General features: G+C 72.8%; 51 protein-coding genes and 1 riboswitch (1 of these 52 only partly in view). Of the genes, 22 read left to right on the top strand and 29 right to left on the bottom strand.

All coding sequences use genetic code 11. The annotated features are described in order from the left end of the window. Window positions 1–234: 234 nt before the first annotated feature. Window positions 235–1,488, top strand: a complete 1,254-nt coding sequence (gene serB / locus ABD236_RS16155) for a phosphoserine phosphatase SerB (protein WP_344074385.1) — start codon at window positions 235–237, stop codon at window positions 1,486–1,488. A gap of 87 nt (window positions 1,489–1,575) precedes the next feature. Here serB and ABD236_RS16150 read toward each other — a convergent pair whose 3' ends face one another. The 4 genes from ABD236_RS16150 to ABD236_RS16135 all read right to left on the bottom strand — a co-directional run bounded on the left by ABD236_RS16150 (window position 1,576) and on the right by ABD236_RS16135 (window position 3,987). Continuing rightward, on the bottom strand, window positions 1,576–2,094 hold the full coding sequence (locus tag ABD236_RS16150) for a SixA phosphatase family protein (protein WP_344074384.1): 519 nt from the start codon (window positions 2,092–2,094) through the stop codon (window positions 1,576–1,578). 77 nt (window positions 2,095–2,171) lie between these two features. Next, window positions 2,172–2,378 carry a hypothetical protein gene (locus ABD236_RS16145; protein WP_344074383.1) on the bottom strand — a complete coding sequence of 69 codons (207 nt, stop codon included), beginning with the start codon at window positions 2,376–2,378 and terminating at the stop codon, window positions 2,172–2,174. A gap of 168 nt (window positions 2,379–2,546) precedes the next feature. After that, window positions 2,547–2,663 (bottom strand): SGM_5486 family transporter-associated protein, encoded by a 117-nt coding sequence (locus tag ABD236_RS16140; protein WP_344074382.1) that lies wholly within the window; start codon window positions 2,661–2,663, stop codon window positions 2,547–2,549. A gap of 4 nt (window positions 2,664–2,667) precedes the next feature. Next, window positions 2,668–3,987 carry a CynX/NimT family MFS transporter gene (locus tag ABD236_RS16135; RefSeq protein ID WP_344074381.1) on the bottom strand — a complete coding sequence of 440 codons (1,320 nt, stop codon included), beginning with the start codon at window positions 3,985–3,987 and terminating at the stop codon, window positions 2,668–2,670. 129 nt (window positions 3,988–4,116) lie between these two features. On the opposite strand from ABD236_RS16135, the gene ABD236_RS16130 reads away from it, so the two are divergent. Then, the gene (locus ABD236_RS16130; protein ID WP_344074380.1) at window positions 4,117–4,791 is read left to right on the top strand and encodes a FadR/GntR family transcriptional regulator; all 675 of its coding nucleotides are present in this window, start codon (window positions 4,117–4,119) and stop codon (window positions 4,789–4,791) included. A 111-nt stretch (window positions 4,792–4,902) separates the two neighbouring features. Here the strand turns inward: ABD236_RS16130 and ABD236_RS35020 are convergent, their stop codons facing one another. From ABD236_RS35020 to fabG, 3 genes are all read right to left on the bottom strand, one after another. Beyond that, window positions 4,903–5,421 (bottom strand): hypothetical protein, encoded by a 519-nt coding sequence (locus ABD236_RS35020; RefSeq protein WP_425543879.1) that lies wholly within the window; start codon window positions 5,419–5,421, stop codon window positions 4,903–4,905. A gap of 132 nt (window positions 5,422–5,553) precedes the next feature. Beyond that, window positions 5,554–6,321 carry an enoyl-ACP reductase FabI gene (gene fabI / locus ABD236_RS16120; protein ID WP_344074379.1) on the bottom strand — a complete coding sequence of 256 codons (768 nt, stop codon included), beginning with the start codon at window positions 6,319–6,321 and terminating at the stop codon, window positions 5,554–5,556. 4 nt (window positions 6,322–6,325) lie between these two features. Continuing rightward, on the bottom strand, window positions 6,326–7,042 hold the full coding sequence (gene fabG / locus ABD236_RS16115) for a 3-oxoacyl-[acyl-carrier-protein] reductase (protein WP_344074378.1): 717 nt from the start codon (window positions 7,040–7,042) through the stop codon (window positions 6,326–6,328). Window positions 7,043–7,263: 221 nt separating this feature from the next. On the opposite strand from fabG, the gene ABD236_RS16110 reads away from it, so the two are divergent. The 3 genes from ABD236_RS16110 to tyrS are packed head-to-tail and all read left to right on the top strand — an operon-like array spanning window position 7,264 to window position 11,477. Next, window positions 7,264–8,760, top strand: coding sequence for a TldD/PmbA family protein (locus ABD236_RS16110; protein WP_344074393.1), 1,497 nt, complete (start codon window positions 7,264–7,266; stop codon window positions 8,758–8,760). Next, entirely contained in the window at window positions 8,757–10,154 is a 1,398-nt protein-coding gene (locus ABD236_RS16105) for a metallopeptidase TldD-related protein (RefSeq protein WP_344074377.1), read from the top strand. Before ABD236_RS16110 ends, ABD236_RS16105 begins: the two co-directional genes overlap by 4 nt. A gap of 54 nt (window positions 10,155–10,208) precedes the next feature. Continuing rightward, entirely contained in the window at window positions 10,209–11,477 is a 1,269-nt protein-coding gene (gene tyrS / locus ABD236_RS16100) for a tyrosine--tRNA ligase (RefSeq protein ID WP_344074376.1), read from the top strand. 145 nt (window positions 11,478–11,622) lie between these two features. Here the strand turns inward: tyrS and ABD236_RS16095 are convergent, their stop codons facing one another. After that, window positions 11,623–11,898 (bottom strand): GlsB/YeaQ/YmgE family stress response membrane protein, encoded by a 276-nt coding sequence (locus tag ABD236_RS16095; RefSeq protein ID WP_344074375.1) that lies wholly within the window; start codon window positions 11,896–11,898, stop codon window positions 11,623–11,625. Between the two features lie 243 nt (window positions 11,899–12,141). On the opposite strand from ABD236_RS16095, the gene ABD236_RS16090 reads away from it, so the two are divergent. Continuing rightward, entirely contained in the window at window positions 12,142–12,516 is a 375-nt protein-coding gene (locus tag ABD236_RS16090) for a DUF3099 domain-containing protein (protein ID WP_344074374.1), read from the top strand. Between the two features lie 177 nt (window positions 12,517–12,693). Continuing rightward, complete coding sequence (locus tag ABD236_RS16085; RefSeq protein ID WP_344074373.1) at window positions 12,694–12,942, top strand: hypothetical protein; 249 nt, start codon at window positions 12,694–12,696, stop codon at window positions 12,940–12,942. Here the strand turns inward: ABD236_RS16085 and moaA are convergent. The 3 genes from moaA to ABD236_RS16070 form a co-directional block, all read right to left on the bottom strand. Continuing rightward, window positions 12,925–13,914 carry a GTP 3',8-cyclase MoaA gene (gene moaA, locus ABD236_RS16080; RefSeq protein WP_344074372.1) on the bottom strand — a complete coding sequence of 330 codons (990 nt, stop codon included), beginning with the start codon at window positions 13,912–13,914 and terminating at the stop codon, window positions 12,925–12,927. The genes ABD236_RS16085 and moaA overlap by 18 nt on opposite strands. Window positions 13,915–14,065: 151 nt before the next feature. Next, window positions 14,066–15,700: a solute symporter family protein gene (locus tag ABD236_RS16075; protein WP_344074371.1), complete on the bottom strand. Its 1,635-nt coding sequence runs from the start codon at window positions 15,698–15,700 to the stop codon at window positions 14,066–14,068. Then, a complete protein-coding gene (locus tag ABD236_RS16070; RefSeq protein WP_344074370.1) occupies window positions 15,697–16,062 on the bottom strand; it encodes a DUF485 domain-containing protein in 366 nt (121 codons plus the stop codon). The genes ABD236_RS16075 and ABD236_RS16070 overlap by 4 nt, the downstream gene beginning before the upstream one ends. Before the next feature lie 286 nt (window positions 16,063–16,348). Between ABD236_RS16070 and ABD236_RS16065 the strand changes: the two genes are divergently transcribed. Both ABD236_RS16065 and ABD236_RS16060 read left to right on the top strand, forming a co-directional pair. Further along, on the top strand, window positions 16,349–17,869 hold the full coding sequence (locus ABD236_RS16065) for a S8 family peptidase (protein WP_344074369.1): 1,521 nt from the start codon (window positions 16,349–16,351) through the stop codon (window positions 17,867–17,869). Between the two features lie 93 nt (window positions 17,870–17,962). Next, window positions 17,963–19,501, top strand: a complete 1,539-nt coding sequence (locus ABD236_RS16060) for a S8 family serine peptidase (RefSeq protein ID WP_344074368.1) — start codon at window positions 17,963–17,965, stop codon at window positions 19,499–19,501. 145 nt (window positions 19,502–19,646) lie between these two features. On the opposite strand, the gene ABD236_RS16055 is transcribed toward ABD236_RS16060, so the two are convergent. Continuing rightward, a complete protein-coding gene (locus ABD236_RS16055) occupies window positions 19,647–20,690 on the bottom strand; it encodes a zinc-dependent alcohol dehydrogenase family protein (protein WP_344074367.1) in 1,044 nt (347 codons plus the stop codon). 191 nt (window positions 20,691–20,881) lie between these two features. On the opposite strand from ABD236_RS16055, the gene ABD236_RS16050 reads away from it, so the two are divergent. Further along, on the top strand, window positions 20,882–23,980 hold the full coding sequence (locus ABD236_RS16050; RefSeq protein ID WP_344074391.1) for an NACHT domain-containing protein: 3,099 nt from the start codon (window positions 20,882–20,884) through the stop codon (window positions 23,978–23,980). 3 nt (window positions 23,981–23,983) lie between these two features. Here ABD236_RS16050 and ABD236_RS16045 read toward each other — a convergent pair whose 3' ends face one another. From ABD236_RS16045 to ABD236_RS16025, 5 genes are read right to left on the bottom strand one after another with little or no spacing between them, the layout of a single operon-like run. Further along, window positions 23,984–24,706: a VIT1/CCC1 transporter family protein gene (locus ABD236_RS16045; protein ID WP_344074366.1), complete on the bottom strand. Its 723-nt coding sequence runs from the start codon at window positions 24,704–24,706 to the stop codon at window positions 23,984–23,986. Window positions 24,707–24,731: 25 nt separating this feature from the next. Continuing rightward, window positions 24,732–25,961 carry an amidohydrolase family protein gene (locus ABD236_RS16040; RefSeq protein ID WP_344074365.1) on the bottom strand — a complete coding sequence of 410 codons (1,230 nt, stop codon included), beginning with the start codon at window positions 25,959–25,961 and terminating at the stop codon, window positions 24,732–24,734. After that, window positions 25,958–27,265 (bottom strand): amidohydrolase family protein, encoded by a 1,308-nt coding sequence (locus ABD236_RS16035; protein WP_344074364.1) that lies wholly within the window; start codon window positions 27,263–27,265, stop codon window positions 25,958–25,960. Before ABD236_RS16035 ends, ABD236_RS16040 begins: the two co-directional genes overlap by 4 nt. Window positions 27,266–27,274: 9 nt before the next feature. Next, window positions 27,275–28,159: an SDR family NAD(P)-dependent oxidoreductase gene (locus ABD236_RS16030; protein ID WP_344074363.1), complete on the bottom strand. Its 885-nt coding sequence runs from the start codon at window positions 28,157–28,159 to the stop codon at window positions 27,275–27,277. Continuing rightward, window positions 28,159–28,956, bottom strand: coding sequence for an acetoacetate decarboxylase family protein (locus ABD236_RS16025; RefSeq protein ID WP_344074362.1), 798 nt, complete (start codon window positions 28,954–28,956; stop codon window positions 28,159–28,161). The genes ABD236_RS16030 and ABD236_RS16025 overlap by 1 nt, the downstream gene beginning before the upstream one ends. Window positions 28,957–29,078: 122 nt before the next feature. Here ABD236_RS16025 and ABD236_RS16020 point away from each other — a divergent pair, with 122 nt between their 5' ends. The 6 genes from ABD236_RS16020 to ABD236_RS15995 all read left to right on the top strand — a co-directional run bounded on the left by ABD236_RS16020 (window position 29,079) and on the right by ABD236_RS15995 (window position 34,491). Then, complete coding sequence (locus ABD236_RS16020) at window positions 29,079–29,702, top strand: TetR/AcrR family transcriptional regulator (RefSeq protein ID WP_344074361.1); 624 nt, start codon at window positions 29,079–29,081, stop codon at window positions 29,700–29,702. Window positions 29,703–29,748: 46 nt separating this feature from the next. Beyond that, complete coding sequence (locus tag ABD236_RS16015) at window positions 29,749–30,732, top strand: DEDDh family exonuclease (protein WP_344074360.1); 984 nt, start codon at window positions 29,749–29,751, stop codon at window positions 30,730–30,732. Window positions 30,733–30,785: 53 nt separating this feature from the next. Then, the gene (locus tag ABD236_RS16010; RefSeq protein ID WP_266991763.1) at window positions 30,786–31,019 is read left to right on the top strand and encodes a hypothetical protein; all 234 of its coding nucleotides are present in this window, start codon (window positions 30,786–30,788) and stop codon (window positions 31,017–31,019) included. A 57-nt stretch (window positions 31,020–31,076) separates the two neighbouring features. Next, window positions 31,077–31,868, top strand: a complete 792-nt coding sequence (locus ABD236_RS16005; RefSeq protein WP_344074359.1) for an SURF1 family cytochrome oxidase biogenesis protein — start codon at window positions 31,077–31,079, stop codon at window positions 31,866–31,868. A gap of 81 nt (window positions 31,869–31,949) precedes the next feature. Continuing rightward, window positions 31,950–33,731 (top strand): glycoside hydrolase family 15 protein, encoded by a 1,782-nt coding sequence (locus ABD236_RS16000; RefSeq protein WP_344074358.1) that lies wholly within the window; start codon window positions 31,950–31,952, stop codon window positions 33,729–33,731. 4 nt (window positions 33,732–33,735) lie between these two features. Further along, a complete protein-coding gene (locus ABD236_RS15995; protein WP_344074357.1) occupies window positions 33,736–34,491 on the top strand; it encodes an SDR family oxidoreductase in 756 nt (251 codons plus the stop codon). Between the two features lie 68 nt (window positions 34,492–34,559). Here ABD236_RS15995 and amaP read toward each other — a convergent pair whose 3' ends face one another. From amaP to ABD236_RS15970, 5 genes are read right to left on the bottom strand one after another with little or no spacing between them, the layout of a single operon-like run. Further along, window positions 34,560–35,138, bottom strand: a complete 579-nt coding sequence (gene amaP, locus ABD236_RS15990; protein WP_344074356.1) for an alkaline shock response membrane anchor protein AmaP — start codon at window positions 35,136–35,138, stop codon at window positions 34,560–34,562. A 3-nt stretch (window positions 35,139–35,141) separates the two neighbouring features. After that, window positions 35,142–35,858, bottom strand: coding sequence for a DUF6286 domain-containing protein (locus ABD236_RS15985; protein WP_425543878.1), 717 nt, complete (start codon window positions 35,856–35,858; stop codon window positions 35,142–35,144). Then, window positions 35,855–36,274, bottom strand: a complete 420-nt coding sequence (locus ABD236_RS15980) for a hypothetical protein (protein ID WP_344074355.1) — start codon at window positions 36,272–36,274, stop codon at window positions 35,855–35,857. Before ABD236_RS15980 ends, ABD236_RS15985 begins: the two co-directional genes overlap by 4 nt. A 9-nt stretch (window positions 36,275–36,283) precedes the next feature. Further along, window positions 36,284–36,475 carry a hypothetical protein gene (locus tag ABD236_RS15975; RefSeq protein ID WP_190093630.1) on the bottom strand — a complete coding sequence of 64 codons (192 nt, stop codon included), beginning with the start codon at window positions 36,473–36,475 and terminating at the stop codon, window positions 36,284–36,286. Window positions 36,476–36,527: 52 nt separating this feature from the next. Then, complete coding sequence (locus ABD236_RS15970; protein ID WP_344074354.1) at window positions 36,528–37,028, bottom strand: Asp23/Gls24 family envelope stress response protein; 501 nt, start codon at window positions 37,026–37,028, stop codon at window positions 36,528–36,530. Between the two features lie 93 nt (window positions 37,029–37,121). Between ABD236_RS15970 and ABD236_RS15965 the strand changes: the two genes are divergently transcribed. Further along, entirely contained in the window at window positions 37,122–37,736 is a 615-nt protein-coding gene (locus ABD236_RS15965; RefSeq protein ID WP_344074353.1) for a nucleopolyhedrovirus P10 family protein, read from the top strand. Between the two features lie 208 nt (window positions 37,737–37,944). On the opposite strand, the gene ABD236_RS15960 is transcribed toward ABD236_RS15965, so the two are convergent. From ABD236_RS15960 to ABD236_RS15945, 4 genes are all read right to left on the bottom strand, one after another. Beyond that, window positions 37,945–38,736 carry an enoyl-CoA hydratase/isomerase family protein gene (locus tag ABD236_RS15960; protein ID WP_344074352.1) on the bottom strand — a complete coding sequence of 264 codons (792 nt, stop codon included), beginning with the start codon at window positions 38,734–38,736 and terminating at the stop codon, window positions 37,945–37,947. Between the two features lie 186 nt (window positions 38,737–38,922). Then, on the bottom strand, window positions 38,923–39,144 hold the full coding sequence (locus ABD236_RS15955; RefSeq protein ID WP_067157635.1) for a helix-turn-helix domain-containing protein: 222 nt from the start codon (window positions 39,142–39,144) through the stop codon (window positions 38,923–38,925). A gap of 347 nt (window positions 39,145–39,491) precedes the next feature. Then, the gene (locus ABD236_RS15950) at window positions 39,492–41,090 is read right to left on the bottom strand and encodes an ABC-F family ATP-binding cassette domain-containing protein (protein ID WP_344074351.1); all 1,599 of its coding nucleotides are present in this window, start codon (window positions 41,088–41,090) and stop codon (window positions 39,492–39,494) included. 199 nt (window positions 41,091–41,289) lie between these two features. Next, on the bottom strand, window positions 41,290–41,973 hold the full coding sequence (locus ABD236_RS15945; RefSeq protein WP_344074350.1) for a PQQ-binding-like beta-propeller repeat protein: 684 nt from the start codon (window positions 41,971–41,973) through the stop codon (window positions 41,290–41,292). Window positions 41,974–42,071: 98 nt separating this feature from the next. On the opposite strand from ABD236_RS15945, the gene ypfJ reads away from it, so the two are divergent. Beyond that, window positions 42,072–42,965, top strand: a complete 894-nt coding sequence (ypfJ, locus tag ABD236_RS15940) for a KPN_02809 family neutral zinc metallopeptidase (RefSeq protein WP_344074349.1) — start codon at window positions 42,072–42,074, stop codon at window positions 42,963–42,965. An 11-nt stretch (window positions 42,966–42,976) separates the two neighbouring features. On the opposite strand, the gene ABD236_RS15935 is transcribed toward ypfJ, so the two are convergent. The 3 genes from ABD236_RS15935 to ABD236_RS15925 all read right to left on the bottom strand — a co-directional run bounded on the left by ABD236_RS15935 (window position 42,977) and on the right by ABD236_RS15925 (window position 46,514). Beyond that, a complete protein-coding gene (locus tag ABD236_RS15935) occupies window positions 42,977–44,308 on the bottom strand; it encodes a hypothetical protein (protein WP_344074348.1) in 1,332 nt (443 codons plus the stop codon). A 321-nt stretch (window positions 44,309–44,629) separates the two neighbouring features. Continuing rightward, window positions 44,630–45,754, bottom strand: coding sequence for an alpha/beta hydrolase (locus ABD236_RS15930; RefSeq protein ID WP_344074347.1), 1,125 nt, complete (start codon window positions 45,752–45,754; stop codon window positions 44,630–44,632). Window positions 45,755–45,854: 100 nt separating this feature from the next. Further along, window positions 45,855–46,514, bottom strand: a complete 660-nt coding sequence (locus ABD236_RS15925; RefSeq protein WP_344074346.1) for a class II aldolase/adducin family protein — start codon at window positions 46,512–46,514, stop codon at window positions 45,855–45,857. Between the two features lie 209 nt (window positions 46,515–46,723). Here ABD236_RS15925 and ABD236_RS15920 point away from each other — a divergent pair, with 209 nt between their 5' ends. The 4 genes from ABD236_RS15920 to ABD236_RS15905 form a co-directional block, all read left to right on the top strand. Continuing rightward, window positions 46,724–47,989, top strand: a complete 1,266-nt coding sequence (locus ABD236_RS15920; RefSeq protein WP_344074345.1) for an inorganic phosphate transporter — start codon at window positions 46,724–46,726, stop codon at window positions 47,987–47,989. A gap of 28 nt (window positions 47,990–48,017) precedes the next feature. After that, window positions 48,018–48,242, top strand: coding sequence for a hypothetical protein (locus tag ABD236_RS15915; RefSeq protein ID WP_344074344.1), 225 nt, complete (start codon window positions 48,018–48,020; stop codon window positions 48,240–48,242). 110 nt (window positions 48,243–48,352) lie between these two features. Further along, a riboswitch (cobalamin riboswitch) is annotated at window positions 48,353–48,491 on the top strand. A 110-nt stretch (window positions 48,492–48,601) separates the two neighbouring features. Then, window positions 48,602–49,531: a cobalamin biosynthesis protein gene (locus ABD236_RS15910; RefSeq protein WP_344074343.1), complete on the top strand. Its 930-nt coding sequence runs from the start codon at window positions 48,602–48,604 to the stop codon at window positions 49,529–49,531. Beyond that, window positions 49,528–49,887, top strand: the 5' end (the start) of a protein-coding gene (locus ABD236_RS15905) for a cobyric acid synthase (RefSeq protein ID WP_344074342.1). 1,149 nt of this gene lie beyond the right edge of the window; 360 of the gene's 1,509 nt are visible here — the first part of the coding sequence; the start codon lies at window positions 49,528–49,530; its stop codon lies beyond the right edge, outside the window. The genes ABD236_RS15910 and ABD236_RS15905 overlap by 4 nt, the downstream gene beginning before the upstream one ends.

Below are 49,887 nucleotides of genomic sequence, written 5' to 3'. Positions count from 1 at the left end.
CCTAGCCACCTAGGGGCGCGGGGAACTGCGCGACCAGCCACCCACGGTCCGCAGCCGAAAGACAGGCCGTCCGCCAGAGGACTTTCGGGAAGGGGCGGGGAGGGGCCAAGACAACACAGCGTGACCTGCACGTTTCGTAGCGCTGTCAGTTTCCCCTCCCCCAGGCGAACAACCTGTCCGGTGGGCGGGACACCGCGTCGGAGCCGGGCCGCGGGCCTATACGGTGGAAGCACCATGAGCGCTTCCACGCCCCCCCGCCCCGCCGGTCACACCCCCGACGCCGTCCCGGGCGCGGACACCCCGACCCTGCTGGTCAAGATCTTCGGGAAGGACCGGCCGGGGATCACCGCCGGGCTCTTCGACACCCTGGCCGCCTACGACGTCGACGTCGTCGACATCGAGCAGGTCGTCACCCGTGGCCGTATCGTCCTGTGCGCGCTCGTCACCGAGCCGACCGTGAGCACGGAGGGCGAGCTGCGGGCCACCGTGCACAGCTGGGCCGAGTCGCTGCGGCTCCAGGCCGAGATCATCTCCGGCACCGGCGACAACCGGCCGCGCGGCAGCGGGCGTTCCCATGTCACCGTGCTCGGGCACCCGCTCACCGCCGAGTCCACGGCGGCCATAGCGGCCCGGATCACCGCGACCGGCGGCAACATCGACCGCATCTTCCGGCTCGCCAAGTACCCCGTGACCGCCGTCGAGTTCGCCGTCTCCGGCGCCGAGACCGAGCCCCTGCGCACCGCCCTGGCCACCGAGGCCGCCGCGCTGGGCGTGGACGTCGCCGTCGTCTCGGCGGGGCTGCACCGCCGCGCCCAGCGGCTGGTCGTCATGGACGTGGACTCCACGCTCATCCAGGACGAGGTCATCGAGCTGTTCGCCGCGCACGCCGGGTGCGAGGACAAGGTCGCCGAGGTCACCGAGCAGGCGATGCGGGGCGAGCTGGACTTCGAGCAGTCGCTGCACGCGCGCGTGGCGCTGCTCGCCGGGCTCGACGCGTCCGTCGTGGACAAGGTCCGCGCCGAGGTGCGGCTCACCCCCGGCGCCCGCACCCTGATCCGTACGCTCAAGCGGCTCGGCTACCAAGTCGGCGTCGTCTCGGGCGGGTTCACCCAGGTCACCGACGACCTGCGCGAGCGGCTCGGGCTCGACTTCGCCTCGGCCAACACCCTGGAGATCGTCGACGGCAAGCTCACCGGACGCGTCACCGGCGCCGTGGTGGACCGGGCCGGCAAGGCGCGGCTGCTGCGCGAGTTCGCGGCCGAGGCGGGCGTCCCGCTCGACCAGACCGTGGCGATCGGCGACGGCGCCAACGACCTCGACATGCTCAACGCGGCCGGTCTCGGCGTCGCGTTCAACGCCAAGCCCGTGGTCCGCCGGGCCGCCGACACCGCCGTGAACGTGCCGTTCCTGGACACCGTGCTCTACCTCCTCGGCATCACCCGCGAAGAGGTCGAGGCCGCCGACGGCTCCGTGGACCTGCCCCACTAGTCCCCCGGCCCCAGGCCGGCGTCCCCCGGACAGCGGCAAGGCCCCGGCAGCGGTTCTCCGCTCCGGGGCCCTTTCCGTACGTACGCCTTACGCGTGCGGCGCCCAGAAGTCCGTCAGTCTGCCCACGCCGTGCTCGACCGTCTTCCACGAGCCCGTGAACGTCACCACCGCGAACGCCGCCGTCGGGAAGCCGCTGCGGTTCATCCTCGGCAGCACGTCTCCCTCGGCCTCGCCCGCCAGCGCGTCGGCGAGGGCGTGCATGCCGGGGTTGTGGCCGACCAGGAGGAGGTTGTCGACGTCGTCCGGCGTCTCGTTCAGCAGGGCGAGCAGCTCGCCGAGCGAGGCCTCGTACAGCCGCTCCTCGTACACGGTCCTGGGGCGGTGCGGCAGTTCCTGCACGGCCAGTTTCCAGGTCTCGCGGGTACGGACCGCGGTCGAGCAGAGAGTCAGGTCGAGGGCGATTCCGGTGTCGGCGAGCCTGCGCCCGGCCACCGGGGCGTCCGTGCGGCCGCGGTCGGCGAGCGGCCGGTCGTGGTCGGACACCTGGGGCCAGTCGGCTTTCGCGTGCCGGAGGAGGACGATCCTGCGGGGTGTGTCGACGCTCATGCCCAACAGCTTCGCACGAATCACGCCAGCGGGCGCAGGGTCCCGGTGAGCTCTCGCGCCAGGGTTGACAAGGGTGTTCACCGAGACAGCGTGTGCTGAATGCGGTCCATGAGGTGGCTGATAGCGGGGTCCCCGGAGGCGGCCTGGGCGTCGTGCGAGCCGGTGATGAGCACCAGCAGCACGACGAAGGCGACGGTGGGGAGCGCGATGCCCCACCAGGGGAGCCGGAAGTCGGCACTGCCGGTGGCCGGCTGGGTGGACCGGGTGTGGGTACGGGCCGACATGGCCGCCTCCGTGAATCCGTAAAGGTGACGTACGTGGTCTCGCTGACGTACTTCGAACCTACGGAAGGAGGCGCCCGGGGCCCATCGGGTGACCCACCCACTTACCCCGGGGCTTTTCCCCCTAGGGGTTAGGGGGGCCAGCACCACCATGGGGGTCGTCGGCGCAGGTCAGGGCGAGGCGATCGTCGCGATCACGGCGATGACGACGGTGATCGCCAGCATCGCGCCGAGCACGACGAGGAGCTTCTTCTGGCCGTTCTGGGGGTTCGGGTCGAGGACAGGCATGCGCTCAGTCTCGCATCCCCGCCTCGTCCTCCACCGTCCGGTCCCGGCCCGCCAGCGAACCGACCACGATCTGCGGCACCATCAGGCCCGCCATCAGGGCGATCGGCAGGCCCCAGCCGCCACTGCTGTCGTAGAGGGCGCCGACCAGGGTGGGGCCGGGGATGGAGATGAGGTAGCCGGTGGACTGGGCGAAGGCGGAGAGCCGCACCACGCCGGTGCCGGTCCGGGTGCGCATGCCGATCATGGTGAGGGCGAGCGGGAAGGCGCAGTTGGAGATGCCGAGGAGCAGCGCCCAGGCCCAGGCGCCGGCGGCCGGGGCGAAGTAGAGGCCCGCGTAGCCCGCGAGTCCGCAGGCGCCGAGGACGGCGACGATGGGGCCCTGGTTGCGCATCCGGGTGGCGACGCGCGGGATGACGAACGCGAGCGGCACGCCCATCACCATGGTCACCGCGAGCAGCACGCCCGCGGTCCCGGCGGACACCCCGGCGTCCCGGAAGATCTGCGGCATCCAGCCCATGGTGATGTAGGCGGCGGTGGCCTGGAGGCCGAAGAAGCAGGCGAGCGCCCAGGCGGTACGGCTGCGGGTGATCCTGAAGGCGGGAGCCTCGGCGTCCTCGTGGGCGGCCGAGGGCCGGCCCTCCGCCCGGCCGGAGCGGTCGCGGGCGAGCAGCAGCCACGGCAGTACGGCGACGGCGGCGAGCAGCGCCCAGACGCTCAGGCCGGTGCGCCAGCTGCCGCCGAGGGCGTCGGTGACGGGGACGGTGGCGGCGGCCGCCAGGGCGGTACCGGCCGCCAGCGCCATTGAGTAGAGGCCGGTCATGGAGCCGACGCGGTCCGGGAAGTACCGCTTGACGATCACCGGCATCAGGACGTTGCTGACGGCGATGCCCATCAGGGCGAGCGCGCTGGCCGCGAGGAAGCCCGGGGTGCCGCCCGCGAAGGGGCGCAGCAGCAGACCGGCGGCTATCGCGATCATGCCCGCGCAGACGACCACGGCGGGGCCGAAGCGGCGGGCCAGGCGGGGCGCCGTGATGCCGAAGACGGCGAAGCAGAGCGGCGGTACGGAGGTGAGGACACCGGCGACGCTGCCGTTCATGTGCAGGCCGTCGCGGACCTCCTCGAAGAGCGCGCCGAGGCTGGTGATGGCGGGGCGCAGGTTGAGCGCGGCGAGGACGAGGCCGACGAGCACCAGGCGGGTGGTCCAGGCGGCCCGGCCGCCGCCGCTTGCGCTTCTGCCCGCGCCCAGGGCTGCGGGGGTCTCCAGGGAGGCGGGGGGTGTGGTGCCCGGCGCGGGGCTCAGGGTGCGGGTCTCGTCGTCGGCCATAGCACCATCATAGAATCATGGGATGATTGGTTGTCCAATCGCCGCCCGTACCGGCGGCCGTACCGGCCCGGCACGCGATGATGGACCCGTACAGACCCGTACCCCACGGCCACGAACACAAGGAGCGGCATGGCGCTGAGCTCTCCCCGGCGGTCCGCCCTCGCCGACCAGGTGATCGCGCAGCTGCGCAACCAGATCACCTCGGGCGAGTGGCCGGTCGGGTCGCGCATCCCCACCGAGCCCGAGCTGGTCGAACAGCTGGGGGTGGCGCGCAACACGGTCCGCGAGGCGGTCCGGGCGCTCGCGCACAACGGGCTGCTCGACATCCGCCAGGGCTCCGGCACGTACGTCGTCGCGACGAGCGAGCTGGCGGGCGTGATGCACCGGCGGTTCGCGGACGCCGACCCCCGCCATGTGGCGGAACTGCGCTCCACGCTGGAGTCGTCGGCGGCCCGGCTGGCGGCCGAACGGCGTACGCCACGTGATCTGGCCCAGCTGGACGCGCTGCTCGCCCGGCGCGAGGAGGCCTGGGAGTCGGGGGACGCGGAGGCGTTCGTGGCCGCGGACGCCACGCTGCACCTGGCGATCGTCGCGGCCTCCCACAACGACGTCCTGACCGGGCTCTACGCGGATCTCGGCGATCTGCTGCGGGATTGGCTGCGCGATGACGTGGGGCGGGAGCTGCGGCCGGAGAACCATATGGATCATGGGCGGCTGGTGGAGGCGATTCGGGTGGGCGATGCGGAGGCCGCTGCCGCGGAGGCGGCGGGGTATGCGTTTGTTTGCCTGAGCGAGCGGCTCTGAGTGCGGCGGCCCTGAGCCGCGCTCTCTGGGGGGATGCGGCTGTGGGTGCCCCTGCGGGAGGTCGTTTGTCTGCGGGCCGGCTGTGGCTGGTCGCGCAGTTCCCCGCGCCCCTTAGGGGGTGCTTGGCGTCGCACCACGCGGAAGCTCGGGGGTGCTTGGCGTCGCACCACGCGGAAGCTCGGGGGTGGTCGGCGTCGTGCCGCGCGGAGGGGCGGGGGTGCTTGGTGTCGTGCCGCGCGGAGGGGCGGGGGTCGGCTGGGGGACTGGTCTCTCGTGGGTTACCCACACCGCCCTGACCTCCTTCCAGCAGCGGTCCGTGAGGCGGATCGTCTGGGCCGGGGGGACCTCCACCGGGGCCGCGTCCGCGTCGATGTCCCACCAGCGGGCGCACTCGGTGTGCAGCCGCACCCGGTCGGTGTCGGGGTAGGGGTTGTGGCAGTACGCGATCACATGTGAACCCCGTACCAGGGTGTGGCAGTCCGCCCCGAAGGGCTCGATGGGGGCGGGCGGGGCCGGCTCCTCCGAGGTGGCGGCCCGTACGACCGAGGGGGCCGCGAACGCGGCGGTGGCCGTGAGCAGCAGCGCCGCCAGGGCGACCGCCCGGCGCTGGGCCGTACGCAAGGGTCGCACCGCCCCACCTCCTCCCCGGCCCACTGCCCGACTTGTCCGCTTCGATCAGTCTGCGGGGAGTTGGCCCGACACGCACGACGGCCGCCCTCCGTCCGCGCGAGGCGGACGGAGGGCGGCCGTGGGCGAAGGGGGTCAGGCACCCATCATGTGCACGCCGCCGTCGACGTGGACGATCTCGCCCGTCGTCTTGGGGAACCAGTCCGAGAGCAGGGCCACGATGGCGCGGCCGGTGGGCTCGGGGTCGGCCATGTTCCACTCCAGCGGGGAGCGGGTGTTCCACACGTCCGCCAGGTCCGTGAAGCCCGGGATGGACTTCGCGGCCATGGAGCCGATCGGGCCCGCCGAGACCAGGTTGCAGCGGATGCCCTCCTTGCCCAGGTCGCGGGCGAGGTAGCGGGAGGTCGCCTCCAGGGCGGCCTTCGCCGGGCCCATCCAGTCGTACTGCGGCCAGGCGAACTGCGCGTCGAAGGTGAGACCGACGACCGCGCCGCCGGAGCTCATCAGCGGGCGGCAGGCCATGGTCAGCGACTTCAGCGAGAACGCCGAGACGTGCATCGCCGTCGCGACCGACTCGAAGGGGGTGTTCAGGAAGTTGCCGCCGAGGGCGTCCTGCGGGGCGAAGCCGATGGAGTGCACGACGCCGTCCAGGCTGCCGAGCTCGTCCTTGACCAGGCCCGCGAGCCGGTCCAGGTGCTCCTGGTTGGTCACGTCGAGCTCGATGACCTTGGCGGGCTTGGGGAGCTTCTTGGCGATGCGCTCGGTCAGGGTGGGGCGCGGGAAGGCGGTCAGGATGACCTCGGCGCCCTGCTCCTGGGCCAGCTTGGCGGCGTGGAAGGCGATGGAGGACTCCATCAGCACACCCGTGATCAGGATGCGCTTGCCGTCGAGAATTCCGCTCATGTGATCAGTGACCCATGCCCAATCCGCCGTCAACCGGGATGACGGCACCAGTGATGTACGAGGCGTCGTCCGAGGCGAGGAAGCGGACCGCGGCGGCGATCTCCTCGGGCTGCGCGTAGCGGCCCAGCGGCACCCCGGAGAGGATCGAGGTGCGCTGCTCGTCGGTGAGCACCTTGGTCATGTCGGTGTCGACAAAACCGGGTGCGACGACGTTGAAGGTGATGTTGCGGGAGCCCAGCTCGCGCGCGAGGGAGCGGGCGAACCCGACGAGACCGGCCTTGGAGGCCGCGTAGTTGGCCTGGCCGGGCGAACCCATCAGACCGACCACGGACGAGATCAGGACGACACGGCCCTTCTTGGCCCGCAGCATGCCTCGGTTGGCGCGCTTGACGACCCGGAAGGTGCCGGTGAGGTTGGTGTCCAGGACCGAGGTGAAGTCCTCCTCGGACATCCGCATCAGCAGCTGGTCCTTGGTGACCCCGGCGTTGGCGACGAGCACCTCGACGGGCCCGTGGGCCTCCTCGATCTGCTTGTAGGCCTGCTCCACCTGCTCGGCGTCGGTGATGTCGCACTTGACGGCGAGGAACCCCTCCTGCTGGAGGGCGTCCGGCTCCCCGGAGCGGTAGGTGATCGCGACCTTGTCGCCCATGGAGGCGAAAGCGCGGGCGATGGCGAGGCCGATGCCCCGGTTTCCTCCGGTGACGAGAACCGAGCGGCTCAACGGATCACCCTTTCGATAGCGGTTTCGTACTTCCGCAAACTATCGGTACCGGCACGTGTACGAGGAATCGACCTGTGACAGTGGCGTACGGAAAGCGCTGTGGGGTCCCTACAGAAAGGGATAGGCAGGCGGGCCCGAACCGCGACATGATCGGGGCGACCGGTCTCACACGACAGGAGACAACTGTGCCCTCAGGGACCCATCCCCTCGACGAAGCCTTCATGGCGCTGCCGCTGCGGGCCCTCGCCGACGCAGCGCTGGCGCGGGCCCGCGCGCTCGGCGCCGACCACGCCGACTTCCGCCTGGAGCGGGTGCGCAGCGCGGCCTGGCGGCTGCGGGACGCCAAACCGTCCGGGTCGTCCGACACGACCGACCTCGGTTACGCGGTCCGGGTGGTGCACGGCGGCGCCTGGGGCTTCGCCTCCGGCGTCGACCTCACCATGGACGCCGCCGCCAAGGTCGCCTCGCAGGCGGTGGCGATGGCGAAGCTGTCGGCGAAAGTGATCGCGGCGGCCGGGTCCAAGGAGCGCGTCGAGCTGGCGCCGGAGCCGGTGCACGCCGACCGGACCTGGGTCTCCTCGTACGAGATCGACCCCTTCTCCGTACCGGACGAGGAGAAGAGCGCGCTGCTCGGCGAGTGGAGCGAGCGGCTGCTGCGGGCGGACGGGGTGGCGCACGTGGACGCCTCGCTGCTCACCGTGCACGAGAACAAGTTCTACGCGGACACGGCCGGCACGGTCACCACCCAGCAGCGGGTGCGGCTGCACCCGCAGCTCACCGCGGTCGCCGTGGACGACAAGAGCGGCGAGTTCGACTCGATGCGCACGATCGCGCCGCCGGTGGGGCGCGGCTGGGAGTATCTGACGGGCACCGGCTGGGACTGGGACGCCGAGCTGGAGCAGATCCCGGCGCTGCTGGCCGAGAAGATGCGGGCGCCGAGCGTGCAGGCCGGGTCGTACGACCTGGTGGTGGACCCGTCGAACCTGTGGCTCACCATCCACGAGTCCATCGGCCACGCCACCGAGCTGGACCGGGCGCTGGGCTACGAGGCGGCGTACGCGGGCACCTCCTTCGCCACCTTCGACCAGCTGGGCAAGCTCACCTACGGCTCCTCGGTCATGAACGTGACCGGTGACCGCACCGCCGAACACGGTCTCGCGACCGTCGGGTACGACGACGAGGGCGTCGAGGCGCAGTCCTGGGACCTGGTGAAGGACGGCACGCTGGTCGGCTACCAACTGGACCGCCGCATCGCCAAGCTGACGGGGCTCGGCCGCTCCAACGGCTGCGCCTTCGCGGACTCCCCCGGGCACGTCCCGGTGCAGCGCATGGCCAACGTCTCGCTCCAGCCGGACCCGGGCGGGCTCTCCACGGAGGACCTGATCGGGGGCGTGGAGCGCGGGATCTACGTGGTCGGCGACCGCTCCTGGTCGATCGACATGCAGCGCTACAACTTCCAGTTCACCGGCCAGCGGTTCTTCCGCATCGAGAACGGCAAGCTGGCGGGCCAGCTGCGCGATGTCGCCTACCAGGCGACCACCACGGACTTCTGGGGCTCGATGGAGAAGGTCGGCGGCCCGCAGACGTACGTCCTGGGCGGCGCCTTCAACTGCGGCAAGGCCCAGCCGGGCCAGGTGGCGGCGGTCTCCCACGGCTGCCCGTCGGCCCTGTTCCGGGGCGTGAACATCCTCAACACGACGCAGGAGGCCGGGCGATGAGCTCCCGTACGACCGTCAAGCCGCACGAGATCGTCGAGCGGGCGCTGGAGCTGTCGACCGCCGACGGGTGCGTCGTCATCGCGGACGAGCACTCCTCGGCCAATCTGCGCTGGGCCGGCAACGCGCTGACCACCAACGGCGTGACCCGCGGCCGCACCCTCACCGTCGTCGCCACCGTCGACGGGGCGCAGGGCACGGCCTCCGGTGTGGTGTCCCGGTCCGCCGTGACCGCCGGCGACCTGGAGCCGCTGGTGCGCGCGGCGGAGGCGGCCGCGCGCGGCGCCGGGCCCGCCGAGGACGCCCAGCCGCTGGTGGCGGGCGTGCCGGTGGCCGCCGACTTCACCGACGCGCCCGCCGAGACCTCCTCGGCCGTCTTCACCGACTTCGCCCCGGCGCTGGGCGAGGCGTTCGCCCGGGCCCGCGCGGGCGGACGCGAGCTGTACGGCTTCGCCCACCACGAGATGACCTCCTCGTACCTGGGCACCTCCACGGGTCTGCGGCTGCGCCACGACCAGCCGACCGGCACGCTGGAGCTCAACGCCAAGTCGCCGGACCGCTCGCGCTCGGCCTGGGCGGGGCGCTCCACCCGGGACTTCAAGGACGTCGACCCGGGCGCACTGGACGAGGAGCTCGCGGTGCGGCTCGGCTGGGCCGAGCGGCGTATCGACCTGCCGGCCGGCCGCTACGAGACGCTGCTGCCGCCCACCGCGGTGGCCGATCTGCTGATCTACCAGCTGTGGTCGTCGAACGCGCGGGACGCCACCGAGGGCCGGACCGTGTTCTCCAAGCCCGGCGGCGGCACCCGGCTGGGCGAGCGGCTGGCCCGGCTGCCGCTGACCCTGCGCAGCGACCCGAACGAGCCGGGCCTGGAGTCCGCGCCGTTCCAGCTGGCGCACTCCTCCGGCGACGACGCCTCCGTCTTCGACAACGGCCTGCCGCTGGCCCCCACCGACTGGATGCGGGACGGGAAGCTGGAGCGGCTGATCACCACCCGGCACAGCGCGGGTCTTACCCGGTTGCCCGTGACGCCCTCGATCGGCAATCTGATCCTGGAGGGCGGCGGCGAGCGCTCGCTGGAGGAGATGGTCGCCGCCACCGAGCGGGGCCTGCTGCTGACCTGCCTCTGGTACATCCGCGAGGTGGACCCGGCGACGCTGCTGCTCACCGGGCTGACCCGGGACGGCGTCTACCTCGTGGAGAACGGCGAGGTGGTCGGGGAGGTCAACAACTTCCGGTTCAACGAGTCGCCGGTGGACCTGCTGTCGCGGGCCACCGAGGCGGGGCGGACCGAGAAGACCCTGCCGAGGGAGTGGAGCGACTGGTTCACCCGGGCCGCGATGCCGGCCCTGCGGGTGCCGGACTTCAACATGAGCTCGGTCAGCCAGGGCGTCTGACCCCCATACACTGGCTGCTGCACATCACCCCACAGACCTAGGAGACGTACGACCGTGACGGACATCGTCGAGGAGCTGCAGTGGCGCGGGCTGATCGCCCTCTCCACTGACGAGGACGCACTGCGCAAGGCGTTCGCGGACGGTCCCGTCACGTTCTATTGCGGCTTCGACCCGACCGCGCCCAGCCTGCACCTCGGCAACCTGGTGCAGATCCTCACCATGCGCCGGATCCAGCAGGCGGGCAACCGCCCGCTGGGTCTGGTCGGCGGGGCCACGGGCCTGATCGGCGACCCCAAGCCGAACTCGGAGCGCACGCTGAACGCGCCCGAGACCGTCGCGGGCTGGGTCGAGCGGCTGCGCGGGCAGATCGAGCGGTTCCTCGACTTCGAGGGCCCGTACGCGGCGACCATGGTCAACAACCTGGACTGGACGTCGGGCCTGTCGGCCATCGAGTTCCTGCGCGATGTCGGCCAGCACTTCCGGGTCAACAAGATGATCGCGAAGGAGGCGGTCGCCCGGCGGCTCAACTCCGACGTGGGCATCAGCTACACCGAGTTCAGCTACCAGATCCTCCAGGGCATGGACTTCCTGGAGCTCTACCGCAGGCACGGCTGTGTGCTCCAGACCGGCGGCAGCGACCAGTGGGGCAACCTCACCGCGGGCACCGACCTGATCCACCGGGTCGTCCCGGAGGCCGAGGTGCACGCGCTGGCCACCCCGCTGATCACCAAGGCGGACGGCACCAAGTTCGGCAAGACGGAGTCCGGCACGGTCTGGCTGGACGCCGAGCGCACCACGCCGTACGCGTTCTACCAGTTCTGGCTGAACGCGGACGACCGCGATGTCTCCAAGTTCCTGCGGATCTTCAGCTTCAGGTCCCGGGCGGAGATCGAGGAGCTGGAGCAGCTCACCGAGGAGCGCCCGCAGGCGCGCGCCGCGCAGCGCGCGCTCGCCGAGGAGCTGACGACGCTGGTGCACGGCGCCGACCAGTGCGCGGCGGTCATCGCCGCGTCCAAGGCGCTGTTCGGCCAGGGCGAGCTGGCGGAGCTGGACGAGGCGACGCTGGCCGCCGCGCTCAGCGAGCTGCCGCGCGCCGAGGTCGCCGAGCTCGGCCTGGTGGTGGACCTGTTCGCCGAGGTGGAGCTGGTGGCGAGCAAGTCGGCGGCCCGGCGCACGGTGAAGGAGGGCGGGGCCTACGTGAACAACGCGAAGGTGACGTCCGAGGACGCGGTGGTCACGGCCGACGATCTGCTGCACGGCCGCTGGCTGGTGCTGCGCCGGGGCAAGAAGAACCTGGCGGCGATCGAGGTCAAGGGCGCCTGACCCGCGCGTACGGCAGGCGCGCGGCAGGACACGCGAAGGGGCGGTCCCGTTACGGGGCCGCCCCTTCGCCGTGCCGTGGGCCTCGCCGTACGGTCGCAGGCCCGCCGTGCCGTGGGCCTCAGCCGCGCCGGGCCCGCCGCGCCGTTCAGGCCCGCTGTCTGTTGCCCCGCAGGGCCATGTAGCACATGTCGCCGAGAGCGACGATCACGACCGCGGCCGCGATCTGGAGGCCGTGCCGGCCCCAGTCGATGCCCTTGGTCTCGGCGATGCCGATCGCCCGGGCGATGGAGTTGCCGACCACTCCGCCGATGATGCCGAAGATGGTGGTCAGCCAGAGTGGACTGTGCTGCTTGCCGGGGAGGATCGCCTTCGCGATCAGACCCAGCACGAATCCCACGATGATCGCCCACAACCAGCCCATCGCTGCCTCCTCGTTCCGCTCCGGCGGCAGCACTCAGCCGAGCGCTCCGCCCTGTATGAGCAGTCGCAGCCAGTGTTGACCCATCCGCCATACGGCGCATGTCGGACTCGTCCGTACGCAGTACGGATCGGATCAGTCGCACAGGCCGGACCGGCCCCGGTCTCGAACCCGGCGGATCCCGGGCGTACCGTGTGAACAGTCGGACCGGGGAGAGTCCGGTGTGGAGTCGGGTGGTGGAGCTTGATGCGGAAGCGGAGCGGAGCCGAGGTCTTCCGGATCACCGGGGCCCGGCAGGGTCTCGCCGAGGACGTGCGGGGGCGGCAGCGCCGCTATGTGATCTCGATGTCGATCCGTACGGTGTCGGTGGTGCTGACGGCGGTCCTGTGGAACGTCGAACGTCCTGTCGCGATCGTGACCCTGGTGCTGGGAGCCCTGCTCCCTTATGTGGCGGTGGTGATCGCCAACGCGGGGCGGGAGAACGCGCCTTCGCTGCCGTCGACGTTCGTCCCCGCGCCCTCCCGGCCGATGCTCGCCGCGGCCGAGACGGTCGCTCCGGCGGAACCCGCGCAGCCCGCCGGAACCCCTGACCACGAACCGTGGTCACGCGAGCAGACCTGATCCGTCACCGTCTGCAAAGCTCAAGAAAAGCTCAGATCAATCATGAAGTTACGGTGCACCACATCGGGTCCCCCGTGACATACTGCGTAGGCGCTCCGCATCCCCCGTCGGAGCGACGGACCGACGCCGGGCAGCTCCCCCCGTGGCTGCTCGGCGTCGCCATGTCACCCCCCGCTCATGGCGCAGAATGTATCCGTGAGTGACGAGATCGCCGACGCGACCCCCAGCTGTTCCGCCAAGGGCTGCCGCACCGCGGCCGTATGGGTCCTGGCCTGGAACAACCCGAAGCTGCACACCCCGGACCGGCGCAAGACCTGGCTCGCGTGCGACGAACACCGCGAGCACCTCTCCCAGTTCCTGGGGATACGCGGGTTCCTCAAGGACGTGGTGCCGCTCGCGGAGTGGGAGTCAGCCGCCGATCGCTGACATCGGGCGGTCGGGCTGGAGGAACGCCGGGTCGTCCAGACCGGATCCGGCCTTCTTTCCCCACATGGCGAGCCGCCACAGCCGGGCGATCTCCTCGTCCGGCGCCCCCGAGCGCAGCGCGCCCCGCAGGTCGGACTCCTCGCGGGCGAAGAGGCAGGTGCGCACCTGGCCGTCGGCGGTGAGCCGGGTGCGGTCGCAGGCCGCGCAGAACGGGCGGGTGACCGAGGCGATGACGCCGACCCGGTGCGGTCCGCCGTCCACCACCCAGCGCTCGGCGGGCGCGGAGCCCCGCTCGTCGTCGCCCTCGGGGGTGAGCGTGAACCTCGTACGCAGCGAGGCGAGGATGTCACCGGCGGTGATCATGCCGTCGCGCTTCCAGCCGTGCTGGGCGTCGAGCGGCATCTGCTCGATGAAGCGCAGTTCGTAGTCGTGCGCCACGGCCCAGGCCAGCAGGTCGGGGGCCTCGTCGTCGTTGAGCCCCGGCATCAGGACCGCGTTGACCTTGACCGGGGTGAGGCCGGCGGCGCGGGCCGCCTCCATGCCCTCGATCACGTCCTTGTGGCGGTCCCGGCGGGTGAGCGTCTTGAAGACCTCGGGGCGCAGGGTGTCCAGGGAGACGTTGACCCGGTCCAGACCGGCCGATTTCAGCGCGGCGGCGGTGCGCTTCAGGCCGATGCCGTTGGTGGTGATCGACATCCTGGGGCGGGGCTGGAGGGCCGCGCAGCGCTCCACGATGCCGACCAGGCCCGGCCGCAGCAGCGGCTCGCCGCCGGTGAAGCGGACCTCGGTGACGCCGAGGTCGGTCACGGCGATGCGGATCAGCCGGACGATCTCGTCGTCGGTGAGCAGGTCCGGCTTGGCCAGCCACTGCAGGCCCTCTTCCGGCATGCAGTACGTGCACCGCAGATTGCAGCGGTCCGTGAGTGAGACGCGCAGGTCAGTGGCCACACGGCCGTATGTGTCGATGAGCACTGTGGGCCCCCTCCCCCGATTACCGGTTGGTGTATACAGCCGAGCCTACGCGAGAGGGGTGACAACAGCGGGGGCCGTTTGACACGAGGTGCGGCGCGGCCGCGTCGTAGAGTCCTACGACGCGGCCGCGGCCGGTACCCGTACACCCGCCCTAGTGGGCGCCCACTCCGCTGAGGGACTTGACCTCCAGCTCGGCGTACTTGCCGGCGTCCGGCTCCTCCTTCGACAGGAGCGATCCGATCAGGCCGAGCAGGAAACCGACCGGGATCGAGATCAGGCCGGGGTTCTCCAGCGGGAACCAGTGGAAGTCGACGCCCTTGAACATGGACGACTTCGGGTTGCCGGAGACCACCGGCGAGAAGAGGACCAGGACGACCGCCGTGGTCAGCCCGCCGTAGATCGACCACAGCGCGCCCTGGGTGGTGAAGCGCTTCCAGAAGAGGCTGTAGAGGATGGTCGGCAGATTGGCGGAGGCGGCGACCGCGAAGGCGAGCGCCACCAGACCGGCGACGTTCAGATCGCGGGCGAAGGCGCCGAGCACGATGGCGACGGCCCCGATGAAGACGGTCGCCCAGCGCGCGGCCCGGACCTCCTCCTTCTCGGTCGCCTTCCCCTTGCGGATGACGTTGGCGTAGATGTCGTGCGCGAAGGAGGACGAGGAGGCGAGGGTGAGGCCCGCGACGACCGCGAGGATGGTGGCGAAGGCGACCGCCGAGATCACCGCGAGCAGGATCGCGCCCCCGTTGGAGTCGCTGCCGCCGCCGATCTCCAGGGCCGCCAGCGGCGCCGCCGTGTTCCCCGCCGGGTTGGAGGCGATGATGTCGGCCGGTTTGAGCAGGGCGGCGGCGCCGAAGCCGAGCACGATCGTCATCAGGTAGAAGGCGCCGATGATGCCGATCGCCCAGTTCACCGACTTACGGGCGGCCTTGGCCGTGGGGACGGTGTAGAAGCGGATCAGGATGTGCGGCAGGCCCGCTGTGCCGAGCACCAGGGCGAGGCCGAGCGAGATGAAGTCCAGTTTCGAGGTGCCGGTCTTGCCGTACTTGAGGCCCGGCTCCAGGAAGGCGCTGCCCTTGCCGCTGTTGTCGGCTGCCTTGCCGAGCAGGTCGGAGAGGTTGAAGTGGAACTTCAGCAGGATCAGGAAGGTGATCAGGACGGTGCCCGCGATCAGCAGGACCGCCTTGACCATCTGGACCCAGGTGGTGCCCTTCATCCCGCCGATCGTCACGTACACGATCATGAGCACCCCGACCAGGGCGACGATCAGGATCTTGCCCGCGTCGCTGGTGATGCCGAGCAGCAGCGAGACCAGCACGCCGGCGCCGGCCATCTGGGCCAGCAGATAGAAGATCGAGACGACGATGGTGGAGGTGCCGGCCGCCGTCCGTACGGGACGCTGGCGCATCCGGTACGCGAGCACGTCGCCCATGGTGTAGCGGCCGGAGTTGCGCAGCGGCTCGGCGACCAGCAGCAGCGCCACCAGCCAGGCGACCAGGAAGCCGATGGAGTACAGGAAGCCGTCGTAGCCGAAGAGGGCGATGGCGCCGGCGATGCCGAGGAAGGACGCGGCGGACATGTAGTCGCCGGAGACCGCGAGGCCGTTCTGGAAGGCGGTGAACTGACGGCCGCCCGCGTAGAAGTCGGCCGCGCTCTTGGTCTGGCGGCCCGCCCAGACGGTGATGACCAGCGTCGCGGCGACGAACACCGCGAACAGCGTGATGATCAGCGGCCGGTGCTCGCTGGTGGCGGTCGCCGCGAGCGGGAGCTGGGCGTACGGGGCGCTCATGCGTCGGCCTCCATGCGGGACTTGATCGCCTCGGCGCGGGGGTCGAGCTTGGTGGCCGCGTACCGCGCGTAGAACCAGGCGATGAGGAAGGTGGTGAGGAACTGGGCGAGGCCGAACACCAGGGCCACGTTGATGTTGCCGAAGAGCTTGTGGCCCATAAAGCCGCCCGCGTAGTTGGACAGCAGGACGTACAGCAGGTACCAGGCGATGAAGGCGACGGTGAGCGGGAAGGCGAACCGGCGGTGGGTGCGGCGCAGTTCGGCGAATTCCTCGCTCGCCTGCACCTCGACGAACTTCTCGGTGGGGGGCTGGGCGGGGCGCGTGTCGATTCCGCCTTCGGGCGGTGGCACGTCGGTGGCCACGGAGTCTCCTCGCGATGCGGGTGCGGTGGGGATGGACGACAAGGGGGACCTCACTGTCGGGGACGGGTGATGGCGGTCCCCCTGACAACGGCACGGAGGGCGTCGCGTCTCGGTTCAGACCGGTCGTTTTTCTCGGCGCCGCCTTCACGGCGTTCGCACAACTTCTCGGACCAACCCGTCCGAACTCGTTGATGGGCCCGCATGATCAGCGATAGCTTCGCTGGTCATGTACCCGTCCATCCGTGACCCGCGGGTGGACGGCTCTCACGGATGATGTGGAGAACCCATGGCTCATCTGGGATCCGGACGGCGTCGGGCCCTCGCGCTCCCCGCCGGCCTGGCGCTCACGGCCTCGCTCGGCTTCCTCCCGGCGGCCACCGCCTCGGCCGCCCCGGCCCCGGCGGCCGACGGCCCGAACCTGTCGTACGTCGTCAACACCACGGGCGGGCACGGCACTTCGGCCCGGGTGCAGAAGGCGATAGCGAAGGCGGGCGGCACGGTCGTCGTCTCGTACGACCGGATAGGCGTGGTCGTCGTGCACTCCACGAACCCCGCGTTCGCCCAGGAGATACGCCGGGCCAGGGGCGTCTCCTCGGCCGGGGCCACCCGCACGACCCCGCTGAAGGCGCAGGCCACCACGGAGGAGGGCACCACCCAGGCGCTCACCCCGGCCGAGGCCGCGAAGGCGAAGGCGGCGGCCGCACCCGGCCAGGAGCCGCTGGAGGCCAACCAGTGGGACCTGCGGGCGATCGGCGCCGACAAGGCCGCCAAGATCTACCCGGGCAGCCGCCGGGTCACCGTCGGCGTGATCGACACCGGCGTCGACGACACCCACCCGGACCTCGCCCCCAACTTCTCGGCCACCCAGTCGGCCAACTGCGTGGGCGGCGTCGCCGACACCTCGCCGGGCGCCTGGCGGCCGTATGTGGGCGGCAGCGACCACGGCACGCACGTCGCGGGCGAGATAGCCGCCGCCCGCAACGGCGTCGGCGTCGCGGGCGTCGCGCCCGGCGTGAAGGTCGCCGGGATCAAGGTCGCCGAGCAGGGCAGCGGGCTGTTCTTCACCGAGGCGGTGGTCTGCGGGTTCGTCTTCGCCGCCGAACACCACATCGACGTCACCAACAACAGCTATTACGTGGACCCCTGGTACTTCAACTGCAAGGCCGACCCGGACCAGAAGGCGCTGCTGGACGCGGTGACCCGGGCCAGCAAGTACGCCGAGCACAAGGGCGTCCTGAACGTGGCGGCGGCGGGCAACGAGAACTACGACCTCTCCAAGCACGCCCTCACCGACACCTCCAGCCCGGACGACCAGCCCGCGCCGCACCCCACGGTGACCGTGGACCCGGCCAAGTGCCCGGACATCCCGGCCCAGTTGCCGGGGGTCGTCACCGTCTCCGCGACCGGCGTGCAGAACATCAAGTCGTACTACTCCAGCTACGGCCTCGGCCAGATCGACGTGGCCGCGCCCGGCGGTGACAAGTACCAGATCCCGGACACTCCGGACAAGAACGGCCGGATCCTGTCGACGATCCTGGGCGGCCAGTACGGCTACAAGCAGGGCACGTCCATGGCCACACCGCACGTCGTGGGGGTGGCCGCGCTCCTGAAGTCCAAGCACCGCTGGGCATCACCGGCCGATCTGCGGGAGATGCTCAAGGAGCAGGCCGACAACCCCGGCTGCCCCACCGGTCTGTACGACCCGGACGGCAACGGCGTCCAGGACTCCACCTGTGAGGGCGGCAAGCGCGTCAACGGCTTCTACGGCCGAGGCGTCGTCAACGCGCTGAACGCGGTGACCGAGTAGCACGACGGCCGACGGGCGCGGCCCCAGCGCCGCGCCCGTCGCGCAGCTCCTGTCCGTACGTACCGAGACTTCCGTCAGCCACATGGAGACCCCATGACGTCGCACCTCTCCCGTACGCACCGCGCCCTCGCCGTCTCCGTCGTCATGGCGAGTGCCGCCGCGCTCGCGGTCCTGCCCGGGACGGCCTCGGCCATGCCCGCGGGCGGCGCCGCGGCGCAGGCCGCGCCCGCCGCCGACGCTCCCTCGCTCAGTTATGTCGTCAACCTCCGCCGGGGATACGGCCACGCGGACAAGGTCAAGAAGGCGATCACCGCGGCCGGGGGCACGGTCGTGCAGTCCTACGACCGGATCGGCGTGATCGTCGCCCACTCCGCCGACCCGGCCTTCGCCACGGCCATGCGGGCGGTACGGGGCGTGGCGTCGGCCGGGGCGACCCGGACCGCGCCGCTGCCCGCGCAGACCACGACCGACGTCGGCGCGCCCAGGGCGCTCAGCGCCGAGGAGGTCCGGGCGGCCACCGCCGGGGCCGCGGCCGGCGAGGACCCGCTGGAGCCGTTGCAGTGGGACCTGAAGGCCATCAAGGCCGACAAGGCCCATGAGAAGACCCTGGGCAGCTCGCGGGTGACCGTCGGCGTCATCGACACGGGCGTGGACGACACCCACCCCGACATCGCGCCCAACTTCGACCGGTCGAAGTCGGTGAGCTGCGTCGGCGGCACCCCGGACACCTCCGACGGCGCCTGGCGGCCGTTCACCACCGGCGGCTCCCCGCACGGCACGCACGTGGCGGGCGAGATAGCCGCGGCGAAGAACGGCGTCGGCGTCACCGGCGTGGCACCCGGGGTGAAGGTCGCCGCCATCAAGGTCTCCACCCAGGGCGGCAGCTTCTTCTACACGGAGGCCGTCGTCTGCGGCTTCATGTGGGCAGCCGACCACGGCATCGACGTCACCAACAACAGCTATTACACCGACCCCTGGTACTTCAACTGCACCACCGACCCGGACCAGAAGGCGCTGGTCGAGGCGATCACCCGGGCCAGCCGGTACGCGGAGTCCAAGGGCACGGTGAACGTGGCGGCGGCGGGCAACGAGAGCTACGACCTCGCGGCCGACTCGATCACCGACCCGGCCAGCCCCAACGACAGCACGCCCGGGGACCGGAAGATCGACCCGAGCGAGTGCTTCGACATCCCGACCCAGCTGCCGGGGGTCGTCACGGTCGCCGCGACCGGGGCCAAGGGCCTGAAGTCGTCGTTCTCCAACTACGGCCTCGGCGTGGTGGACGTGGCCGCGCCGGGCGGCGACTCGACCGCCTACCAGCCGCCGCAGGCCCCGGCCACCAGCGGGCTGATCCTGGGCCCGGTGCCCGGCGGCAAGTGGGCCTACATGGCGGGGACGTCGATGGCGACCCCGCACGTGGTGGGCGTGGCCGCGCTGCTCAAGTCGGCGCATCCGCACGCGCCCGCCTGGAAGATCAAGGAGCTCCTGAAGGAGGGCGCCGACCCGACCGCCTGCCCCGACCCGTACGACATCGACGGGGACGGCAAGGCGGACGCGGTCTGCGAGGGCGGCCGGCACCGGAGCGGGTTCTACGGGGCGGGGATCGTGAACGCGCTGCACGCGGTGCGGTGAGCCCTGGGGAGGTGCGCTCTCGTCCGGGGGCCGTCTGTGGCTGGTCGCGCACTTCCCCGCGCCCCTGGGGGGCTGCGGGGTCCGCAGAGATGCGGTGTGCCGGGCGGATCTCCCCCGCCCGGCACATACCGGTGGGCGAAGCCCCTTACGGCTTGATCAGCACCTTCAGGGCGGTGCGCTCGTCCATCGCCTTGTAGCCGCCCGGGACGCCGTCGATGCCGACCGTCTGGTCGAACACCGGGGACGGGTCGACGGCGCCGGACAGGACGTCCGGCAGCAGCTCGGGGATGTAGGCGCGGACCGGGGCGACGCCGCCGCGCAGCGCGATGTTGCGGTCGAACATGACGCCGAGGTCGAGGCCGGTGCCGCTGCCGTGCGGGACGCCCACATAGCCGATGGCGCCGCCGTCGCGGGTGATCTCCACGGCCGTGCGCATCGACTGCTCGGTGCCGACCGCCTCGATCACCGCGTGCGCGCCCTGGCCCCGGGTCAGCTCGCGCACCGCCTCGACGGCGGCCTCGCCGCGCTCGGCGACGACGTCGGTGGCGCCGAAGGTCCGCGCGATGTCGGTGCGGACCTGGTGGCGCCCGAGGGCGATGATCCGCTCGGCGCCGAGCCGCTTGGCGGCCAGCACCCCGCAGAGGCCGACGGCTCCGTCACCGACGACGGCGACCGTGGCGCCGCGCCTCACCCCGGCGCCGACGGCCGCGTGGTGGCCGGTGCCGAGCACGTCGGAGAGGGCGAGCAGGGCGGTGAGCAGCCGGTCGTCGGAGGCCGCGGCGGCGGGCAGCTTGACCAGCGTGCCGTCGGCGAACGGCACCCTGACCGCCTCGCCCTGGCCGCCGTCGGAGCCCACCGAGCCCCAGAATCCGCCCTGCGGACAGGACGTCTGGAGGCCCTCGGCGCAGTACTCGCAGTTGCCGTCGGACCAGACGAAGGGCGCCACCACCAGGTCCCCGGCGCGGAACCCGTTCACCTCCGAGCCCGCCTCCTCGACCACGCCGAGGAACTCGTGCCCGATCCGCTGCCCTGGCTGGCGGGCGGACTCGCCCCGGTAGGCCCACAGGTCGCTGCCGCAGATACAGGCCCGCAGCACCCGCACGACCGCGTCGGTGGGGAGCTGGACCACGGGGTCGGGCACGTCCTCCACCCGGATGTCGTGGGGGGCGTGGATGACGGTGGCGCGCATGGGGAAGATCCTTGCTGGTCAGTCGGGGGACGTACGGAAATCGGCCGTACGGGGAGTCCGCCTCTCACCGTACGCCTGTGCCAGGAGTGCCCGCCCGCCGAGCAGGGTGGGCGTCCGCCGCAGGCCGGCCGGGCCGACGGCGTAGGATGCGTTCCTCCTGGGCCCTGGGGAGGTCAACTGCCGTGTCAGGCATGGAAGTCGCGCTCTTACGGCTGGCCGGCACGGTGGCCTCCACCGTCGCCAAGTCGCTCCTGAGCCCGAAGCCCGGCGCGGGACTGGTGTCCGCGCCCGTCCGCCCGGCCCTGCGCCCGCTGCCGGGGCCCGCGTCGCCGGAGCGGCTGGCGAAGGTGCTCGGGCGGCGGCTCGCCGGTTCCCACGGCCCGCTGCCGGAGCACGAGCGGACGGCGGCGGCCGACGCCGTGGCGGACGCGTTCGCGGCGGCGGGCGAGCTCACTCCGGAGTATCTGTTCTCCCTCGGCCTGGAGCCCGGGCGGCTGCGCGCCGCGCTGCGCCGCCCGCACCCCGGCCCGGCCGAGCCCCTCTACGAGGAGCTGCTCGGGCTCTGCTGCGCGCATGTGGTGGAGCAGCTCACCGCGCACCCCGCGTTCGCCGCCAGGGCGGCGGTGGAGCAGGTGCGGGCGGCGGAGCGGACGTACGGGCTGGTGGCGGAGGTGCGCGGCCGGCTCGGCCCGCGACCGCAGGCGGCGGCGCTGAGCTTCGAGGAGCGGTACGCGGGCTATATGACCGAGACGCACGGGCGGCTCGAACTGTTCGGGCTGACGCTGGGGCGCTCGCGCGGCGAGTGGGCGCTGGACACGGCCTACATCAGCCTCGCGGTGAGCGGCGAGCGCGGGGACTTCGGCCCGGCCCGGGGCGACCAGGTCGCGGTCAAGGCCGAACAGGCGCTCGCGGGCGCCGACCGCCTGGTGCTGCGGGGCCCGGCGGGCTCCGGCAAGAGCACGCTGGTGCAGTGGCTGGCCCTCAACGCGGCCCGGCGCGGCTTCACCGGGGAGCTGGCGGACTGGAACCGCTGCGTCCCGTTCGTGCTGCGGCTGCGCGCCTTCACCCAGGCGGACGCGCTGCCGCTGCCCGACGAGTTCCTGCGGGCGGCGGGGGTGCCGCTGCACGGGGCGGCGCCCGCCGGATGGGTGGAGCAGATGCTCGCCGACGGCCGGGGGCTGGTGCTGGTCGACGGGGTGGACGAGGTCCCGGCGCGGCTGCGCCACCGCACCGAGACCTGGCTGAAGTCGCTGATCGCCGCCTACCCGAACGCCCGGTACGTCGTCACCACCCGCCCCTCCGCGGTGCCCGTGGACTGGCTCTCCCGGCAGGGCTTCGCGGCCCACTCGCTGCTGCCGATGGAGCGGGACGACATCCGCGCCTTCATCGGCCACTGGCACGACGCGGCCCGGGGCGAGTGCCTGAGCGACGTGGAACGCCTACGGCTGGCGACGTACGAGAGCTCGCTGCGACAGGCCGTCGGCAGCCGCCGCGACCTGGGCCGGCTCGCCACCAACCCGCTGATGTGCGCCCTGCTGTGCGCGCTCAACCGGGACCGCCGGATGCAGCTTCCGCGCGCCCGCAAGGAGCTGTACGACGCGGCTCTGGACATGCTGCTCGTACGGCGGGACACCGAACGCGAGATCGCGGGCGTGGAGGGCGTCGAGCTGACCCGCGAGGAGCAGACCGCACTCCTCCAGCGGCTCGCGTACTGGCTGATCCGCAACGCCCAGGTGGAGGCCGAGCACGGCGAGGTCCTGGAGCTGATCGCCGGCTGGCTGACCGCGATGCCGCAGGTCCGGGGCACCCCCGAGCAGGTCTTCGCGCACCTGCTGATCCGCAGCGGCCTGCTGCGCGAACCGGCACCCGGGACCGTGGGGTTCGTCCACCGCACCTTCCAGGACTACCTGGGGGCGAAGGCGGCGGTGGAGTCCCGCGACTTCGGCGTGCTCGCGGCCAACGCGCACGACGACACGTGGGACGACGTGGTGCAGATGGCGGTCGGGCACGCGCGCGCGGACGAACGCGCCCGGCTGCTGAAGCAGTTGCTCCGCCGGGCCGACCGGGCCCCCAAGCTGCGGCACCGGCTGGTGCTGCTGGCGGCCGCGTGCCTGGAGCACGCGCCCGAGCTGGATCCGGCGATCCGCGACTCCGTGCAGGCCCGCACCCAGGAGCTGCTGCCGCCCCGGAGCCTGGACGACGCGGAGGCGCTGGCGAAGGTGGGCGAGCTGGTCCTCGGGCTGCTCCCCGGGCCCGAGGGGCTCGACGAGTACGAGGCGGGGGCGGTGGTGCGGACGGCCGCGGCGGTTCGGGGTGATGCGGCGTTCGAGGTGATCTCGCGGTTTCGGGGGGATGGGCGGGGGCGCGTGGCCACTCAGGTCTCGACGGCTTGGGGGTCGTTCGACACCGAGGAGTACGCGCGCGAGGTGCTGGCGGAAGGGGCATGGACCGAGGCCTTCCTGACCGCCACGACCCAGGAGCAGCTGAATGCCCTGCGGCTGGTGCCCCGGGCCCGCCTCGTTCAGCTGACGGGCAACCACGCTGACCTCACCCCGGTGACCGAGGTCCGGGACGCGGAGTACGTCTTCCTCTACGGCAACCTGGACCTGACGGACCTCACCCCGCTGGCCTCCCTCGCCCGGCTCAAGCGGATAGGTCTGAACCGGTGTTCGGCAGTGCGGGACCTGGTACCGATCGCCAAGCCCGGCCTCGAACACATCTCCTTCTCCATGCTGCATCCGGAGCTCTCCCTTGAGCCTCTACGGGAGGCGACCGGCCTCACGAGCGCCTTCATCGGGCATCCCGCGGTCATCGAGAGCATCGCCGAGCTGCCCCTGGGGCCCCTGCTGAGCTCGCTGGTGCTTCAGCGCCAGATCCGGTACGCGAGCCTCGACGGGATAGAACGCTGGCCGCTTCTCACCGATCTGACGCTCGCCGGGCAGGCACAGCTGCGGGACCTGTGCCGAAGGCCGGACGTCCTCGGCCGTCTGACGTACCTGGGCCTCCACGAACTGGAATCCCTCGATCTGTCCGTGCTGGCGGGCGCCGCCGAGCTCCAGGTCTTGCACCTGTACGGCTGCGAACTGCCCAACGGGCTGGCGGCCCTGCGGGAACTGCCCCGGTTGACAGCGGTACGCCTCACCAGGTCGACGACGGCCGGACGCCCCCTCGACCTGGCCCCGTTGGCCGACCTGCCCGCCCTCACCGTCACCGTGCCCGACGACACCGCCTTCTTCGGCGCCGAGCGCATCCCCCCGGAACGGCTGAAACGCATCCGCACCCGCCCCTGACCCTCAGACCCCCGCCGCCCCCAGCGCCGCCCCCGCCGCATACGTCACCCCCATGGCCACCGCACCCCCGCCCACATTCCGCAGCACCGCCGCCCCCACCGGCGCAGCCCCGAGCCGGGCGCTCCACCAGCCCGTGAGGGCCAGCGCGGCCAGGACCGAGCCGACCGTCACGTACAGGCGTGCCGAGGACGGGGGCAGGACGATGGCCAGCAGGGGCAGCAGCGCGCCGGCCGTGAAGGCGAGGAAGCTGGCGCCCGCCGCGTGCCAGGGGTTGGCGAGCTCGTCGGGGTCGATGCCGAGCTCCACGCGCGCGTGGGCGCGCAGCGCGTCGCGCTCGGTGAGCTGCTCCGCCGCCTGGCGCGCGAGCTCCGTGCTGAGGCCGCGGTCCTCCAGCAGCCCGGTGAGCTCGGCCAGTTCCGCCTCGGGCTCCTCCTTCAGCTCGCGCCGCTCCATGGCGAGCGCGGCCGTCTCGGAGTCGCGCTGGGTGGAGACGGAGACGTACTCGCCCGCCGCCATCGACATCGAGCCCGCGAGCAGGCCCGCGAGGCCCGCCGTCAGCAGGGCGGAGCGGTCGTCCGTCGCACCCGCCACGCCGACGACGAGGCCCGCCGTGGACACGATGCCGTCGTTGGCGCCCAGGACCGCCGCCCGCAGCCAGTTCAGGCGGGCGCCGAGGGCGCCGCCGTGGGCCTCGTCGTGGCCGCGGGCCGTCTCCGCTTGCGTCATGCGGCGAAGGGTCTCACCCCCCGCCTCACCACACCCGTACCGACCCGCCCCGGGCGAACGCCGGGCTGGTCGCGTCGGCGGGGATCTCCTTCAGCGGCTCGGCGATCTCCTCGACCGTCGGTCCCACCTTCGCCGCGACCGCGTCGAGGGCGGGCAGGTCGAAGCCGTAGACGCGGGCCGCGTTGCCGCCCACCATCCGCGCGACCTCCTCCCGTGGCAGCCCGGCGTACGCGATGCGCAGGCCCTCGCGGGAGTACGGGGTGGTGCCCTCGTCGTGCGGGTAGTCGCTGCCCCACATGATCTTGTCGAGGCCGATCCGGTCGCGCAGCGGCACCTCGTGGGGGCGCATGAAGCTGGCGCCCACATAGCAGTTCTCGCGCCAGACCCGGCTGGGGCCCTTGCCCATCGACTCGGCCAGCCCCGCGCCGAACTTGGACTCCGCCGTGGCCGCCCGGGTCGCCGCCGACACCAGGCGCTCGTGGTAGTAGTCGAGCATCTCGATCACGCCGGGGATCCAGCCCGATCCCTGCTCGGTGAGGACGAGCCGCAGCGACGGGTGGCGGCGGAACGCGCCGCCGAAGATCAGGTGCCACAGCGCCCGGTGCGAGAACCACGTCGTCTCCACCATGAAGACGGCCCGCGCGGCCGGCTCCTCGCCCAGCGGCGGCGACGCGGAGCCGCCGTGGTGGTTGACGGTGACGTCCAAGTCGGCGCAGGCCGCCCAGATCGGGTCGTAGACCGCCGAGTACAGCTCGGGGACGCCCGAGCCGGGCGGGGTGCCCGGGAGCAGGATGCCGCCGGTCAGGCCCGCCTCCCTGGTCCGGTGGATCTCCGCCACCGCCGCGTCGACGTCGTTCAGCAGGATCTGCGCGACGCCCGCCCGGCGGCCCGGCACCAGCGCGCAGAAGTCGGCCAGCCAGCGGTTGTGCGCCCGCAGCCCGGCCCAGCGCCGCTCCAGCTCCTCCCGGGTCGGCGTCGGCGCCATCAGGGAGGCGGAGGGGAAGAACGGCGGGATGGTGTTGGGGAACACCACCTCCGCGACGATCCCGTCCGCCTCCAGCTCGGCCACCCGCCGCTCGGAGTTCCAGTTGCGGTCGGCGGTGTCGGCGAGCAGGTCCTCGTGCGGGTTGACGTAGGTGGCGGCCCAGGCGTCGAAGTCGTCGTGGTGGCGCTTCTCCAGATACGGCTTGTAGTCGAGCAGGTCGGCGCCCGCGTGGCAGTCCGCCGAGATCACCGTGTACCGGTCGGCGCTCATGACACCCCCAGGACGGGGAAGTCGTGGTCGGTCAGCCAGTGCCGTCCCACCTCGCGCGAGCGGGCCCAGGACGCCTCGACGGCCGACTGGTCCTCGCTCTGGCCGAGTTCGGCCGGGGTCGGGCCGATGCGCCGGGCCAGCGGGGCCAGTTTCGCGGTGTCGAAACCGAAGACCTCCGCCGCCGCGAGCCCCAGCATCCGGCGCGTCTCGGCGACGGGGATGTCGTGGAAGGTCTTGCGCAGCCACTCCCGGGTGTGCGGCCAGGTGCCCTCGGGGTGCGGGAAGTCGGAGCCCCAGAGGATGTTGTCGACGCCGATCTCGTAGCGCTGGGCCAGTTCGCGGCGCTTGGTGTTGGTGGCGCAGACGAAGATCTGGCGGTCCAGGTACTCGCTGGGCGGCCGCTTCAGCTCGGCGAACGGCGAGAGCTTCTTGCCTCCGTGCGCGCCCAGGTACAGCCGGTCCATGAACCACAGCAGGTTCGGCAGCCACCAGCAGCCCGACTCGGCGACCCCGAAGCGCAGCCCGGGATGGCGTTCGAAGACCCCGGACCAGAGCAGGAACCACAGCGGCCGGGCCGGCCACCAGGTGACCTCGCTGACGTAGATGCCCAGGTGGTCGCCGTACTCCTGGCGGGGCGCGGCCCCCGAGTGGGTGACGACCGGCATCGCGGTCTCGGCGGCCGCCGCCCACACGGGGTCGTAACGGCGGTCGTGGTACGGGGCCTTGTCCACCCACATCGAGGGGATCATCAGCGCCCCGAGCCCGGACTCCTTGGCCCGGTGGATCTCGGCGACCACCCGGTCGACGTCGCCGGTGACCGGCAGCAGGGCGACCCCGCGATGGCGGTCGGGGTTCTGCCCGACGAACTCGGCGAGCCAGCGGTTGTGCGCCTGGGCGCCCGCCATGCCGAGCTCGGGGTCCTGGTCGCCGGAGAGGCCGAGGCCGACCCCGAAGGGCGCGGCGGTGCGGCTGTCCACGGCGTCCGCGTCGGGGAAGACGACCTCGGCGGCCACGCCGTCGCCGTCGAGCTCCTTGAGGCGGCGGGCGGCGTCCCAGCCGCCCTTGAGGCCCTCCTCGTTGTCGGCGAACCACTGGTCCGCGAAGGCCTCGTTGCGCACGCCGAGCCGGGTCATCTCCTCGCGGCGGCGCTCGCGCCCGTCGAGGAAGCCGTCGAAGTCCCGGTGGAAGCGTGCGTCGAGATAGGGCCGGTACCGCTCGGTGGGCAGCCCGGCGTGGCAGTCGGAGGAGATGATCAGGTACGGGTCGTGGTGCTCGCTCTCTGGGGTGCTGTGCTGCTGCGGCATGGCTGTCCCTCAATCCAGGATGAAGCTCTCCAGGTACGACGGGTTGGCCCGGTCCAGCATCGAGGCCGACCTCGCCCTGATCTGGCCGTCGCTGTGCTCGCTCGGCGGGAGCATCCAGAAGCGGTCGGCCCGGATGCCGTCGACGACCGCCTGGGCGACCTCCTCGACCGGGGTGAACTCGATCTCGTGCCCGGCCGCCCGCATCGCCGCCTCCCACTGGTCGAGGCTGCGGTAGGGCGCCTTGCGCGGGCGCTCCTTGGCGTACCGGGCCGGACGGTTGCGGTGCGACTCCCACAGGCCGGTGCGCAGCATGTGCGGGCCGGGGAAGAGCACGGAGGCGCCCACGCGCGCGTGCTCCGCCTTCAGGTGCGCGTAGAGCGACTCGGTCATGGTGACCACGGCCGCCTTGGTGACCGCGTACACGGAGGCGGTGGGCAGGGGCGCGATCCCGCCGTCGGCGGAGGAGGTGTTGACGACGTGGCCCGGCTCGCCGGACGCGATCATCCGGGGCACGAAGGCCTGGATGCCGTGGAAGACGCCCCACACGTTGACGGCGAAGGCCCACTGCCAGTCGTTGACCTCGTGCTCCCACATCCGGCCCTCGGCGCCCGAGCCGACGCCCGCGTTGTTGCACAGCACGTGGACGGCCCCGAACGTGTCGTACGCCGCGTCCGCGAGCTCCCGTACCGACGCCCGCTCGGAGACGTCGACCACGCGCGCGTGGACCCTTGCCCCGTCCTCGCGCAGCTCCTGCGCCGCCTTCTCCAGGGCCGCCTCCTCGACGTCCGCGAGGACCACCTTCAGCCCCTCGGCCGCGAACCGGCGGGCCATCGCGAGCCCGATCCCGCTCGCCGCGCCGGTGACGACGGCGACCTGCCCCTCGGTGAGCCGCATCACACGCTCCCGGCCGGCGGTCCGTCGAGGATCTGCTGGGGGTCGTCGTAGCGCTGGTGGATGTACGGCAACAGGTCGCGCGCGCTGACCCGTTCGGCCACCCGGCCCCGCTGGTCGGTGGTCTTCTCGCCGATCGTGATCTCCACGAGGCGGCGCACCGGCAGGTCCGCGACCGGGTCGTACATGGACTCGCGCAGCACCACGTCGCCGGTGATCCGCTCCAGCCTGCGGACCTTCTCGTTGCGTACGCAGTGCACGAGGACCGGGTCCGCGTCGAAGCCCTCGCCGTCCACGGCGGGCAGGAACTTGAAGTAGAAGTCGACCTTCTCGGTGGGCTCGGGCAGCGGCAGCACGCTGTCGACCGCGCCGCGCACCTCGACGAAGGCGATGCCGTGCCGGGCCAGCGAGGCCCGCACGACCAGGCCGTCGCGTTCGACGGTGACCTCGCCGAGCTTCTTCGGCTCGCCGAACACCTCGCGCCCGCCGATCAGCGCCCGCTCCTGGGTCATCGGCATCACCAGCGGATACCAGCCGCTCAGTCCGTCGTGCACGGCGGAGACCGCCACCGAGCCCGCGCCGAGCGGATAACCGGGCAGGTCCACCCGGCTGATGTTGGCCCGTACGAGTGAATCCCCGGCGGGCTTGAGCGGCGGCGGCAGCACCGCCGCCACCGCGTCGGGGTCGCTCTCCCAGACGGCCACCACACCGGTGGACCAGATGTCGGGGAGGCGGGAGCTCGCGGTGCGCGCGGCCCGGATCTCGTCCTCGGTCCGTGCGCCGTACCGTACGCGTGCCATGGCGTTCCACCCTTCCTGGGTCGTGCCTAGCGGTGCGGTCCCCCGGGTCTGTAACACAGTTACACCGAGGCCGATGAGGGGTAAAGACCCGTGCGGGAACGGGAGTGGGGAGGAGGTGGGCCGTGACGCGTACGTCGCTGAGCCGCGAGGAGGTCCTGGAAGCCGCCGGGGCCCTGGTCAGACAGCACGGCCCGGCCGCCCTGACGATGCGCAAGCTGGCCGCGGAGCTCGGCACCGCGGTCACCTCGATCTACTGGCACGTCGGCAACCGCGAGTCGCTGCTCGACGCGCTCGTCGAGCGGACCGTGCGCGAGCTCGGCGAGATCCGGCCGCACGGGCGCACCCCGGCCGCCCGGATCGTCTCGGTGGCCACGGCGCTGCGCCGGGAGCTGCGCCGGCGCCCGCACCTGATCGCGATGGTCCACGAACGCGGCCTGACCGAGCGGATGTTCCTGCCCGCCCAGCAGGCCCTGGTCCACGAGGTCCACCGGGCCGGGCTGCGCGGGGCGGCCGCCGCGCGGGTGGTGCGGGCCGTCCAGTTCCAGGTCGTCGGCCACGTCCTGGTGGAGCGCTACCGCGAGCGCGCCCCCGCCCAGCACCCCGGCGAGGACGAGCTCTGGCACACCGCGCCCGCCGAGCACGACCCGGCGCTCGCCCGCGCGCTGGCGCGCCCGCCGGACCCGGAGCGGCTGTTCGCCGCGTCGGTGCGGGCCCTGGTGGACGGGCTGCTGGCACAGCCGCGTTGACGGGCGCCGGTCGCGCTGTCAGTGGGGCCCCGTATTCTCTGTGACCATGCTCGACGACCGTACGACAGCAGCAGCGACGTGGCCGGCCGCCTACCCGAAGGGGTACGCGGTCGTCGACGTGGAGACCACCGGCCTCGCCCGCGACGACCGGATAGTCTCTGCTGCCGTCTACCGCCTGGACGCCCAGGGCAACGTCGAGGACCACTGGTACACGCTGGTGAACCCGGAGCGCGACCCCGGCCCGGTGTGGATCCACGGACTGACCACCGACGTCCTCGCGGACGCGCCGCTCTTCCCGGACATCGCCGGGGAGTTCGCCGAGCGCCTGGACGGCCGGGTGCTGGTCGCGCACAACGCGATCTTCGACTGGCAGATGATCGCCAGGGAGTACGCCCGGGCGAAGAGCGCGGCCCCGGTGCGCCAACGGCTGTGCACCATCGCGCTGTCCAAGGAGCTCGCCCTGCCGCTGCCCAACCACAAGCTGGAGTCGCTGGCCGCGCACTTCGGCGTGGTGCAGCAGCGCGCGCACCACGCCCTCGACGACGCGCGCGTGCTCGCCGAGGCGTTCCGCCCGAGCCTGCACACGGCGGCGCGGGTCGGGGCGCGGCTGCCGCTGCTCGAATGCCGCCCGCTCACCGAGTGGTCGGACGGCCCGGCCGCCCCCCGCATCGGCTACCAGGCCACCGGATCGTCGTACGGACGGAGCTCCAGCTGGCGGCCGGCGCGCAAGCGCCCGGCGTGCCCGTACCCCAACCCCGGGCGTTATGAAGCGGACAAACCACTCAAGCAGGGCATGAGGGTGGCGTTCTCCGGTGACACCTCCATCGACCGCGAGCTCCTGGAGGACCGCGCGGTCGAGGCCGGGCTGCACGTGGCGACCAGCGTCTCCCGGCTGACCAGCCTGCTGGTGACCAACGACCCGGACTCGGCGACCTCCAAGACGGTGAAGGCGAAGTCGTTCGGCACCCCGGTCGTCGACGAGGCGGCCTTCACCCAGCTGCTGCGGGACGTGGCTGCGGCAGACGGGTGACCGCATGGCGTGCCGCCCGCCGTTACGGCGCGGCGCGCCCCACCCTGTGGCGCATGGCACGTTGCGAGGTCTGCGGAAACGACTACGGGATGTCCTTCGAGGTGCACGCGCAGGGCGCGGTGCACGTCTTCGACTGCTTCTCCTGCGCCATCCACCGCATGGCGCCCATCTGCGAACACTGCCGGGTCCAGATCATCGGCCAGGGCGTCGAGGTCGAGGGGCACTGGTACTGCGGCGGGCACTGCGCCCGAGCGGAGGGCCAGGTGGGCATCGTCGACAAGGTCTGACCCCACCTACCCCGACCCCCCTGAGACCACCCCATGACGCGGTTGTACCGTCATGGGGTGTATCGCTTCCTGTTGTCCCGGCAGTGGGTGCTCGTCACCCTCCTCGCCCTCGTCCTCGTCCCCACGATGATCGAGCTGGGCTTCTGGCAGCTGCACCGCCACCAGCACCGGGTGGCGCAGAACGGCGTCATCGCGGACAACCTGAAGGCGAAGCCGGTCCCGGTGACCGAGCTCACCTCCCCCGGCCACACCGTCCCGCACGCCCAGTACTGGCGCCGGGTCACCGCCACCGGTACGTACGACACCGCGCACGAGGTCGTGGTGCGCCGCCGGACCGCCGCCGACGGCCGGGTCGGCTACCACGTCCTCACCCCCTTCGTCCTCGACAGCGGCCCGACCGTGCTGATCAACCGCGGCTGGGTGGCGGACAACGGCAGCCAGACCGAGTTCCCGAAGATCCCGGCCCCGCCCAGGGGCGAGGTCACCGTCACCGGGCGGCTGATGGCCGACCAGACGACCGCGGCCAGCGGGATCAAGGACGTCAAGGGACTGCCGCCGCGCCAGGTGATGCTGATCAGCAGCGCCCAGCAGCAGAAGGCGCTCGGCCGCCCGGTCCTGGGCGGCTACATCGAGCAGACCGCGCCCGAGTCCGCCGACAACTCCCCCGAGCTGATCCCCGCCCCGGACCACTCCTCGATCGGCCCGCACATGGCGTACGCCGTCCAGTGGTGGCTGTTCACCGCCGCGGTGCCGGTCGGCTGGGTGATCCTGGTCCGCCGCGAGAAGCGGGACCGGGCCGAGGCGGCCGCGAAGGATGAGACCGCGCAGCCCGCGCCGGCGACGGCCTGACCGGCCCTCGGCCCGTGCCGTCCGGCTCGGTGGACGTACTCACCTGATTGACAATTCCGCCGGGCGGGAACACGCCAGAGCGTGACGCGACGTATCCAACGCATCGAGGACTACGCCCTCATCGGCGACCTCCAGACCGCCGCCCTCGTCGGCCGGGACGGCTCCATCGACTGGCTCTGCCTGCCCCGCTTCGACTCCGCGGCCTGTTTCGCGGCGCTGCTCGGCGACGACGACAACGGCCACTGGCGGATCGCCCCGGTGGGCGCCGGGGACTGCACGCGCCGCGCCTACCTCGACGAGTCGCTCGTCCTGGAGTCGGTCTGGGAGACCCGCACCGGCACCGTCCGCCTCCTGGACTTCATGCCCCAGCGCGACAGGGCGCCCGACGTCGTACGGATCGTCGAGGGCGTCAGCGGGAGCGTCGAGATGAGCTCCGTGCTGCGGCTGCGCTTCGACTACGGCCGGGTGGTGCCCTGGGTGCGCCGCGCCGACGGCCACCGGGTCGCGGTGGCCGGCCCCGACTCGGTCTGGCTGCGCACCGACCCGGCCGTCAAGACCTGGGGCCAGCAGCTCAGCACCCGCTCCTCGTTCACCGTCGGCGCCGGCGAGAAGGTCGCGATGGTGATGACCTGGCACCCCTCGCACGAGCCGAGGCCGTCGATAATCGACCCGTACCAGGCGCTGGAGGAGAGCCTGGCGGACTGGCGCGAGTGGGCCGGCAAGTGCCAGTGCACCGGCCCCTACCGGGACGCCGTCGTCCGCTCCCTCATCACCCTCAAGGCGCTCACCTACGCCCCGACCGGCGGCATCGTGGCCGCCCCCACCACCTCGCTCCCGGAGGAGATCGGGGGCGTGCGCAACTGGGACTACCGCTACTGCTGGCTGCGCGACTCGACGCTGACCCTGGACGCGCTGGTCTCGGCCGGCTACCTCGACGAGGCGGCGGCCTGGCGCGACTGGCTGCTGCGCGCGGTCGCGGGCGACCCGGCCGACCTCCAGATCATGTACGGCCTCGGCGGCGAGCGGCGGCTGCCGGAGGTCGAACTGCCCTGGCTGACCGGCCACTTGGACTCCGCCCCGGTCCGGATCGGCAACGCCGCCGTCAAACAGCTCCAGCTCGACGTGTACGGGGAGGTCATCGACTCCCTCCACTCGGCCCGTACCGCGGGCATGGCCGCCAAGCGGCACACCTGGAACGTGGAGCTCAGCCTGCTCGGCTTCCTGGAGTCCCGCTGGCGCGAGCCCGACGAGGGCCTGTGGGAGGTGCGCGGGGAGCGCCGCCACTTCGTGCACTCCAAGGTGATGGCGTGGGTCGCCGCCGACCGCACGGTGCGGGCCCTGGAGAGCGACCCGTCCCGGCGCGGCGACGCGGAGCGCTGGCGGCGGATGCGGGACGAGGTGCACCGCGAGGTGTGCGAGAAGGGGTTCGACCCCCGGCGCAACACCTTCACCCAGTCGTACGGCTCCGCGGAGCTGGACGCGGCGACGCTGCTGATCCCCCGGGTCGGGTTCCTGCCGGGCGACGACCCGCGGGTGATCGGGACGGTGGACGCGGTCCGCGCCGAGCTGGGCCACGACGGCTTCGTACGCCGCTACACCACCGAGGGCCCCACGGTGGACGGGCTGCCCGGCGACGAGGGGACCTTCCTGGTCTGCTCGTTCTGGCTGGCCGACGCGCTGCGGCTGACCGGCCGGGAGAAGGAGGCGCGGGAGCTGTTCGACCGGCTCCTGGCGCTGCGCAACGACGTCGGTCTGCTCGCCGAGGAGTACGACCCGGTGGCCGGCCGGCAGCTGGGCAACTTCCCGCAGGCCTTCAGCCACATCGGGCTGGTGGCGGCGGCGATGGGGCTGGAGGCAGGATAGGCGCATGGATCTTGGACTGAAGGACCGCGTCTACGTCGTCACCGGTGCCTCCCGCGGGCTCGGCCTCGCCTCGGCGCGGGCGCTCACCGAGGACGGCGCGAAGACCGTGCTCAGCGGCCGCGACGAGAAGGCGCTGGCCGAGGCGGCCGGAGAGCTGGGCCCGAACGCGCTGGGCGTGGCCGTCGACAACGCCGACCCCGCCTCGGCCGCCCGGCTGATCGCCACCGCCCGCGAGCGGTTCGGCCGCTTCGACGGGGTGCTGATCAGCGTGGGCGGCCCGCCGCCGGGCTTCGTCGCCGACAACACCGACGAGCAGTGGCGTGCGGCGTTCGAGTCGGTGTTCCTGGGGGCGGTACGGATGGCGCGCACGGCGGCGGAGGAGCTGGACGAGGGCGGTGTGATCGGCTTCGTCCTGTCCGGCTCGGTCCACGAGCCCATCCCCGGCCTGACCGTCTCCAACGGCCTGCGCCCGGGCCTGGCGGGCTTCGCCAAGTCCCTGGCGGACGAACTGGGCCCGCGCGGCATCCGGGTGGTCGGCCTGCTGCCCTCCCGTATCGACACCGACCGGGTACGCCAGCTCGACGCCCTCTCCGGCGACGCGGAGGCCGCCCGTACGGCCAACGAGTCCCAGATCCCCCTGCGCCGCTACGGCACCCCCGAGGAGTTCGGCCGCACGGCCGCCTTCCTGCTCTCCCCCGCCGCGTCCTATCTGACGGGCCTGATGCTGCCGGTGGACGGCGGGGCGCGGCACGGGTTCTGAGACCTCGGTTCCGCCGGATCTGGCGCCGGGGCCCCGGCACCTGGGTCCGGCACCTGGGTCTGGAGGCGTCAACTCACCCGCCGGGCCCGGTGCTTGACCCCGTGCAGCCGGGCCTCGGCCGGGAGGGCCGCCAGGCCCGCCGAGTCGCGGGCGTGGGCCAGCGCCTGGGTGGTGAGGAGGGCCAGGGCCTCGGCGGGGGACGCGTGGGGCTCCAGGGCGAGGCTCACGCGAACCGCCGGCGTGGTGCGGCGGCCGTGCAGGGCCGCCTGGGCGCGGGCCACGCCCGGCAGTGCCTCCGCCTCGCCCGCCAGGACCGTCTCCAGGGCCCGGCCGCGCAGCAGCGCGCCCTCGCCGTCGCCCGAGTCCACCAGGACCTCGGCGAGCCGCGCCCGGCGGAACTGGGCCAGCAGCCACCACAGGGCGAGCAGGACGAGCACGGCGAGTGCCGCGATGACCGTGGGCCACCACCAGCCGTGGTCGTGCCAGCGCTCCCGGCGGGCCCGGGACAGCAGGACGTCACCGGTGTCCGTCCACGGCCACCACGACGGGACCGACAGGCCCGCCCCGGCCGCGAGGACCGCGCCGCCCACCGCGATCAGGACCAGCCCGGCGAGGCCGGTCAGCACCCGGTTCACCGTCCTGAGCATGGGTCACCTCTTCCTGGCGGCTCGGCCCACGTACACGGAGAGCCCGGGCTGTCCGGCGAGCCCGAGCTCCTTGATGCCCGCGCCGAGCGCGGCGTCCAGATCGGCCCGTACGTCGTCGAGCTCACGGAAGTGCGAGACGGCCCGGACGGCGACCTTGGCGCGGCCCATCCTGACCCGCACCGACTGCACACCGGGGACCTCCATCGCCCGGTCCCGCAGCACCAGCGCGGCGGCCGAGCGGTCCAGCCCCGCGCACACCGCGGCCGAGGCGCGCCGCATCGGCAGCACCTCCCGCAGCCCCGGCGTCACCGCCAGCACCACCAGCCAGATGCCGAGGGCCACCGCGACGCCCGCGCCGGTGAGCACCACCACGTCGTCCACGGCGTGCCGGGACAGCCAGTCGGCGAGCCTGCGGCGCCAGCGCATCGCGGGGCGGTCCGCCCGTACGGCGGCGATGTCGTACAACAGCGGCCCGCACAGGGCCAGGACGACGAGCGCGACCAGCGCGGCGGGCACCCGCCGCACCGCCCAGAAGCGCCCGGCCCGGCCGCCCTCGTCCTCGGCGAGGACCGGTACGGGGTCATAGGCGGCGGACGACTGCGACTGGTCGAGCCCGCCGTCGGAGTCGGCGCCCGCCCCCTTCTCCATGACGACGGGCAGCGGGCGCGTGCCGCCCTCGCCGCCGGGCTCGCCCTGGCCCGGCTCGTCGCTCTCGCTCATGTGATCCTCCCCCGGTCCGCCGTACCGGTGTGGGCCGCGTGCAGACGCTCGATCTGCACCGCCACCTCGGGCACCTCCATGCCCGCCAACGCCCTTACCCGCTCGGTCACGCGCCGACGCACGGCGCCGCACTGGGCGCCGAGATCGGAGGGGTAGCCGAGCTCCAGGCTGACCCGCACCCGGGCCACCTCCTGGTGGACCGTGACCGCCGCGTGGGGCGCGGTGCCGCCCTCGGGGGGCGCGCCCAGCGCCTCGCGCGCCGCCTGCGCGGCGATCTTCGCCACGACCCGGTCGGCGATCCGGGTCGCGCCGCGCTCGGCGGGCGCGATGCGGTGCGGCGCGGCGTGTCCGGCCGGGACGGCCTCGTTGGGGCCGGGCCGGGCCTCACCCGGCGACGCCGTCGACGACACCGTCATGGGCCCGCGTCACCGCCGCCGGTCGCCGCGGTCGCGGGGACGGAAGAAGTCACCGGGTTCGAGATCGCCCTCCAGGAACCTGCCCACCACGAATCCGATCGCGCCGAGCGCCGCGACCAGCAGGAACGCCCCGAACCCGCCGAAGTATCCGGCGAAGCCGAGCGCCATGCCGGCCACCATGCCGATCACCGCCATGCTCATCCTGAGCTCCTCAGTCGCTCCTCATTCGGGGGCCGGGGCCGCACCGGGTGCCTCACTGGAGCCGGGGCTCCAGCTCCTCCTCTTCCTCGTCCGGCAGCTTGACGTCGCTCACGGCGATGTTGACCTCGACGACCTCGAGGCCCGTCATGCGCTCCACGGCCGCGATCACGTTCTCTCGTACGGCACGGGCCACATCGGAGATCGACACGCCGTAGTCGACGACGATCTCGATGTCGAGGGCCGTCTGGACCTCGCCGACCTCGGCCTTCACCCCGCGCGCCACGGCGGCCCTGTTGCCGCCGGGTACCCGGTCGCGGACCGCGCCGAACGTACGCGACAGACCGCTGCCCATCGCGTGCACACCGACGACCTCGCGGGCCGCCAGTCCGGCGATCTTCTCCACCACGCCGTCGGCGATGGTGGTCCGGCCGCGCGTGCCGGGGTCACCGCCGCCGCGCCGGCCGGCCGGGTTCTTCCTGGTCCCGCCTTCGGACATGTCCTTGCCGCCCGGGCCGGTCGGTTCGGGGCGGCTGCGTTCCGCGGTGTCGCTCATGGCGTTCATCCCTTTCGACTTCCCCCTCCCCTCAGCTGCCCACACTAAGCGCGGTTGCCCCTTCTCGCGCCGGGGATGCGGCAGGGTGGAGCAATGACGCCTGACGTGTGGAGCACGGAGGTACGCCGCCATCTGGCCCTGGGCAGACTGCTGCCGATCGGGGAGGCGGCCGACGGCGCGTGGGTGACGGAACGGGCGGCGGGGGCGGTGCTGCGGGCCGCCTGCGCGCCCGTCCCGGGCCTGGCCGTGACGTCCCTGCGCCTCTCGCTCGCGGACCCGGCGACGGCCGGGCCCCCGGCGGTCCCGCCACCGCCGAGCGGACTGCCGCCCGGGGAGCTGCGGGCGGTGGTGGAGGTGGCGGTGTGGGGGCGGGACCGTCCGCGCACGCAAGAGGTACGGGAGGCGGTGCTGGCGGCGTCGGCGGCGCGTCCGGGGCTGCGCGTGTCCGTCGTCGACATCCACGTGACGTCCCTCCTGGACGACCCCGCGGACCCGGCTCCCCCCACTCCTCCACCCGGGGTACACCCCGATCCCCCGGCGGCGCTCCTGGCGGTGCCCGGGGTGGCGTGGGTGACGGCGGAGCTGGGGGTCGGGGCGCGGTGTGTGGAGGTGGCGGTGGGGGCGGGGTTCCGGGCGGTGCCGGTGGTACGGAAGGTTCGGGGGGTGGTGGGGGGCGCCACGCCGGTGCTGGTGACGTGGCTGGCGTGACTTCTCCCCGGCCGGCGGAACCCTTCGCCTGCGGACCGTGGGTGGCTGGTCGCGCAGTTCCCCGCGCCCCTAGGGGGTCGGCCGCAGCCGGAGAACCCAGCTCAGCCACAGGCTTTTAGGGGCGCGGGGAACTGCGCGAGAAGAGGCCACCGGCCCGCAGACAAACGGGCCCGCCCCCGGAGGGTTTAGGGAAGGGGCGGGGAGGGGCTCAATCCGACAGGCCGGCCAGATCGCGCAGACGCCGCCCCTGCGCCCCCCGCTCAGCCACCCGCTGCTCCTCGTACGACCGCCCCGAAACCCCCCGCAGCAACGCCTTCGTCTCGATCACCGCATCCCGCGGCGCCGCGACAATGGCAGCCGCCAAGTCCCGTACGGCCGCGTCGAGTTCAGCCGCCGGAACCGCCAGGTTCGCGAGCCCGATCCGCTCGGACTCGTCCGCTCCGACGAAGCGGCCGGTCACACAGATCTCCAGGGCGCGGGCATAGCCCACCAGGCTCACCAGGGGGTGGGTGCCCGTGAGGTCCGGCACCAGGCCCAGGCTGGTCTCGCGCATGGCGAACTGCACGTCGTCCGCGACGACGCGCAGGTCACAGGCGAGGGCGAGCTGGAAGCCCGCCCCGATCGCATGCCCCTGGACCGCCGCGACCGACACGATGTCGTTGCGGCGCCACCAGGTGAACGCCTCCTGGTACTCGGCGATGACCCCGTCCAGCTCCGCGTCGGAGCCGCGCGCGAGGTCGATGAAGGACGGCTCGCCGTCGAAGCCCTCGGGAGTGAAGGCCTGACGGTCGAGGCCCGCGGAGAAGGACTTGCCCTCTCCCCGCAGTACGACGACCCGGACGGTGCCGGGCAGCTCCTGACCAGCGGCCGCCAACGCCCGCCACAGAGCGGGAGACTGGGCGTTGCGCTTGTCCGGATTGGTCAGGGTCACCGTGGCGACTGCGTCGTCGACGGTGAGCCGGACGCCGTCCTTGTCGAGTACGAGGTCGGGCGAAGCCATGGGGCGCCTCCGGGTCGGGTACGGTCACGTAAGTGACTGCACAGTAACCACCCGGCCGACCGTGCGGCCGACCGGGTGGCAACCCGATCCGACGGAGCCATGGACCCATGGGCCCGGACCCGGAGAAACCGGGCCCGGAAGAGCTGGGGCCGCGAGACGCCGGGCCCCTGGACCCGCCCGGCCCGGTCAGGCCGAGGCGGTCTTCTTGCCGCGTGTCGCTCCGCCGCGTCCGCGCAGTACCACCCCGGACTCGCTGAGCATCCGGTGGACGAATCCGTAGGAGCGGCCGGTCTCTTCGGCCAACGCCCGGATGCTCGCACCGGAGTCGTACTTCTTCTTCAGGTCTGCCGCGAGCTTGTCGCGCGCGGCGCCGGTCACCCGGCTGCCCTTCTTCAGAGTCTCGGCCACCCGTGCCTCCTCATGGGAAGTGCGCTCTGGACTTCTCATGATCACCCCTCCCGGGCTTCCTGGCCACCCATTCGGCAAGGTCGGTGCAAGCGGGTTTCGGCGCAGGGCGGGGCGAGACGGGGCCGGAATCAAAAATTCCGCACGGCCGCGGAACCACCCCGGATTCCAGCGTGGCAAGAACCCGCTGGTCAGAGGTGTGCTCGGGGTCACACTCCGGAATCAGCCCGTCCCGTACCCACCGGATCTTGATCCCGTGCATGACACGCCGGGGTACGAGACGCACTCACTCAGATTGAGGATCACGCGTAAGCCGAATGATCCATATGGAGTGGATCAGTCGCCCAGCGTCACGCCAGGGCGACCAGATCCGCGTAGTCCGGACCCCACAGGTCCTCGACCCCGTCGGGCAGCAGAATGATGCGCTCGGGCTGTAGAGCCTCGACCGCGCCCTCGTCGTGCGTCACTAGAACGACCGCGCCCTTGTACGTGCGCAGCGCGCCCAGGATCTCCTCGCGGCTGGCCGGGTCGAGGTTGTTGGTCGGCTCGTCGAGCAGCAGCACGTTGGCGGACGAGACCACCAGCGTGGCCAGCGCCAGCCGGGTCTTCTCACCGCCGGAGAGCACGCCCGCGGGCTTGTCCACGTCGTCGCCGGAGAACAGGAACGAGCCCAGCGTCTTGCGGACCTCGACCAGGTCCAGGTCCGGCGCCGAGGAGCGCATGTTCTCCAGGACCGTGCGGTCCGGGTCGAGCGTCTCGTGCTCCTGGGCGTAGTAGCCGAGCTTGAGGCCGTGACCGGGAGTGACCTCGCCGGTGTCCGCCTGCTCGGCGCCCGCGAGCAGCCGCAGCAGGGTGGTCTTGCCGGCGCCGTTGAGGCCGAGGATGACGACCCGGGAGCCCTTGTCGATGGCCAGGTCGACGTCGGTGAAGATCTCCAGCGAGCCGTACGACTTGGACAGGCCCTCGGCGGTCAGCGGGGTCTTGCCGCAGGGCGCCGGGTCCGGGAAGCGCAGCTTGGCGACCTTGTCGGAGACGCGCACGGCCTCGAGGCCCGAGAGCAGCCGCTCGGCGCGCTTGGCCATGTTCTGCGCGGCCACCGTCTTGGTCGCCTTGGCGCGCATCTTGTCGGCCTGCGAGTTGAGGGCGGCGGCCTTCTTCTCGGCGTTCTGGCGCTCGCGCTTGCGGCGCTTCTCGTCGGCCTCGCGCTGCTGCTGGTAGAGCTTCCAGCCCATGTTGTAGACGTCGATCTGGGAGCGGTTGGCGTCCAGGTAGAACACCTTGTTGACGACCGTCTCGACCAGGTCCACATCGTGGGAGATCACGATGAAGCCGCCGCGGTAGGTCTTGAGGTAGTCGCGCAGCCAGACGATCGAGTCGGCGTCGAGGTGGTTGGTGGGCTCGTCGAGGAGCAGGGTGTCGGCGTCCGAGAACAGGATGCGGGCAAGCTCAACACGGCGGCGCTGACCGCCGGAGAGGGTGTGCAGCGGCTGGCCGAGCACCCGGTCGGGCAGGCCGAGCGCGGCGGCGATGGTGGCGGCCTCGGCCTCGGCGGCGTACCCGCCGCGGGTGAGGAACTCCGTCTCCAGGCGCTCGTACTTCTTCATCGCCTTCTCACGCGTGGCGCCCTTGCCGTTCGCCATGCGCTCCTCGTTCTCGCGCATCTTGCGCAGCACCTCGTCGAGGCCGCGCGCGGAGAGCACGCGGTCGCGCGCGAGGACGTCGAGGTCGCCGGTCCGGGGGTCCTGCGGCAGATAGCCGACCTCGCCGGAGCGGGTGATGGTGCCGGCGGCCGGGATGCCCTCGCCGGCCAGGCACTTGGTGAGGGTGGTCTTACCGGCTCCGTTGCGCCCGACGAGGCCGATGCGGTCGCCCTTGGCGATACGGAAGGACGCGTTCTCGATGAGGATGCGGGCGCCGGCGCGCAGCTCGATGCCGGTGGCGGTGATCACGGAAATACTCCAGGGCGGTGTGGACGGCGGGGTGGACGGAGGTCGAAGGAGCGTCGACGCCGTCTAATGCACAAGGAGAATTGCCATGGGCCAATTCTAGCGGGGGTGTGCAACTGCTTTTACGTGCGGTGATCCCTTGGGGAAGGTCGTCCGCCGCCCTCGCGGGCCCCGGGTGCGGCGGCCTCCCGCAGGCGGTGGCTCACACCACGCGCGCGGGGAGCTCGTTGCCCAGCGGAGTGCGGCCCGGTGCGACGCGCCCCAGGGTGTCCACCGCCACCAGCTCCTGGGTCCACGTGTCCCGGTCGCGGCAGGGCTGGGCCAGGATCAGCACGCCCGCCACGCGCGCGACGCGGCCCGGGTCGAAGGCGCACTCCGGCCGGGCGGGCAGCGTCCAGCGCAGATCCCCGTCGGCGGTGCGGTACGCGGCGACGCGCTCGGGGGTGACGACGGCGAGCATCCCGCCGCCGCGCCCGGCCGGAGCGAGCTGCTGGAGCACGCCCGCGGCCCGGCCCGGGCGCCCGGCGAGCCAGTCCGCGAGGCCCGGGACGGCCCGGTGCCAGCGGACCGCGTCGACCGAGAGCACGCGCGCGGTGTCGGTGACCATGCCGTCGCTCCACAGCGCGAAGGCGTGCCCGGGCGCCGTGCGAACCGCGAGCGGGCGCCGCCCTTCGCGCCGGTACGTCCAGCCGCGCGCCCCGCTCCTGGGGTCGTACGCCTCGACGGCCGCGCCCCGCACCCGTACCGCCGCGTGGGCGGGCGCGGCGGCGGGCACAACAGTGAGCAGGTCGCCGTAGGGGGCGGGCCGGGCGTGCCGGGCGGCGGTCATCAGCGGAAGGGCCAGTACGGCGGCGACGGCGGCCAGCGCGAGACGGTTCCGGTCCATGAGGCGCCGAGCGTATCGGCCGCCGCGTGGCAAAACGGGCGCAACGCACTGAACTGTTCGATACTCGGGGTGACAGTGGGTGACGGAGGGTGGTAGCCGTGCAGTTCGACGACGACGCCGATCTGGACACGTCCGAGGTCGAGGACGTCCGGGGCAGCCGCGTCCCGGGCGGCAGGGCCACCATCGGCGGGGGCATCGTCGGGCTCGTCGCACTCGTGCTCGGCCTGCTGTTCGGGGTCGGCCCCGAGCAGCTGGGGCTCTCCTCCGGCGACTCCGCTCCGGCGTCCTCGGTGTCCGCGCAGGGGCAGGTGCAGGCGAACTGCCGCAAGGGCAGCGACGCCAACACCAAGGAGGACTGCCGGGTCCTCGCGGTGGTCAACAGCGTGCAGGACTACTGGTCGCAGGAGCTGCCGCGCCGGGGCGAGCGCTACACGCCCGCGTCGACCGTCTTCTTCACCGGCCGGGTGGCCACCGCGTGCGGCACCGCGACCTCGGCGGTTGGGCCCTTCTACTGCCCGCGCGACCGGAAGGTCTATCTGGACCTGGGGTTCTTCGACGACCTGCGGACCAAGTTCGGCGCCGGCGGCGGGCCGTTCGCCCAGGCGTACGTGGTGGCGCACGAGTACGGGCACCACGTCCAGAACCTGGCGGGCACCCTCGCCCGCTCGCAGGACGGGCGGCAGGGCGCGAACAGCAACGCGGTACGGGTCGAGCTCCAGGCCGACTGCTACGCCGGGGTGTGGGCGCACCACGCCACGACCGCGCCGGACGCGCGGACCGGCAGGCCGGTGCTGACCCGGCTGACCGACCAGGACATCAAGGACGGCCTGGACGCGGCGGCGGCCGTGGGCGACGACCGGATCCAGGAGAAGTTCCAGGGCCGGGTCACCCCGGAGTCGTGGACGCACGGCTCGGCCCAGCAGCGCCGGCAGTGGTTCTCCACCGGCTTCAAGACGGGCGACATGACCCGCTGCGACACCTTCGCGCGCTGATCTCCGGTCCGCTACACCTCGCCCGTGTGGACCTGGAAGGCCGCGCGCCGCACGGCCTTGGCCAGCGCCGGGTCCGGATGGGCGGCGGCGAGCGCGACCAGCACCTGGACGGTCCTGGGGTGGCCGACGGCCCTGACCTCGTCGAGCAGGGCGGGCACGGTGCCCTGTACGGCGGAGTCGAGGTGGCGCACCATCAGGTCGACCTCGCCGTGGTCGGCGACGGCGGCGGCCGTGTCGACCCAGAGCCAGGTGGACTCCTCCCGGGTGAGGACGGCGGTGACGTCCTCGGGGTCGGTGCCCTCGTGCTCGGCGAGCCAGAGCAGGGCGTAGGGGCGCAGGAAGATCTCGTCGGTGGCGGCGCGGACCTCCGGCTCGGCGGGGGCGCCGACGACCCGGAGCGCCTCGAAGGCGAGCCCGCGCACCAGCGCGTCCTCGCCCCGGGCCGCGTCCAGCAGCTCGGTCACCGCGCTGCCGACCGGCCGGGCGGCGAGCCAGGCGCGGTACTCGGCGCGGGCCGGGCCGGGGGTGAGCCGGGCGCAGCCGCGCAGCATGTCCTCGGCGGACCGCTCGATGTTGCCCGCCGGGCTCTGCGCGGCGACGCAGATCTGCTCCAGCTTGACCCACACCGCCCAGTTGCCGAGCGGGGTGAGGGTGGCCGAGCCCTCGGAGAGGGTGAGCGCGCCGACGGCGGCGAGGCCGGCGAGCGCCCAGTCGAGGAGGAGGGAGAGGAAGGCGAGGGAGGCGGGGTGGTCCCCGCCGGGGCCGTCGCCGGTGCCGTCGGCGCCGGTGCCGTCGGGCACCTCGCACCGCTCGTCGCGCAGTTCGGCGACGCGCTGACCGAGCAGGTCGAGCAGGGCCGGTACGAGGACGGGGCCGGCCGACAGCTGGAGGAGGGAGAGCACCTGGGGGACGGCTTCGACGACCTCGGCCACGGCGGCGGGCGCGATGGCGGCCGGGGCGGGGTGGACGATCGACCAGGCGTCGAAGAGGGCGACCCAGCCGCGCAGCACCGCGGCGTCGTCGCGGTCCCAGGCGCGCAGCCGCCAGCCGGGGCGTGCGGTGCCGCCGTGCAGCTCGACGAGTCCGGCGAGCCGGGCCCGGTCCCAGCCGGCCCGCACCTGGGCGGGCGTCAGCCCCACGGTGGCGGCGGCCTGTTCGGCGGCCGCGGCGGACAGGGCGCCCGTCGGGGCGGGGCGGGGCGCGCTGCCCCGGGCGCGCTCGGCGTCGGCCCAGCGGGCGACGCGTACGGCGTCGGCGAGCACCGCTCTGGCCTGGCGGGCCAGTTCGGCGGCGGCCGGGGTGCCCTCCGGCGGCCGGGACGCCCGGGAGCGGCGCTCGCTCACGGCCCGGCGGGCGGTGGCGAGGGGGCGGGCATCCTTCGCGTGCGGTGCGCGGACAAGCCGCAGTCTGGAGTCTCGCGGCAACTTCTCTTCAGGCTTCCGGGACGTCACGGATGCAGTCTTCCCGTTGACGGGCAGAAAGCCCAAACGGAATGGAGATCGTCTCCTTCCGCACGGGCCGGGAACGACCGGCGCGCGGGGCCCGGGCCCCGGGTCGGCGCGCTGTGTTGACCGGCCGAAACGCGAAGCGGAACGACCGCCCTGATCGCCGGGCGCGGTACCCGGAGCCCCGTGGGCCGCTCGCGGGGGCTCCGGGCCCGTTGGTCACACCAGCGGGGTCAGGAAGCGCCGCAGCGCCTCCTCGTAACGGTCGGGGTCGGCGTTCCACATCGCGGCGTGCGGGGCGTCGCGGACCGTGTGAAGGGTCACCAGATCGGGACGGCGGGCCGCGAGTTCACGGGTGAGCGGCCAGGAGGCGAGGGTGTCGTCGGGGCCGTGGAAGACCAGGGTCGGCACGCGCAGGGCGGCCGGGTCGGCCGCCTCGCCCAGACGGTCGCCGTGCGGGCCGGTGCGGCCCTGCGCGGCCCGCACGGCGAGCGGCAGCAGGGCGCTCGGGGCGCCGTGGGCGAGCGCCAGGGCGCGCACCGTGCCCTCCCAGTCGAGCACCGGGGAGTCCAGGACGACGCCCGCGATGCGGCCGCGCATCCCGGAGCGCGCGGCGGCGTGCAGCGCCATGGTGGCGCCGGTGGACCAGCCGTGCAGGATGACGCGCCGGGCGCCGGAGCGGACGGCGTAGCGGACCGCGGCGTCGAGGTCGCGCCACTCCGAGTCGCCGAGGTGGCCGAGCCCGTCCGGGGAGCGGGGTGCGCCCTCGTCGCCCCGGTAGGCGAGGTCGAGCACCGTCATCTGCCGGCGGTGCAGGAAGCCCATGACGTTGAGCGGGTGCTCGCGGGTGGTGCCCAGGCCGTGCACGGTGATCACCCAGGTGTCCCGTACGCCCTTGACCAGCCAGGCGGGCAGCACCCCGAGCTCCGCGGGGATCTCGACGTCCTCGTGGTCGAGGCCGAGCGCCCCGGCCGGGGTGCCGTGGTGGAGCTGCGGGGTGAGCCGGACCCGGTCGCCCGGCTGCGGGCTCCCCCGGGTGACCCGCTCCAGCCGGCGCACCACGGTGTCCGCGGCGTGCGGCACGTCGACGACGTCGCCGACCACCGCGTGGACGCCGGAGCCCTCGATCCCGTACGTGCCGGGGCGCAGCGAGGCCAGACAGCGGGTCAGGGAGATCCGTCCGGGGGCCGTGGCGTGCACGGTGAGCTCGGGGTCGGTGGGCAGCGGGCGGCCCGGCGGTGCCTTCAGGGCCGCGTCGCTCGCGTACCGTCCGGCGGCCACCGCTGCCGCGCCGACGCCGATGAGTGTGGTGACGGCCGCTGCCGTCGCTGTAGCCGGGCGCACCGTTCCAGTGTCGGCAGTACGCGGCGACACGGCCAGTGGGCGGGGCCTACCGGGGGCCGGTTGCCCGGCGCGCGGGGCCGGAGGGTCCGAAGAGCGGCTCTCAAACCTGCCCGTATCCCCGGAACTGTTCGGCGGCCCGGTCGAGGTCGGCGGCGGAGAGCAGGGAGGGGGTGCGGCCGGGCACCGAGGAGGCGGCCAGCCAGAGGCGGCACATCCACTCCAGCTGGGCGGTGCGGTCGTAGGCCTGGGAGAGCGTGGCCCCGTAGGTGACCGCTCCGTGGTTCTGGAGGAGGCAGCCGGTGCGGCCGTCGAGGGCGCGCAGCATGTTCCGCGCCAGTTCCTCGGTCCCGTACAGGGCGTAGGGCGCCACCTGGACCGGACCACCGAGCTCGGCGGCCATGTAGTGGACCGGCGGCAGCTCGCTGACCAAGGTGGAGACGGCCGTGGCGTGCACGGCGTGGGTGTGCACGACGGCCCGCGCGTCGGTGTCCCTGTATACGGCCAGGTGCATCGGCAGCTCACTGGTGGGCCGCAGGGTGCCGGTCACCTGGCGGCCGGTGAGGTCCACGGCGACGGTGTCGCCGGGGCCGAGGCGGTCGTAGGCGACCCCGGAGGGGGTCACGAGGACCAGGTCGCCGACGCGTACCGAGACATTGCCCGAGGTGCCGACGACCAGGCCTTCGTCGGCGGTGCGGCGGGCGGTGGCGGTCAGCTCGGCCCAGGCCGCGGCGATCGCTGCGGAGTCCATCGGCTCTCCCATGGGGTGATCCTCGCAGGCTCCGCGGCGCGGGTGGAGGCGTGAGCGGAATCTCTTCAATGGGGCCGATGACCGGTTCGTATGGCTTTGATACGCCTTGATCGAACCGGAAACCGGTCAGATACACCGCGAGGCCCGACCCAGTTCACCTTCCGTTCATCCAGGTTGCTTACGTTCGTCCAACCACTGACGTCGAACGATTGCCTGGGTAAATGGAACACATCACGCTGCTGCTCGCCATTGTGGTCGTGACAGCTCTAGTGTTCGATTTCACGAACGGTTTCCATGACACCGCCAACGCGATGGCCACCACCATCTCGACCGGCGCCCTGAAGCCCAAAGCCGCGGTCGCCATGTCCGCCGCACTCAACCTGGTCGGCGCGTTCCTGTCGGTGGAGGTCGCCAAGACGATCTCCGGCGGGATCATCAACGAGAAGGGCCTCAGAACAGAGGTCATCTTCGCGGCGCTCGTCGGCGCCATCCTCTGGAACCTGGTGACCTGGCTGCTCGGCCTGCCGTCCAGCTCGTCCCACGCCCTGTTCGGCGGTCTGATCGGCGCGGCCGTGATGTCGGCCGGCTGGTCCTCGGTCAACGGCTCGACCGTCGTCACCAAGGTGCTGCTGCCCGCCGTCGCCGCCCCGATCGTCGCGGGCGTCGCCTCGATGCTGGCCACGCGGCTGACGTACCGGATCAACCGCGGCACCGACGAGAAGGCCACCGCCAAGGGCTACCGGGCCGGGCAGATCGCCTCCGCCGGTCTCGTCTCGCTCGCCCACGGCACCAACGACGCGCAGAAGACCATGGGCATCATCACGCTCGCCCTGGTCACCGGCGGTGTGCTGCACCCGGGCGCCAACCCCCCGATGTGGGTCATCGTCTCGGCCGGCCTGGCCATCGCCATGGGCACGTACCTCGGCGGCTGGCGCATCATCCGCACCATGGGCAAGGGCCTGACCGAACTGGCTCCGCCGCAGGGCTTCGCCGCCCAGTCCGGCGCCGCGACCGTCATCCTGGCCTCCTCGCACCTCGGCTTCTCGCTCTCCACCACCCAGGTCTGCTCCGGCTCCGTCATGGGCGCCGGCCTCGGCCGCAAGGGCGGTGTGGTCCGCTGGTCCACCGCGACCCGGATGTTCGTCGCCTGGGGTCTGACCCTGCCCGCCGCGGGTCTGGTCGGCGCCGGCGCCGAGTTCCTCACCGGCCAGGGCACCTGGGGCATCGTCCTGGTGGCGGTCCTGCTGGTCGCGGGCTCCGGCTTCATCTGGAAGCTGTCGCGCCGCTCGCCGGTCGACCACAACGACGTCACCGCCGCCCCGGCCGCGAGCGAGCTCCCGGCCGAGCCCGCGGGTGTCGTCACCACCGCGATCGCCGCCGTCACCCCGCCCCCGACCGTCGCCGCCGTGGCCGCCGACCTGACGGCCACCATCCCGGCCCCGGCCCCGGTGGCCCCCGCCGACCCGGCCCGCCCGGCTGCCGTCTGACCCGGCCGCGCACTCCGAAGGAATCGTCATGCACATCGACTGGCAAGCTCTCGGCACCGTCTTCGGTGTCAGCCTCATCGTCACCGTCGGCCTGGTGGGCCTGTTCACCGTCGGGATCGTCGGCCTCAGCAAGCAGCAGTCGGCCGCGGCCGGCAAGGGCAACGTCATGGTGGCCCGCACCACCGCCTACCTCTGCTTCGCGCTCTGCGCGGCGGCCGTCGCGTACGGCATCAACCTGATCGTCGCCAAGTAGTCCGGCCACCCGGCCGCACGCGCTCCCGAACCGCCCCCCGGCCCTGCCGGGGGGCGGTTCGCTGTGTGCCTGCGCACACTCTCCCGTCGCAGGTCAGCAGCGAGTTGACGGGCGTTCGCGGGCGTGGTGGACTGCCCGAGCCATTACGGCGGCAGAAGAGGAAGCCGGTGCGAATCCGGCGCGGTCCCGCCACTGTCATCGGGGAATCATCCCCGTGAGCCAGGAACTCTCACCGCCGGTCGACGTCGTACCAGGGCGCGGACACCCTGAGTGAGGACATACCGCCATGCGCGCCTGCCTGTTGCCGGCACCCCCCGGACGTACCGGAGCTCCCCTCGGCGTTGCGGCGGGCTGATCCCATGCGTGCCGATCGCACTTTCGCGTACGGCGCCACCGCCGGTCTCCTCGGCGACCTGCTCCTCGGCGACCCCCGCCGCGGACACCCGGTCGCCGCGTTCGGCCGTGCCGCGGCGGCCGTGGAGCGCGCGCTGTGGCGTGACCACCGGGGCTGGGGCGCGCTGCACACCGCCGTGTGCGCCGGAGGCGCCGCGGGCGCCGCGCTGCTCGCCACCCGTGCCGTACGCCACCGCCCCGCCGCCTCCGTCGCGCTGACCGCCGCCGCCACCTGGGCCGTGGTGGGCGGCACTTCGCTGGGCCGGGAGGCCCGGGCGATCGGCGCGGCCCTGGAAGCCGGGGACGTCGAGGCGGCCCGGGCGCGGCTGCCGCACCTGTGCGGGCGCGACCCGCAGGCCCTGGACGCGCCCGGCATCGCGCGCGCGGTCGTCGAGTCCGTCGCCGAGAACACCTCGGACGCCGTGGTGGGCGCGCTGGTGTGGGGAGCGCTCGCGGGGGTGCCGGGGCTGGTCGGCTTCCGGGCGGTCAACACGCTGGACGCGATGGTGGGTCACCGCTCGCCGCGCCATCTGCGGTACGGGTGGGCCTCGGCGCGCCTCGACGACGTGGCGGGCTGGCCGGGCGCCCGGCTCACCGCCGCGCTCGCGGTGGCCGCCGGGGGCTCGCCGCGCGCCGCCACGCGCGCGTGGCGCGAGGACGCGGACAGGCACCCGAGCCCCAACGCCGGTCCGGTGGAGGCGTCGTTCGCGGGGGCGCTCGGCGTACGGCTCGGCGGCACCCTCTCCTACGGCGGCCGTGTCGAGCACCGGCCGGTGCTGAACGGGGGCGGCCGGGCGGTGGAGGTCGCGGACATCGAGCGGGCGGTGCGGCTGTCGCGCCGGGTGGGCTGGCTCGCGCTGGGCGTGGCCATCGCGGTGAGGAAGGTACGGACATGAGTGGCGGACTGCTGGTCGCGGGCACCACGTCGGACGCCGGCAAGAGCGTCGTCACCGCCGGGATCTGCCGGTGGCTGGTGCGCCGGGGCGTGAAGGTCGCCCCCTTCAAGGGACAGAACATGTCCCTCAACTCCTTCGTCACCCGCGAGGGCGCGGAGATCGGGCGCGCGCAGGCGATGCAGGCGCAGGCGGCGCGCGTCGAGCCGTCCGCGCTGATGAACCCCGTGCTGCTCAAGCCGGGGAGCGACCGGTCGAGCCAGGTCGTACTCATGGGCAAGCCGGTGGGTGAACTGAGCGCCAGCGGCTACCACGGCGGACGCCAGGAAGCGCTTCTGGGCACCGTCGTGGACTGCCTG

It is taken from the genome of Streptomyces crystallinus (assembly GCF_039521265.1).
Taxonomy (GTDB): domain Bacteria; phylum Actinomycetota; class Actinomycetes; order Streptomycetales; family Streptomycetaceae; genus Streptomyces; species Streptomyces crystallinus.
The sequence above is the reverse complement of the archived record's forward strand: the minus strand, read 5'-3'. Positions and strand labels throughout refer to the sequence as shown.

What these genes read in the sequence shown, in the direction of transcription:
- ABD236_RS16075 (WP_344074371.1), bottom strand. Translation starts at nt 15,700, where the DNA reads ATGAGCGCCCCGTACGCCCAGCTCCCGCTCGCGGCGACCGCCACCAGC.
- ABD236_RS15945 (WP_344074350.1), bottom strand. Translation starts at nt 41,973, where the DNA reads ATGGACCGGAACCGTCTCGCGCTGGCCGCCGTCGCCGCCGTACTGGCC.
- ABD236_RS16040 (WP_344074365.1), bottom strand. Translation starts at nt 25,961, where the DNA reads ATGAGCGCCGACCGGTACACGGTGATCTCGGCGGACTGCCACGCGGGC.
- ABD236_RS15970 (WP_344074354.1), bottom strand. Translation starts at nt 37,028, where the DNA reads ATGAGCGACACCGCGGAACGCAGCCGCCCCGAACCGACCGGCCCGGGC.
- ABD236_RS16065 (WP_344074369.1), top strand. Translation starts at nt 16,349, where the DNA reads ATGGCTCATCTGGGATCCGGACGGCGTCGGGCCCTCGCGCTCCCCGCC.
- ABD236_RS16055 (WP_344074367.1), bottom strand. Translation starts at nt 20,690, where the DNA reads ATGCGCGCCACCGTCATCCACGCCCCCCACGACATCCGGGTGGAGGAC.
- ABD236_RS16050 (WP_344074391.1), top strand. Translation starts at nt 20,882, where the DNA reads ATGGAAGTCGCGCTCTTACGGCTGGCCGGCACGGTGGCCTCCACCGTC.
- ABD236_RS16035 (WP_344074364.1), bottom strand. Translation starts at nt 27,265, where the DNA reads ATGCCGCAGCAGCACAGCACCCCAGAGAGCGAGCACCACGACCCGTAC.
- ABD236_RS16045 (WP_344074366.1), bottom strand. Translation starts at nt 24,706, where the DNA reads ATGACGCAAGCGGAGACGGCCCGCGGCCACGACGAGGCCCACGGCGGC.
- ABD236_RS16030 (WP_344074363.1), bottom strand. Translation starts at nt 28,159, where the DNA reads ATGCGGCTCACCGAGGGGCAGGTCGCCGTCGTCACCGGCGCGGCGAGC.
- ABD236_RS15915 (WP_344074344.1), top strand. Translation starts at nt 48,018, where the DNA reads ATGCACATCGACTGGCAAGCTCTCGGCACCGTCTTCGGTGTCAGCCTC.
- ABD236_RS16095 (WP_344074375.1), bottom strand. Translation starts at nt 11,898, where the DNA reads ATGGGCTGGTTGTGGGCGATCATCGTGGGATTCGTGCTGGGTCTGATC.
- ABD236_RS16025 (WP_344074362.1), bottom strand. Translation starts at nt 28,956, where the DNA reads ATGGCACGCGTACGGTACGGCGCACGGACCGAGGACGAGATCCGGGCC.
- ABD236_RS16090 (WP_344074374.1), top strand. Translation starts at nt 12,142, where the DNA reads ATGCGGAAGCGGAGCGGAGCCGAGGTCTTCCGGATCACCGGGGCCCGG.
- ABD236_RS15995 (WP_344074357.1), top strand. Translation starts at nt 33,736, where the DNA reads ATGGATCTTGGACTGAAGGACCGCGTCTACGTCGTCACCGGTGCCTCC.
- ABD236_RS16010 (WP_266991763.1), top strand. Translation starts at nt 30,786, where the DNA reads ATGGCACGTTGCGAGGTCTGCGGAAACGACTACGGGATGTCCTTCGAG.
- ABD236_RS16105 (WP_344074377.1), top strand. Translation starts at nt 8,757, where the DNA reads ATGAGCTCCCGTACGACCGTCAAGCCGCACGAGATCGTCGAGCGGGCG.
- ABD236_RS15910 (WP_344074343.1), top strand. Translation starts at nt 48,602, where the DNA reads ATGCGTGCCGATCGCACTTTCGCGTACGGCGCCACCGCCGGTCTCCTC.
- ABD236_RS15920 (WP_344074345.1), top strand. Translation starts at nt 46,724, where the DNA reads ATGGAACACATCACGCTGCTGCTCGCCATTGTGGTCGTGACAGCTCTA.
- ABD236_RS16110 (WP_344074393.1), top strand. Translation starts at nt 7,264, where the DNA reads ATGGCGCTGCCGCTGCGGGCCCTCGCCGACGCAGCGCTGGCGCGGGCC.
- ABD236_RS15975 (WP_190093630.1), bottom strand. Translation starts at nt 36,475, where the DNA reads ATGAGCATGGCGGTGATCGGCATGGTGGCCGGCATGGCGCTCGGCTTC.
- ABD236_RS16135 (WP_344074381.1), bottom strand. Translation starts at nt 3,987, where the DNA reads ATGGCCGACGACGAGACCCGCACCCTGAGCCCCGCGCCGGGCACCACA.
- amaP (WP_344074356.1), bottom strand. Translation starts at nt 35,138, where the DNA reads ATGCTCAGGACGGTGAACCGGGTGCTGACCGGCCTCGCCGGGCTGGTC.
- ABD236_RS16060 (WP_344074368.1), top strand. Translation starts at nt 17,963, where the DNA reads ATGACGTCGCACCTCTCCCGTACGCACCGCGCCCTCGCCGTCTCCGTC.
- ABD236_RS16130 (WP_344074380.1), top strand. Translation starts at nt 4,117, where the DNA reads ATGGCGCTGAGCTCTCCCCGGCGGTCCGCCCTCGCCGACCAGGTGATC.
- ABD236_RS16140 (WP_344074382.1), bottom strand. Translation starts at nt 2,663, where the DNA reads ATGCCTGTCCTCGACCCGAACCCCCAGAACGGCCAGAAGAAGCTCCTC.
- serB (WP_344074385.1), top strand. Translation starts at nt 235, where the DNA reads ATGAGCGCTTCCACGCCCCCCCGCCCCGCCGGTCACACCCCCGACGCC.
- ABD236_RS16015 (WP_344074360.1), top strand. Translation starts at nt 29,749, where the DNA reads ATGCTCGACGACCGTACGACAGCAGCAGCGACGTGGCCGGCCGCCTAC.
- ABD236_RS15965 (WP_344074353.1), top strand. Translation starts at nt 37,122, where the DNA reads ATGACGCCTGACGTGTGGAGCACGGAGGTACGCCGCCATCTGGCCCTG.
- ABD236_RS16085 (WP_344074373.1), top strand. Translation starts at nt 12,694, where the DNA reads ATGGCGCAGAATGTATCCGTGAGTGACGAGATCGCCGACGCGACCCCC.
- ABD236_RS16145 (WP_344074383.1), bottom strand. Translation starts at nt 2,378, where the DNA reads ATGTCGGCCCGTACCCACACCCGGTCCACCCAGCCGGCCACCGGCAGT.
- fabI (WP_344074379.1), bottom strand. Translation starts at nt 6,321, where the DNA reads ATGAGCGGAATTCTCGACGGCAAGCGCATCCTGATCACGGGTGTGCTG.
- ABD236_RS15985 (WP_425543878.1), bottom strand. Translation starts at nt 35,858, where the DNA reads ATGAGCGAGAGCGACGAGCCGGGCCAGGGCGAGCCCGGCGGCGAGGGC.
- ABD236_RS15960 (WP_344074352.1), bottom strand. Translation starts at nt 38,736, where the DNA reads ATGGCTTCGCCCGACCTCGTACTCGACAAGGACGGCGTCCGGCTCACC.
- ABD236_RS15925 (WP_344074346.1), bottom strand. Translation starts at nt 46,514, where the DNA reads ATGGGAGAGCCGATGGACTCCGCAGCGATCGCCGCGGCCTGGGCCGAG.
- ABD236_RS16150 (WP_344074384.1), bottom strand. Translation starts at nt 2,094, where the DNA reads ATGAGCGTCGACACACCCCGCAGGATCGTCCTCCTCCGGCACGCGAAA.
- ABD236_RS15980 (WP_344074355.1), bottom strand. Translation starts at nt 36,274, where the DNA reads ATGACGGTGTCGTCGACGGCGTCGCCGGGTGAGGCCCGGCCCGGCCCC.